The organism is Vreelandella janggokensis, from assembly GCF_031451615.1.
Classification (GTDB): Bacteria; Pseudomonadota; Gammaproteobacteria; order Pseudomonadales; family Halomonadaceae; genus Vreelandella; species Vreelandella janggokensis.
The window spans coordinates 1-57132 of sequence record NZ_JARWAJ010000009.1 but is presented as its reverse complement, the minus strand read 5'-3'; the positions used below and the strand labels follow the sequence as shown (position 1 = coordinate 57132).

General features: G+C 57.5%; 55 protein-coding genes (1 of these 55 only partly in view). 29 read left to right on the top strand and 26 right to left on the bottom strand.

The genetic code is table 11. The features are described from left to right. Nucleotides 1-823: the 5' portion of a type I glyceraldehyde-3-phosphate dehydrogenase gene (gene gap, locus QC816_RS18025; protein ID WP_085919889.1), read on the bottom strand. 182 nt of this gene lie to the left of the window's left edge; 823 of the gene's 1005 nt are visible here — the first part of the coding sequence; the start codon lies at nt 821-823; its stop codon lies off the left edge, out of view. A 282-nt stretch (nt 824-1105) separates the two neighbouring features. Here gap and pyk point away from each other — a divergent pair, with 282 nt between their 5' ends. Together pyk and QC816_RS18015 are read left to right on the top strand one after the other, a co-directional pair. After that, complete coding sequence (gene pyk, locus QC816_RS18020) at nt 1106-2578, top strand: pyruvate kinase (RefSeq protein ID WP_085919890.1); 1473 nt, start codon at nt 1106-1108, stop codon at nt 2576-2578. Between the two features lie 22 nt (nt 2579-2600). Further along, entirely contained in the window at nt 2601-3077 is a 477-nt protein-coding gene (locus tag QC816_RS18015; protein WP_085919891.1) for a methylglyoxal synthase, read from the top strand. 44 nt (nt 3078-3121) lie between these two features. On the opposite strand, the gene cra is transcribed toward QC816_RS18015, so the two are convergent. Further along, nucleotides 3122-4123, bottom strand: coding sequence for a catabolite repressor/activator (gene cra / locus QC816_RS18010; protein WP_085919892.1), 1002 nt, complete (start codon nt 4121-4123; stop codon nt 3122-3124). A gap of 181 nt (nt 4124-4304) precedes the next feature. Here cra and ptsP point away from each other — a divergent pair, with 181 nt between their 5' ends. The 6 genes from ptsP to QC816_RS17980 all read left to right on the top strand — a co-directional run bounded on the left by ptsP (nt 4305) and on the right by QC816_RS17980 (nt 13400). Then, nucleotides 4305-7178 (top strand): phosphoenolpyruvate--protein phosphotransferase, encoded by a 2874-nt coding sequence (ptsP, locus tag QC816_RS18005; protein WP_309783805.1) that lies wholly within the window; start codon nt 4305-4307, stop codon nt 7176-7178. Beyond that, nucleotides 7178-8149, top strand: coding sequence for a 1-phosphofructokinase (gene pfkB, locus QC816_RS18000; RefSeq protein WP_085919894.1), 972 nt, complete (start codon nt 7178-7180; stop codon nt 8147-8149). The genes ptsP and pfkB overlap by 1 nt, the downstream gene beginning before the upstream one ends. Then, nucleotides 8146-9888 carry a PTS fructose-like transporter subunit IIB gene (locus QC816_RS17995; RefSeq protein ID WP_264827052.1) on the top strand — a complete coding sequence of 581 codons (1743 nt, stop codon included), beginning with the start codon at nt 8146-8148 and terminating at the stop codon, nt 9886-9888. The genes pfkB and QC816_RS17995 overlap by 4 nt, the downstream gene beginning before the upstream one ends. 168 nt (nt 9889-10056) lie before the next feature. Further along, the gene (pgi, locus tag QC816_RS17990; RefSeq protein ID WP_268902251.1) at nt 10057-11724 is read left to right on the top strand and encodes a glucose-6-phosphate isomerase; all 1668 of its coding nucleotides are present in this window, start codon (nt 10057-10059) and stop codon (nt 11722-11724) included. A 244-nt stretch (nt 11725-11968) separates the two neighbouring features. Then, nucleotides 11969-13054, top strand: a complete 1086-nt coding sequence (locus QC816_RS17985; protein WP_085919897.1) for a PA0069 family radical SAM protein — start codon at nt 11969-11971, stop codon at nt 13052-13054. Nucleotides 13055-13094: 40 nt separating this feature from the next. Then, entirely contained in the window at nt 13095-13400 is a 306-nt protein-coding gene (locus QC816_RS17980) for a winged helix-turn-helix domain-containing protein (RefSeq protein ID WP_264827046.1), read from the top strand. A 6-nt stretch (nt 13401-13406) separates the two neighbouring features. On the opposite strand, the gene QC816_RS17975 is transcribed toward QC816_RS17980, so the two are convergent. The 7 genes from QC816_RS17975 to QC816_RS17945 all read right to left on the bottom strand — a co-directional run bounded on the left by QC816_RS17975 (nt 13407) and on the right by QC816_RS17945 (nt 19178). Next, complete coding sequence (locus QC816_RS17975) at nt 13407-14252, bottom strand: DUF2797 domain-containing protein (RefSeq protein ID WP_422823754.1); 846 nt, start codon at nt 14250-14252, stop codon at nt 13407-13409. After that, nucleotides 14236-14520: a YeaC family protein gene (locus QC816_RS17970; RefSeq protein WP_085919899.1), complete on the bottom strand. Its 285-nt coding sequence runs from the start codon at nt 14518-14520 to the stop codon at nt 14236-14238. Before QC816_RS17970 ends, QC816_RS17975 begins: the two co-directional genes overlap by 17 nt. 14 nt (nt 14521-14534) lie before the next feature. Continuing rightward, nucleotides 14535-15380, bottom strand: coding sequence for a rhomboid family intramembrane serine protease (locus QC816_RS17965; RefSeq protein WP_309783793.1), 846 nt, complete (start codon nt 15378-15380; stop codon nt 14535-14537). 248 nt (nt 15381-15628) lie between these two features. Then, the gene (locus tag QC816_RS17960; protein WP_309783791.1) at nt 15629-16645 is read right to left on the bottom strand and encodes a metallophosphoesterase; all 1017 of its coding nucleotides are present in this window, start codon (nt 16643-16645) and stop codon (nt 15629-15631) included. Nucleotides 16646-16647: 2 nt separating this feature from the next. Then, entirely contained in the window at nt 16648-17556 is a 909-nt protein-coding gene (locus tag QC816_RS17955) for an NAD(+) kinase (RefSeq protein WP_085919902.1), read from the bottom strand. Nucleotides 17557-17669: 113 nt separating this feature from the next. Further along, nucleotides 17670-18539 (bottom strand): carboxylate/amino acid/amine transporter, encoded by an 870-nt coding sequence (locus QC816_RS17950; RefSeq protein ID WP_085919903.1) that lies wholly within the window; start codon nt 18537-18539, stop codon nt 17670-17672. A gap of 117 nt (nt 18540-18656) precedes the next feature. Next, nucleotides 18657-19178, bottom strand: coding sequence for a YqaE/Pmp3 family membrane protein (locus QC816_RS17945; RefSeq protein ID WP_085919904.1), 522 nt, complete (start codon nt 19176-19178; stop codon nt 18657-18659). A 223-nt stretch (nt 19179-19401) separates the two neighbouring features. Here QC816_RS17945 and QC816_RS17940 point away from each other — a divergent pair, with 223 nt between their 5' ends. The 6 genes from QC816_RS17940 to QC816_RS17915 all read left to right on the top strand — a co-directional run bounded on the left by QC816_RS17940 (nt 19402) and on the right by QC816_RS17915 (nt 28003). Next, nucleotides 19402-19809 carry a CBS domain-containing protein gene (locus QC816_RS17940; RefSeq protein ID WP_085919905.1) on the top strand — a complete coding sequence of 136 codons (408 nt, stop codon included), beginning with the start codon at nt 19402-19404 and terminating at the stop codon, nt 19807-19809. A gap of 271 nt (nt 19810-20080) precedes the next feature. Continuing rightward, nucleotides 20081-20440 carry a hypothetical protein gene (locus tag QC816_RS17935; RefSeq protein WP_085919906.1) on the top strand — a complete coding sequence of 120 codons (360 nt, stop codon included), beginning with the start codon at nt 20081-20083 and terminating at the stop codon, nt 20438-20440. A gap of 23 nt (nt 20441-20463) precedes the next feature. Next, complete coding sequence (locus QC816_RS17930) at nt 20464-21288, top strand: AraC family transcriptional regulator (RefSeq protein ID WP_085919907.1); 825 nt, start codon at nt 20464-20466, stop codon at nt 21286-21288. A gap of 431 nt (nt 21289-21719) precedes the next feature. Beyond that, a complete protein-coding gene (putP, locus tag QC816_RS17925) occupies nt 21720-23210 on the top strand; it encodes a sodium/proline symporter PutP (protein WP_085919908.1) in 1491 nt (496 codons plus the stop codon). Between the two features lie 149 nt (nt 23211-23359). Continuing rightward, entirely contained in the window at nt 23360-27025 is a 3666-nt protein-coding gene (gene putA / locus QC816_RS17920) for a bifunctional proline dehydrogenase/L-glutamate gamma-semialdehyde dehydrogenase PutA (RefSeq protein ID WP_309783786.1), read from the top strand. Nucleotides 27026-27376: 351 nt separating this feature from the next. Further along, entirely contained in the window at nt 27377-28003 is a 627-nt protein-coding gene (locus QC816_RS17915) for an OmpW/AlkL family protein (protein WP_268902253.1), read from the top strand. A 73-nt stretch (nt 28004-28076) separates the two neighbouring features. Here QC816_RS17915 and QC816_RS17910 read toward each other — a convergent pair whose 3' ends face one another. Continuing rightward, nucleotides 28077-28409, bottom strand: a complete 333-nt coding sequence (locus QC816_RS17910) for a YqcC family protein (protein ID WP_309783783.1) — start codon at nt 28407-28409, stop codon at nt 28077-28079. Nucleotides 28410-28693: 284 nt separating this feature from the next. Between QC816_RS17910 and QC816_RS17905 the strand changes: the two genes are divergently transcribed. The 4 genes from QC816_RS17905 to QC816_RS17890 all read left to right on the top strand — a co-directional run bounded on the left by QC816_RS17905 (nt 28694) and on the right by QC816_RS17890 (nt 31774). Beyond that, complete coding sequence (locus tag QC816_RS17905; RefSeq protein ID WP_268902254.1) at nt 28694-29728, top strand: DUF3549 family protein; 1035 nt, start codon at nt 28694-28696, stop codon at nt 29726-29728. Between the two features lie 88 nt (nt 29729-29816). Then, entirely contained in the window at nt 29817-30257 is a 441-nt protein-coding gene (locus QC816_RS17900) for an ATP-dependent zinc protease family protein (protein WP_085919912.1), read from the top strand. Between the two features lie 73 nt (nt 30258-30330). Continuing rightward, the gene (gene rimK / locus QC816_RS17895; protein WP_085919913.1) at nt 30331-31239 is read left to right on the top strand and encodes a 30S ribosomal protein S6--L-glutamate ligase; all 909 of its coding nucleotides are present in this window, start codon (nt 30331-30333) and stop codon (nt 31237-31239) included. 88 nt (nt 31240-31327) lie between these two features. Continuing rightward, nucleotides 31328-31774 (top strand): hypothetical protein, encoded by a 447-nt coding sequence (locus tag QC816_RS17890; RefSeq protein ID WP_264827039.1) that lies wholly within the window; start codon nt 31328-31330, stop codon nt 31772-31774. On the opposite strand, the gene QC816_RS17885 is transcribed toward QC816_RS17890, so the two are convergent. The 9 genes from QC816_RS17885 to QC816_RS17845 all read right to left on the bottom strand — a co-directional run bounded on the left by QC816_RS17885 (nt 31771) and on the right by QC816_RS17845 (nt 39690). Continuing rightward, on the bottom strand, nt 31771-32451 hold the full coding sequence (locus QC816_RS17885; protein WP_264827038.1) for a SanA/YdcF family protein: 681 nt from the start codon (nt 32449-32451) through the stop codon (nt 31771-31773). The genes QC816_RS17890 and QC816_RS17885 overlap by 4 nt on opposite strands. A gap of 19 nt (nt 32452-32470) precedes the next feature. Further along, a complete protein-coding gene (gene sufT, locus QC816_RS17880; RefSeq protein ID WP_066317380.1) occupies nt 32471-33040 on the bottom strand; it encodes a putative Fe-S cluster assembly protein SufT in 570 nt (189 codons plus the stop codon). Nucleotides 33041-33048: 8 nt separating this feature from the next. Then, nucleotides 33049-34314, bottom strand: a complete 1266-nt coding sequence (locus QC816_RS17875; protein ID WP_264827036.1) for an aminotransferase class V-fold PLP-dependent enzyme — start codon at nt 34312-34314, stop codon at nt 33049-33051. Nucleotides 34315-34328: 14 nt separating this feature from the next. Beyond that, nucleotides 34329-35669 carry a Fe-S cluster assembly protein SufD gene (sufD, locus tag QC816_RS17870; RefSeq protein ID WP_264827035.1) on the bottom strand — a complete coding sequence of 447 codons (1341 nt, stop codon included), beginning with the start codon at nt 35667-35669 and terminating at the stop codon, nt 34329-34331. Beyond that, nucleotides 35666-36415, bottom strand: a complete 750-nt coding sequence (sufC, locus tag QC816_RS17865; RefSeq protein ID WP_085919917.1) for a Fe-S cluster assembly ATPase SufC — start codon at nt 36413-36415, stop codon at nt 35666-35668. Before sufC ends, sufD begins: the two co-directional genes overlap by 4 nt. Before the next feature lie 74 nt (nt 36416-36489). Beyond that, entirely contained in the window at nt 36490-37932 is a 1443-nt protein-coding gene (sufB, locus tag QC816_RS17860; protein WP_085919940.1) for a Fe-S cluster assembly protein SufB, read from the bottom strand. A 79-nt stretch (nt 37933-38011) separates the two neighbouring features. Then, on the bottom strand, nt 38012-38476 hold the full coding sequence (locus QC816_RS17855) for an SUF system Fe-S cluster assembly regulator (protein ID WP_264827034.1): 465 nt from the start codon (nt 38474-38476) through the stop codon (nt 38012-38014). Between the two features lie 268 nt (nt 38477-38744). After that, on the bottom strand, nt 38745-39221 hold the full coding sequence (locus tag QC816_RS17850; RefSeq protein ID WP_309783771.1) for a YbhB/YbcL family Raf kinase inhibitor-like protein: 477 nt from the start codon (nt 39219-39221) through the stop codon (nt 38745-38747). Nucleotides 39222-39312: 91 nt separating this feature from the next. Next, the gene (locus QC816_RS17845; RefSeq protein ID WP_085919920.1) at nt 39313-39690 is read right to left on the bottom strand and encodes a thiol-disulfide oxidoreductase DCC family protein; all 378 of its coding nucleotides are present in this window, start codon (nt 39688-39690) and stop codon (nt 39313-39315) included. Nucleotides 39691-39768: 78 nt separating this feature from the next. Between QC816_RS17845 and QC816_RS17840 the strand changes: the two genes are divergently transcribed. Together QC816_RS17840 and QC816_RS17835 are read left to right on the top strand one after the other, a co-directional pair. Further along, nucleotides 39769-40230, top strand: coding sequence for a flavodoxin family protein (locus QC816_RS17840; RefSeq protein ID WP_199285106.1), 462 nt, complete (start codon nt 39769-39771; stop codon nt 40228-40230). Between the two features lie 100 nt (nt 40231-40330). Then, nucleotides 40331-41419, top strand: coding sequence for a histone deacetylase family protein (locus QC816_RS17835; protein WP_199285105.1), 1089 nt, complete (start codon nt 40331-40333; stop codon nt 41417-41419). A 74-nt stretch (nt 41420-41493) separates the two neighbouring features. Here the strand turns inward: QC816_RS17835 and fadA are convergent, their stop codons facing one another. Next, entirely contained in the window at nt 41494-42672 is a 1179-nt protein-coding gene (gene fadA, locus QC816_RS17830; protein ID WP_264827028.1) for an acetyl-CoA C-acyltransferase FadA, read from the bottom strand. 24 nt (nt 42673-42696) lie between these two features. After that, the gene (gene fadB, locus QC816_RS17825; RefSeq protein ID WP_309783767.1) at nt 42697-44874 is read right to left on the bottom strand and encodes a fatty acid oxidation complex subunit alpha FadB; all 2178 of its coding nucleotides are present in this window, start codon (nt 44872-44874) and stop codon (nt 42697-42699) included. A gap of 210 nt (nt 44875-45084) precedes the next feature. Between fadB and QC816_RS17820 the strand changes: the two genes are divergently transcribed. Continuing rightward, the gene (locus QC816_RS17820) at nt 45085-46239 is read left to right on the top strand and encodes a DUF5924 family protein (RefSeq protein ID WP_199285102.1); all 1155 of its coding nucleotides are present in this window, start codon (nt 45085-45087) and stop codon (nt 46237-46239) included. 73 nt (nt 46240-46312) lie between these two features. Then, complete coding sequence (gene slyA / locus QC816_RS17815; RefSeq protein WP_264827026.1) at nt 46313-46765, top strand: transcriptional regulator SlyA; 453 nt, start codon at nt 46313-46315, stop codon at nt 46763-46765. Here slyA and QC816_RS17810 read toward each other — a convergent pair. After that, a complete protein-coding gene (locus QC816_RS17810; protein WP_264827025.1) occupies nt 46745-47278 on the bottom strand; it encodes a preprotein translocase subunit YajC in 534 nt (177 codons plus the stop codon). The two genes, slyA and QC816_RS17810, sit on opposite strands and share 21 nt — an antisense overlap. A 146-nt stretch (nt 47279-47424) precedes the next feature. Here QC816_RS17810 and QC816_RS17805 point away from each other — a divergent pair, with 146 nt between their 5' ends. Continuing rightward, nucleotides 47425-47877, top strand: coding sequence for a universal stress protein (locus tag QC816_RS17805; RefSeq protein WP_085919928.1), 453 nt, complete (start codon nt 47425-47427; stop codon nt 47875-47877). Nucleotides 47878-47928: 51 nt separating this feature from the next. Here the strand turns inward: QC816_RS17805 and QC816_RS17800 are convergent, their stop codons facing one another. After that, nucleotides 47929-49845 carry an ATP-binding cassette domain-containing protein gene (locus QC816_RS17800; protein WP_199285101.1) on the bottom strand — a complete coding sequence of 639 codons (1917 nt, stop codon included), beginning with the start codon at nt 49843-49845 and terminating at the stop codon, nt 47929-47931. Nucleotides 49846-50005: 160 nt separating this feature from the next. Here QC816_RS17800 and QC816_RS17795 point away from each other — a divergent pair, with 160 nt between their 5' ends. Next, nucleotides 50006-50869, top strand: a complete 864-nt coding sequence (locus QC816_RS17795) for a TatD family hydrolase (RefSeq protein WP_264827023.1) — start codon at nt 50006-50008, stop codon at nt 50867-50869. A gap of 1 nt (nt 50870) precedes the next feature. Then, a complete protein-coding gene (locus tag QC816_RS17790) occupies nt 50871-51350 on the top strand; it encodes a hypothetical protein (RefSeq protein WP_085919931.1) in 480 nt (159 codons plus the stop codon). Here QC816_RS17790 and QC816_RS17785 read toward each other — a convergent pair. Then, entirely contained in the window at nt 51347-51892 is a 546-nt protein-coding gene (locus QC816_RS17785; protein WP_422823755.1) for an elongation factor P hydroxylase, read from the bottom strand. The genes QC816_RS17790 and QC816_RS17785 overlap by 4 nt on opposite strands. A 124-nt stretch (nt 51893-52016) precedes the next feature. On the opposite strand from QC816_RS17785, the gene QC816_RS17780 reads away from it, so the two are divergent. The 3 genes from QC816_RS17780 (at nt 52017) to QC816_RS17770 (ending at nt 55250) form a co-directional block, all read left to right on the top strand. Then, on the top strand, nt 52017-53456 hold the full coding sequence (locus QC816_RS17780; RefSeq protein WP_309783762.1) for an MATE family efflux transporter: 1440 nt from the start codon (nt 52017-52019) through the stop codon (nt 53454-53456). Beyond that, complete coding sequence (locus tag QC816_RS17775; protein WP_264827018.1) at nt 53453-54439, top strand: DUF3080 family protein; 987 nt, start codon at nt 53453-53455, stop codon at nt 54437-54439. Before QC816_RS17780 ends, QC816_RS17775 begins: the two co-directional genes overlap by 4 nt. A gap of 115 nt (nt 54440-54554) precedes the next feature. Further along, complete coding sequence (locus tag QC816_RS17770) at nt 54555-55250, top strand: hypothetical protein (RefSeq protein WP_085919934.1); 696 nt, start codon at nt 54555-54557, stop codon at nt 55248-55250. Nucleotides 55251-55294: 44 nt separating this feature from the next. Here QC816_RS17770 and tusA read toward each other — a convergent pair whose 3' ends face one another. After that, on the bottom strand, nt 55295-55546 hold the full coding sequence (tusA, locus tag QC816_RS17765) for a sulfurtransferase TusA (protein ID WP_199285099.1): 252 nt from the start codon (nt 55544-55546) through the stop codon (nt 55295-55297). A gap of 28 nt (nt 55547-55574) precedes the next feature. Here tusA and QC816_RS17760 point away from each other — a divergent pair, with 28 nt between their 5' ends. Continuing rightward, nucleotides 55575-55862, top strand: a complete 288-nt coding sequence (locus QC816_RS17760) for an antibiotic biosynthesis monooxygenase family protein (protein ID WP_066317450.1) — start codon at nt 55575-55577, stop codon at nt 55860-55862. 5 nt (nt 55863-55867) lie between these two features. Here QC816_RS17760 and rlmM read toward each other — a convergent pair whose 3' ends face one another. Next, nucleotides 55868-56938, bottom strand: a complete 1071-nt coding sequence (gene rlmM / locus QC816_RS17755) for a 23S rRNA (cytidine(2498)-2'-O)-methyltransferase RlmM (protein WP_268902262.1) — start codon at nt 56936-56938, stop codon at nt 55868-55870. Between the last annotated feature and the right edge of the window lie 194 nt (nt 56939-57132).

Here is a 57132-nt window from a genome sequence, read left to right as displayed (position 1 = left end):
CCGCCAAGACCGGTGAATTGACAGCCGCTTTTTCAACAACCGCGTTGATCTCTTCTGCAGTGGTGTCACGGCCAGCGGTGAAGGTCAGGTCCACCAGCGAGACGTTGATCACCGGCACCCGAACCGCCAGGCCATCGAATTTCCCCTCAAGCTCGGGCAGCACCTTGCCAACGGCAGCCGCGGCGCCGGTCTTGGTCGGAATCATCGACTGGGTTGCACTGCGCGCCCGGTAGGGGTCAGTGTGATAGACATCCGACAGATTCTGGTCGTTGGTATAGGCATGCACCGTCGTCATCAGGCCATTCTCGATACCCACGGCATCGTTTAACGCCTTGGCAACCGGTGCCAGGCAATTCGTTGTGCAGGAGGCATTCGAGACCACTTTATGGTCGGCGGTGAGCGTCTCTTCATTGACGCCGTAAACAATCATGGCATCGGCATCAGGGCTGGGGGCCGAGATCAATACGCGTTTGGCACCCGCCTCAATATGCTTGGCTGCCGCTTCACGCTTGGTGAATAAGCCGGTGCATTCCATGACGATATCGATGTCCATCGACGCCCAGGGCAATTTAGCAGGATCCCGCTCGGAGGAGATCGCGATGCGGTCGCCGTCGACGCTGATGCTTTCCGCGTCATGATCGACAGAATAGGGAAAATGACCGTGGACGGTGTCATGGCGAAGCAGGTGGGAGTTAAGCGACGGATCGCCCAGGTCGTTGATCGCAACGACCTGCATACGATCACGGTAGCCGTTTTCATAGAGGGCGCGTAGTACGTTACGGCCAATCCGACCGAAACCGTTGATAGCGACTCTTGTTGTCATGGAGCACCTCACCTTTGCAGAGAACGTTTGTAACAAAAATACATAGCTGATTTTTTGCTACATAACCAATTGTATATTTCGTAAAAAATTACTAAAAATACGTAGTTAAGCACCTTATTGGGGTCGTCGGTGTGTCTCAAGCCTCCAAAAAGGCAAACCATCAATCAATATGTAGTAAAATTACTATATAGACGCTATCGTAGTCCACAACTTAATAGCCTGCAATTTCAATATCCAGCGCAGCGCCAACAATAACCAATGGCCGACCCAGGAGAATGTGCAATGACGAGCCAACCCCTCTCGCTCCCCTTACGCCGCACCAAGATCGTGGCCACGCTAGGCCCTGCCAGCGACCGCCCAGGCGTTCTGGAAGCCATGCTTAAAGCGGGCGTCGACGTCGTTCGCCTCAACTTTTCCCATGGCGCTGCCGATGACCACCGGCGGCGTCTCCAGGACGTCCGCGAAATCGCCCAACGACTTGGCCGCAGCGTTGCCGTATTGGGCGACCTCCAGGGACCCAAGATTCGTATTGCCCGCTTCAAGGATGCGGCCATCCACCTCACCCAGGGCCAGCCGTTTATCCTCGACATGGCAATGGAGGCCGATCAGGGCGACCAGGAGCGGGTCGGCTGTGACTACAAATCGCTGATCGATGACGTCACCACCGGCGACCGCCTGCTGCTTGACGATGGCCGCGTGGTACTGGATGTCACCCAAGTGGTTGACCAGGAAGTTCACACCCGAGTTCATGTGGGTGGCAAACTGTCCAACAATAAAGGCATCAACAAGCAAGGCGGCGGTCTTTCCGCCCCAGCGCTCACTGAAAAGGACAAGGCTGACCTGATTACCGCCCTGGATATCGGCGTGGACTATTTGGCAGTTTCCTTCCCGCGTAGTGCTGCCGATATGCAAGAGGCACGCGACCTGCTGGGCGAGGCTGGAAGAGAAATCGGCCTGGTCGCCAAGCTCGAACGCGCCGAAGCCGTGGCCAACGACGAAACCCTGGATGGCATTATCCTGGCCTCAGAAGCGGTGATGGTAGCCCGCGGCGATCTGGGCGTGGAAATCGGTGACGAAGCGCTGATTGGCACGCAAAAACGCATCATCAAGCATGCTCGCACTCTGAATCGTGCAGTGATTACCGCCACGCAGATGATGGAATCGATGATCGAGTCGCCGCTGCCCACGCGCGCCGAAGTGTTCGACGTGGCCAACGCGGTGCTGGATGCCACCGATGCGGTAATGCTCTCGGCCGAAACCGCCGCGGGCGATTATCCGGTTGAAACCATCGAGGCGATGAACCGCGTCTGCCTGGGCGCCGAGCGCGAGCGCATTGCCCAGGAGTCGAGCCACCGCATTCATGAAGGCTTCGAGCGCATTGACGAGACGATCGCACTATCCGCGATGTATGCAGCCAACCATCTCGAGGGCGTCAGTGTCATCGCCTGCATGACTGCCACCGGCTACACGCCCCTGATTGCGTCGCGCATTCGCTCCAAGCTGCCAATTGTCGGCCTGGCCCATAGCCCCATCGCTCAGCGACGCATGGCGTTGTATCGGGGCGTTGTCTCGATACCGTTTGACACGACCCATATGCAGGCAGAAGACGTCAACGGCGAGGCGCTGAGATTATTAAAAGCCCACGGCTTGGCGGATCCCGGCGAGCATGTCATTCTCACCCGAGGCGACCATATGAACGCCCATGGCGGCACCAACACCATGAAGGTGTTAGCGGTGGCGGCCGAGTCGCAATGATCCTGCTTTGGAGATCCATACCATGAATGATGCGCGCCCTCCTCGTCAGGCGACTCGTACGCTCCAGGCCCGCAAGCGGATTGCGTTGATCGCCCATGACGGCAAGAAAACCGAAATGCTTGAATGGGCGACGCGCTGGAAGGATACGCTGGGCCGCCACGAACTGCTCGGCACCGGCACGACAGCAAAGCGCTTGCACGACGCGCTGGGACTGCCTATCGAAGGGTTGATGAGCGGACCGCTTGGCGGTGACCAACAGATTGGCGCGCGCATCGCCGAGCAGGCGCTCGACGTGCTGATTTTTTTCTGGGACCCCTTCGCTCCCCAGCCCCATGACCCGGATGTCAAAGCGCTGCTTCGCCTTGCGGCACTATGGAACGTCCCGGTGGCATGCAATGCAGCGAGCGCCGACTTTGTCCTTTCCTCGCCTTACCTGGATGAAAGCTACGACATGTCGATTCCCGATGCCAACGCCTGGGCCGCGGCACGCACGGAGTGACTGACCACCGACCGGCTGCTAATGAGTCAGCTCAACCACTTGGCTCAGGCCCTCATTTGCGCACCGGGATGGCGGGTGCGCAAATGCCTTGCGACCACTTGCTGGCCGCATTGAGGTTCGCCCTCTGTCGCGGCCAAGGCACAGCGCAGCGTCAGCTCAGCGATGCGATCGTAATCCTGCAAGGCTGAATTAACCGGCTGAGGCAAAAAGTCCAGCAGGCGATGATCCCCAAAGGTGGCCAACCGCATCCCTTCCGGCAAACCTCCTCGCTCCAGAAAGACATCAAACGCCCCTTCCAACAGCGTATAGGACGCGGTGACCAATGCATCTGCCCCGCCCTCTTCATCCAGTAGCTTGACCGCCAGCCGGGCGCCTTCGCTACGCTCATAGTGCGTACCGCTTAGATATAGCGGCGTAATGGACGTGCCCGCAAGTGCTTGTTCGAATCCCGCCCTGCGTTCTCGGCTGATGGAAAGGTCAGGCATCGCTTCCAGCCATGCAACGCGCCGGGTAGCAGGATCAATCACCGAGTGGGTCAGCGCCAGCGATGCTTGGCGGTCGTTACTGACCACACTTGCAAAACGCGCAGGATCCAGCCCCCGGTCCATTCCCACCACGCTCCAGCCCTCTTTTACCAGGTCTGCGTAAAACGGATCATCGCTGGCCAGACAACTCGCCGTGATAAGCACTTCACAGCGCTGCGCACGCAGCGCTAGCGCCAGCGCCCGCTCGCTGTCCGGGCAGTCATCGGAGCTCACCACCAGCAGTTGATAGCCACGTTCGCGAGCGCCCCGCTCTATGCGCTTGGCAAGCCGCGCGTAACTGATGTTTTCCAGATCGGGCACGATCAACCCCAGTAAACGACTCGCTCCCCGGCGCAATGCGGCCGCCTGGGGATCAATGTGATAGCGGTGCTGACGAACGACCGACATCACCTTGTCGATGGTCGCCTGGCTAATGCGGCGCTTTTCGGCCTGGCCATTAATCACATAGCTGGCGGTAGTACGTGATACCCCGGCAAGCCGGGCTATATCGGCAAGTGTCATGAATTTCCCCTCTGATTGCCGCCAGTTTAACAGTCGACAGACGCCCATCAGACCAAAGTCTAGGCGCGAACCTCTTGTGTCCTGAAGTGAATCGATTCAGCATAGCCAACTATACACAGATGACACGATTCATCCAGCCCACTTCGGTGCGCTACGACCATGGTTCTACACGGAGACACCTATGCTGACGCTCGGCTCTGATGACATATTGCTGGACTGCCATGCTGACGACTGGCAAGCAGCACTCAACAGCGCTGCCGATGCGCTGGTGGCGGCGGGGTTTGTCGACCCTGATTACCGTGACGGCCTGCTCGACCGGGAAGCTCAATCCTCGACGTTTCTGGGCAATGCCATCGCCATCCCCCACGGCACCCCGGAAAGCCGCCAATACGTCAAGCAAACCGGGGTACGCGTTTTACAATTCCCCCAAGGCGTTCAGTGGCACGACGGCCAACAGGTGCACGTACTGGTGACTATCGCCGCGCAAAACGACGAGCACCTCGATATCCTGCGCCAACTGACCCATGTATTGGACCGCGAAGGTGTCGCTGAGCAACTGGCTAACGCCACCTCCGCCGACGATGTGGCGCGCCTGCTTTCCAAGCCAGCCGTGGTGCCACGTCTGGATAACGAAACGCTGTGCGTTAGCTTCCCCGCCAAGGACCTGCAGGAATTGACGCTAGCCGCTGCCGCGCGACTGCGTCAAAGCGGCTGTGTCGATAATACGTTTATTAGTGCCATTGCCTCTGTCGAACCCACCTGGCTGGGGAATGGCCTATGGCTGGCAAGCCACCCTCATGGTGTCGCCCAGCCTGCACTGGGTGTCGCAACCCCGGCAGATACATCACTGAGCCATCAGGAACATCCCGTGCATGCCTTGTTCTGCCTCGCGGCCAGCGGTGAGAGCCATCGTTCGCTGCTTGAGCAATTACTGCCACTCCTTGATCACAGCGAAAGCAAAAGCCTGGTCAATAAAACCAGCGCCCAGTGGCTGGCCGCCTTGGCGGGTGAAACTGCCAGCACACAAACTCAACGTGCCCGCGTGCTGAACCCTCACGGCCTGCACGCCCGCCCGGCCAAGCAACTGGTACAAATTGCCCGCGCCCAGGCGGTGCCGATCAACGTTCGACTGGAAGAAGGCAGCGCCACGCCGGTTTCCGCCGCCAGCTTGACCAAGGTGATTGGCATGGGCGCGAGACGCGGGCAATGGCTCGTGTTTTCTGCCGAGGGCGAGCAGGCAAGCCAGGCACTCGCGGCCGTCAGCGAGGCCGTCGAGTCTGGCCTGGGCGAGAAGGTTGCCCCATTTGATGGCGGCCGGGAAAGCCTCTCTCCCGCCGCCGAAAGCACCAAACCCGCCGCCGAGCCGCTGGTTAACGATACGCCACATGCGGGCGTGGCCGCCTCCCCGGGGCTTGCCATTGCACCGGTATTTGTCATTCGCCCGGTAAGCTTTGAATACCCGCAACACGCCGACGATCCCGAACAAGAGGCTGCCCGTCTTCGCGAGGCGCTGAAGGAAGGTGCCACCCAGTTGGAAACACTGGTGCATGACGCGCCGGGCGGTGAAGTCGCCGACATTCTTTCCATGCACGAAGAAATGCTCGACGACCCGGAGCTGCACCAGGCCGCCATTGATGCTATCCGCGAAGGGGCGTCGGCAGAGGCCGGCTGGTGGGAAGCCATCGACACCGCCGCCCACGCCCAGGAAATGCTTGCCGACCGGCTACTGGCCGAACGCGCCGCCGACCTGCGCGACGTGGGCCGCCGAGTCCTTGGCGTGCTGTGTGACGTCAAGCTGCCCGAGCCGCCCGACCATCCGTATATTCTGGTGATGGACGATATTGGCCCGTCTGATGTCGCGCGACTGGATACCTCGCGAGTGCGTGGCCTGCTCACCGTTCGCGGCGGCGCTACAGCGCACAGCGCGATTCTGGCCCGCGCGTTAGGCATTCCGGCGGTTGTCGGTGCCGGTGACGCCGTCATGGCGCTACCTGACGGCGGCATGATGATTCTTGATGGCGAACGCGGACGGGTCACCCACAAGCCTTCGGAAGACCGCCTGCAGCGCGCCGAGCAGCAATTGCTTGACCAGCAGCAGCGCGAAGCCGATGCCTGGGAAACGCGCTTTGAAACGGCTCAAACCCGCGACGGACACCGGGTCGAAGTCGCCGCCAACCTGGGCAACACCGCTCATGCGGAAGACGCCGTTGAACGTGGTGCCGAGGGGGTTGGCCTGCTGCGCACTGAATTCCTGTTCATGGCCCACGCCAGCGCGCCGGACCTATCCACCCAAATCGATGAATACCGTCAGGCAATTGACGCCCTTGATGGCCGCCCGCTGGTGGCCCGCACGCTGGACGTCGGCGGTGACAAGCCACTGCCCTACTGGCCGGTGCCTCAAGAAGATAATCCCTTCCTTGGCCTGCGCGGCATTCGCCTGGCGCTGACCCAGCCGGAAGTGCTCGAAACCCAGTTTCGCGCGCTGTTGATGGCCGGCAAAGACAGCCCTTTGCGCATCATGCTGCCGATGGTCAAGGACATCGCCGAGTTCCGCGCCGCCAAGGCGATCTATGATCGGCTGCTGAGCGAAATTTCGCCATCACAACGTGCCACTGACGTGCAGCTCGGCGTGATGATCGAAGTGCCCTCCAGTGCCCTGCTGGCGCCATCGCTTGCCGCCGAGGTGGATTTCTTCTCGGTGGGCACCAACGATTTGACCCAGTACACCCTGGCCATCGACCGTGGCCATCCGGAGCTTTCCGCCCAGGCCGACGGCCTGCATCCCGCGGTACTGCGCTTGATCCAGATGACCGTTGACGCCGCCCATGCTCAGGGCAAATGGGTTGGTGTCTGCGGCGAACTGGCCTCAGACGCCATGGCGGTGCCGGTACTGGTCGGCCTGGGCGTCGATGAACTGTCGGTCAGCGCCCGACAGATCCCGCTGGTCAAGGCGCGGCTGCGCGAATTTGATCTGGCGGATGCCCAGGCCAGCGCTCAACTGGCACTGGCCCAGGCCACCAGCGATGACGTGCGCGACGCGCTGGAGGCTCGCTGATGGCTCGCGTGTTATGCATTACGCTCAACCCGGCGTTGGACCTGGCGTTCAGCCTTGATCAGCTCATTCCAGGGGCGGTTAACCGCCCCCACAGCGCCCAGCTGGAGGCCGCGGGTAAAGGCGTCAATGTTGCCCGGGTACTGGCAGGGTTAGGCCATGACGTTACCGTGAGCGGTTTTCTGGGCGCTGACAACGACGCGCCTTTCGCGCTGGCCTTTCAGCACGCCGCCTTGCACGATGACTTTGTGCGCGTAGCAGGGGAAACACGCATCAATGCCAAGCTTGCTGAACAAAGCGGCCGGGTCACCGACATCAACGGGCCCGGCACGCCGATCACCTCAAAGGATCTGCAACGCTTAACGGCAAGGCTGGATGCACATTTATACAACGCCACACCGCCTCACGCCGTCGTGGTAGCTGGCAGTTTACCGCCGGGGCTCAGTCTCGATGACTTTCGCGCTTTTCTAAAGCACCTGAAGGCCAGCGGCGTTCCTCTCTGGGTGGATACCAGCGGCGCGGCACTTAACGCCGCCATTGAGGTAAAGCCCACCGCCGTCAAGCCCAACGAGCTTGAGCTTGCACACTGGGCAGGTGCGCCGCTTGAAACCAGCCTTGCGCTGACCCAGGCGGTGCGTCGTCTGCATCAGGGCGGCGTGGAACAGGCGCTTGTTTCTGCCGGCGCCGATGGCGTGCTGTGGGTGAATGCCCAGGGCAGCTGGCAGGCAACGCCACCGTCCGTGACCGCCGTCAACACCGTGTGCGCCGGTGATACGCTCGTTGCGGGCATGCTCCACGGCCTGCTCAGCGGCCACGATCCCGAAACAACCCTTCGTTTCGCCACGGCATTATCTGCCGATGCGGTCCGCCATGTGGGCGTGGGTAACCCCCAGGCCGACGACTTCGACTCACTCCAACAACAGACCCGGGTACGGCGTCTTGACGACACCATCACCGAGGGAGCCACGCTATGAATATTATTCTGATTACCGCCTGCCCAAGCGGCATGGCGACCACCTTCCTCGCCGCCAAGCGGCTGGAACAGGCTGCAGAACGCCAGGGCTGGCACGTTCATGTGGAAATGCACGGTGAGCTGGCGCCGCTTCAGGCGGCCACCGCCGAGCAGATTGCCAATGCCGACCTGATCGTCGTCGCGGCAGATCATGTGCCCGCGCCCGAGCGCTTTGAAGGTAAGCGGCTTTATCAAGCGCCGATTGCCGACGCGCTCCCTGACCCGAGTGGCTTTTTGACCACGGCGAAACGCGATGCGCCGCTTTATCAGGCACCCACCGATGCACCCGCAGCCCGTTCTGCGGCGCCAAGCGCCACTGAAGGACAGAATATTGTCGCCGTGACGGCCTGCCCGACGGGCGTTGCGCACACCTTCATGGCGGCCGAGGCACTCGCCGAAGCCGGCAAAGCCATGGGCCACGCTATCCGCGTGGAAACCCAAGGCTCGGTAGGCGCACAAGATCAGCTGACGGATAAAGAGATCGCTGATGCTGATGTGGTCGTGCTGGCCTGCGACATCGACGTTGACCCTGCCCGCTTTGCGGGCAAGCGCATTTACCGCACTTCCACCGGCAGTGCCTTGAAAAAACCGCGCCCAACACTGGAAGCTGCCCTCGCTCACGCCAGCATTGAAGACGGCAACCAGCCCAGTGCCAGCAGTGAAGGCAAAAGCGTCAAAGAGAAAGGGGTTTACAAGCACCTGCTGACCGGTGTGTCGTTCATGCTGCCGATGGTGGTCGCGGGTGGCTTGCTGATCGCACTGTCGTTTGTGTTCGGTATCAACGCCGCCGAGGAAGAAGGCTCACTGGCCGCCGCGCTGATGAAAATCGGCGGCGGCACCGCCTTCGCGCTGATGATTCCGGTACTCGCCGGTTATATTGCCTACTCGATTGCCGACCGCCCCGGTATCGCGCCGGGCATGATTGGCGGCATGCTGGCAGCCGATATAGGCTCCGGCTTTATCGGCGGTATTCTGGCCGGTTTCCTGGCCGGTTACGTCGCCCTGGCGGTTACCCGCTACGTTAAACTGCCTTCGAGCATTGAATCGCTGAAGCCGATCCTGATTATTCCACTCATCGCCAGCCTGGTGACTGGCCTGGTAATGATCTATATCGTCGGTGAGCCGGTGGCGGGCATTCTTACCGCGCTGACCAGCTTCCTTGAAAACATGGGCTCCACCAACGCCGTGCTGCTGGGCATTCTGCTGGGCGCCATGATGTGTTTCGACCTGGGTGGCCCGGTCAACAAAGCCGCATATACCTTTGGCGTCGGACTTCTAGCCTCGGAAACCTATGGTCCCATGGCGGCGATCATGGCCGCTGGCATGGTACCTGCCATCGGCATGGGCATTGCCAGTCTGGTGGCACGCAACAAATTTTCGGCGCCCGAGCGCGAGGCAGGCAAGGCATCGTTTGTACTCGGCATGTGTTTTATCAGCGAAGGGGCGATTCCGTTTGCCGCCAAAGATCCGCTGCGGGTAATCCCTGCCTGCATGCTGGGCGGTGCCGTTACCGGTGCACTTTCCATGCTGGTAGGCGCTAAACTGATGGCCCCCCACGGCGGCATTTTTGTCCTGCTGATCCCCAATGCCATTACCCCCGTGCTGCTCTACCTGAGCGCGATTGTGGTCGGCTCGCTGATTACCGGCCTGAGCTATGCCATGATCAAACGGGGCGCTACCCAAGTGGCCATTGCCAGCTGAACAGTGCCAGGCGGGCCAAGGCCCGCCTTTTTATTGGGCTCGCTATTGGTTTTATTACCGTACAACATGCTTTTGTTCACGATGGTTTGCCACAGCACGCGTTTTATGTAGTATTTTTACACACATAACATCAAGGCAACTCGCCGACCTACAACAACGGACACCGCTATGTTTCAGCTGACCCGCAGTGTGACGTGGCAGGCACTCGAACGCCTGCGCGACAAAACCGCTAACGATCGCATTCGTGACTATTTCACCAATGACCCGCAGCGCTTTGAAAAAATGAGCCTGCGGGTGGGCGGTCTTTTCCTCGACTACTCGAAGCACCACGTATCCGACGAGGTCAAGGCCAAACTGATCGAACTGGCCGACCACTCCGCCCTCGTCCAGCGCCGAGCCCAGATGTTTTCGGGCGATATCATCAACGTCACCGAAGACCGTCCGGTTCTCCACACCGCGCTTCGCCACCTCGGCGATGATCCGGTATTTGTCGACGGCAAGGACGTGATGCCCGAAATCACCCGTACCCGCGAGCAGATCAAGCAGTTTTCCGAGGCGGTGCGCAGCGGCGAGTGGAAAGGCTATAGCGGCAAGCGCATCAAGGACGTGGTCAACATTGGCATTGGCGGGTCGGACCTGGGCCCCAACATGGCCGTCCGTGCGCTATTGAAGTACCGCCACCCAGAGTTGCACTTCCACTTTGTTTCCAACGTGGACGGCACCCATATTCAGAAGGTGCTGTCGCGTCTCGACCCAGCCACCACGCTGTTCATCGTCTCGACCAAGACCTTCTCTACCCAGGAAACCCTGCTCAACGCCAAGACCGCGCGGCGCTGGTTCCTGGAGAACGCCGGTGAAGACGCCGATGTGGGCGCGCACTTTATCGCTGCCTCCACCAACCGCCGCGCGGCGATGGAATTCGGCATTCGTGAAGAGAACGTGTTCGAGTTCTGGGCCTGGGTCGGCGGGCGTTACTCCATGTGGTCATCAATTGGCCTGCCGATTGCGCTCTCGATTGGCTTTGAGGGCTTCATCGAGCTGCTGGAAGGCGCTCACGAGATGGATAACCACTTCATTGAAGCGCCCTTCTCCGAGAACATGCCCGTGCTGATGGCGCTGATCGGTATCTGGTACATCAATTTCATTGGTGCGGAAACCCAAGCCATCGTGCCTTACGACCAGGCCCTGCACCAGTTGCCTTCGTTTCTCCAGCAGTTGGATATGGAGTCCAACGGCAAGTCGGTGGACATCTTCGGCCACCCGGTGAATTACAAGACCGGCCCGATTGTGTGGGGCCAGACCGGCTCCAACGGTCAGCACGCTTTCTTCCAGTTGCTGCACCAGGGCACGCGCTACGTGCCCATCGACTTTATCGCCTCACTCAAGCCCGAGCCGGGTGTCGAAGACCACCACTTCGCGCTGCTGACCAACATGCTCGCCCAGGCCAACGCCTTTATGGAAGGCAGCCAGGGAGACAGCAAGGAGCTCAGCCAGCATGACCCCTACAGCTGCCCCGGCAATCGCCCATCAAGCACCCTGCTGCTGGACGAGCTGACGCCGAAAAACCTGGGTGCCCTGATCGCGCTCTACGAGCATAAGGTGTTCGTGCAAGGCGTTATCTGGAACATCAACTCTTTCGACCAGTGGGGCGTGCAGCTGGGCAAACGTATCGCCGGTGAAATCAGCGAACGCATCGACACCAACGCCGCCGACTTCGATGCCTCGACCCAGGGACTGCTGGAGCTGTTGCGCGGCCATTTTCCCGGCAATGGGGGAAGTGAAGACAGCGCCGAAAAAGCCAACGGCGATAAAAAAACCACGCGGAAAAAGCGCTAAGCACTAGCGAGTCACGTGCTGGATAACGTGAAACGCCTTGGCTTTAGAGAGCCAAGGCGTTTTGCATTTACCGTCCATACAACCATTTTTCGATATCCCGACCTACCCCACCGCCTGACCTAGCCTGTTTCCCCTGGTTGGCCGGGAAAGGCTGAAGCAACCAAACATGGCTCTTTACTCATTCTTGCACACTGGACAAAACATCATATACTGTATATATAGCCATATATAAACGGGGTGGCAAATGACGGCTTTTCATTACGCTGATGGCAGTTCCTCGGTGCGCAAAGGACGTGGAGCGACGTACGACCCGCATAACCGCTTTGCACCCACCCAAAGCGTTGCGGAAGACGATGGCTGGTGGCGGGAGGAAACATCCACAAGTATCGTAACCGAGGTGCGCGAGGAAGTGAGCAAAAGCGCGCTGTCGTGGAACACCTCGCCGGATTTGCCGTTTGATCGCTCGCTGAATCCATACCGTGGCTGCGAGCATGGCTGCGTTTACTGCTATGCCCGCCCTTCCCATGCGTATTGGGATTTATCGCCAGGGCTGGATTTTGAAACCAGGCTGATTGCCCGCAGCGGTTTAGTGGAGCGGTTAACCGACGAGCTGTGCCACCCTAATTACGTATGCCGTCCGATTAACCTTTCCGGCAATACCGACTGCTACCAGCCACTGGAGGCGAAACACCAAACCACCCGTCGCTTGCTTGAGTTGTTATTGGAATGTCGCCATCCGGTCACCATTGTGACTAAAAGCAGCCTGATACTGAGAGACCTGGAGTTGCTTTCAGAAATGGCCGAACACCGTTTGGTGCGGGTTTTTGTCAGCCTTACCAGTCTGGATGCCAACCTGAAACGCACCCTGGAGCCGCGCACGGCGTCGCCTCAAGCCCGTCTGAAAATCATCCGCGAGCTGAATACGGCGGGGATTCCTGTGGGCACGCTGGTTTCGCCGATTATCCCTGGGCTGACCGACCATGAAATTGAGCGGATTCTTGAAGCCGCCAGCCGAGCGGGGGCGCGCACCGCTACCTGGATGCTATTGCGCCTGCCCCATGAAGTGGCGCCGTTATTCGAGGCGTGGCTGGAAGCCCACTACCCCGAGCGGGCTGCCAAAGTGATGAGCTTGATTCGACAGTGCCGTGGTGGGAAGGATTATGACGCCCGCTTTGGCAAGCGTTTCCGCGGTGAAGGGGTGTTTGCCGAAATGATCAGCCAGCGGTTTAATCGTGCCAGCCGCCAGTGGAAGTTGCAGTCCCGCACCGAGCAGGGATTGAATACCCGCGATTTTCGCCCGCCGCGCGCGCAAGGGGATTTATTCTATTAGACTGGGCAGCGTTACTGTCGAACCCCATAAAGGATGCGCCATGCCCGCGCCGTTAAGCAAAACCAAATCGAGCTTTTACCGTCGCCTGTACGTGGCGTACCTGATTGACCAAGGCGCTGCCAGCGTCCCGGCCTTGATTGAGGCGACCGGCATGCCAAGGCGCACCGCGCAAGATACCATTACTTCGCTTGCTGAGTTGGATATCGAGTGTGTGTTCGAAAAGGATAAGGGAGAGCGGCATAACATCGGCCGCTATCAGATACGTGATTGGGGGGCGATTGACCCACGCTGGGTGGCAAGTCACGCCCAATACCTGCAAGAGGCACTGGGCTACGGTGACGCCTAAGCAGTATTAAGCGACGCTAACCTCATAACCGGTAAACTTACGCAGATTGATCACGCCGGTATCCAGCATCAAGTACTGGCCTTTAATCCCCTGCAAGATACCGCTGACCTCCGGCTGTTTGTCAAAGTTGTGCGACATAATCTTGCGTGGGAAGGTCTCCACCGGATAGTGAAAGGCATGGTATTGGCCATCCAGTTCGCGAATGGCATCCGCCCCATACTCGCTTCTAAGTTGCCCAAGGCCGCTGGCGGTTGCGGCCATCAGGCGATCGCGTTCGGCTTTCAGATCAAGCTCCGCCACATCGCCTTTGAGCATGGCCCGCCAGTTGGTGCGATCACCGACATGTTCCTTGAACAGCATCTCCACAAAGCCTGATTGCTGGCGGGTATCGACTTCCAGAATCGGCAAGGCCTGTATCGCCCCCTGGTCCAGCCAACGGGTGGGCATTTGCGTTTTACGGGTAATTCCCACTTTCAAACCCGACGAGTTGGCCAGGTAAACGATATGCGGCTGAAAGCAATGCTGCTCTCCCCATTCAGGGTCGCGACAGGTGCCTTGAAAATAATGGCACGTTTCCGGCTTCATGATGCAGGTATCACATTGGGCCAGACGCTTGAAGCAGGGGTAGCAGTAACCCTGGGCAAAGCTTTTCTTGGTTGCACGACCGCAGTGGGTGCAGGCGATAGCACCACTCCAACGCAGCTGTAACGGAAACCCCAACCGCTCGTTCAAGTCAATGCGGTGTTCACCCACGCGCAGCTGGTAGCTGACAGGTTGAGCCTGGGTCGGGCCCGGTTCCACCGCCATTTTACGCAAGCACCCCTGCACTAACCCATCAGTCACGCGACGCATCCTTGGCAAGACCGGCCATTTCCGGTGAAACGCCCTGCCCGGTGGCGCCAGCACCACAGGTGCGCTGTTCCAGATACCCGACACGGTTCGCTTCGGGCACGTTGTTTTCCGCTTCATAGCGCATCACGGCTTCCAGACACAACTCGGTCTGCTCAGCCGTGAGGTAGCGTCCATCCGGCCACTTGCGCAGCGATACGGCCTGCTTGAGGCTCTCGTAAATCGCCGGGGTCATCTGGTTGATCATTTTGTCGAAGGTCATGTCGCTCATGCCAAACTCCTCAGTTAAGACCGTAAACGCCGCGCGCTATAATACCAGCCCGTGATCAGGCCGACGATCAATCCGCCAAGATGGGCCTCATTGGCAACATTGCCAAAACCTACCAGCCCGGCCATGTCGGTCATGGTAAACACCATCCAGCCCAGCATGAACACGACGAGCATCTGCGGCACAAAAAAACCGCTTCCCGGAGCCCGTCTAGACATCAGCCATACGTGACCCAGCAAGGCATAAACGACGCCCGACATACCGCCGAATAACACTGTACCCGTCGCGTACTGGGCCAGATTCGCCAACACCCCTGCGACGACCAGCAGGAGGAGCAGCGTCCTTCCGCCCTGTAACGCTTCAACCTGCCGCCCGAAATACCATACCCACATCAGGTTGAAGATCAGGTGCATCCAGCCAAAATGCAGAAACGCTGGCGACAGTAGGCGCCATACCTGGCCGCTGGCCAGCGTCTCCGTCAGCGACCCGTAGGTTAGCTCACCACCCACGATGCCAATCGGCACAATGGTGAGGGCCACAATCAACAGATCACCAAACACACCTATCAGCGCGAAGATCACCAGACTCGCCACCACCATGGCCACGGTAACCGGCAACCGTTTAAGCGTTGAGAATAGCGCCGGGGAATCCACCTTTGAGACCTGCTCCGCTAACTCAAGAGGTTCACCCTGCTGCCAGCGGGCCACCAGCGCGAGAAGCGCTTCACGCTGACCCGGGTCGGCGACCCAGAGCACCTGGGCATCGCCTTCAGCGGTAATCCGGTGCCCAATACGATAACGCCAGAGCGCTTTGCGAAGCGCCTGGGTGTCGACGTCAGGGGGTAAACGCATTACGGGGTGCATAGGCTTCCTTTATGATAACGACATAGGCTTTTCATACAAACGCTAAGCTTGGCAACCCATTGGATAGATCACGCCTGGACGTGGCAATACAGTGGTTATTATTTTCACCAAAAAAAACCGGCGGAGGGGGCCGCCGGGTAAATAGCAAGGGATCATTCAAGGGAACACTTAATCTGACGAGCGGCGGCAGCGTTAGTTCATATGTTTTGCAAAATTTATGTAAATTAATGTAACAACAACAATTCAGCTCAATCATCGTCGTCCCGCAAGGTGTTTAAAACACGCTGCTCTTCTCTGGCGACACGAATCCAGACAAACTGGTCAGCATTCAAGTCTTGTTCGCCATTCCAACGATAGGCAACCAGACGGCCATACTTCACCGCACTGTAATCCAGACAGGCAATGTTCGAGGTGGGTAACGCAGGTATGCCTTCACACCAGTAATGGCCAATAAACAAAGGCGGTTCGTCGGGACCGTAATAACTCAGCGTCTTACGCTCATTTTGGGTAAGCGGCCGCTGTTCTAGATCGCCGGGTAAATTATCGGGCTGGAAGGCAACATCGCCCCAGTACTGTGGCGATGCCGCCCAGAAATGGGTTCGGAAGCTGCGCCGTGTAAACCCATCTCCCGAGTGAATAGCGACATTATCAGGAAGCGATAGATGGCTGCCCCGCGTCAGGCGATCCAGGATGCGGAATGCCTGGGTCGTCGGATCGGTCGAGGCGACAAGAAAATCGTCGTCCATGCAACCATCGGGGTAATCCTGTTTGAACTGCTCTATCAGCTGATGATCCCAGCAGGCGTGTACCACCCGAAAGCCATCCTGTTCGAGAAACAGCGGCAGCGTTTTAAACCACGCCAGCGTATCTTCCCATTCATTGGTGTGGTCGCGGTATTGTTCCAGCGTGTCTTGAATAATCCGGTTGTGACGCGGTGTGTGCTCGCGTAACCAGCGCTGCTGGCTACCCGGCGGTGCCGGGTGGGTATACGCCAGGGCGTTATATTCATGGTTGCCCATGACGATCTGGGCCTCGCCGGACTCGACCATACGCCGGGCTATCGTCACGGCAAGACGGATACGTGGCCCCCGGTCGATAAGATCACCAAGAAATATCACCCGACGCCGCGGGTGGCGATAGACGCCATTGCGCTGGCGATAGCCAAGCTTTTCGAGCAGCGCTGCAAGTGTTGCTCCGCAGCCGTGCACGTCCCCAATCAGATCATAGCCTTCAAACACCGGCTTGGCGGCGACTTGATGAACCATCTTCAGTCTCCCAACCGGTTGCTCCAGCCAAGTTTGCTGCGCAGCACCTCGTAAAAATTATGCCCAATGGGATGCACCAGTTGGACTCGCTCTGGCTTACGCGTAATGACTACAACATCATCCGGTTTGGCAACCGAGCGGGTTTGCCCATCGCAGCTGACGTGGGGATAGGACTGGTTGGTCTCACCGATGTGCAGGCGAATCTCGCTGGCCGCATCAATCACAATGGGGCGGCTTGAAAGCGTATGCGGAAACATCGGCACCAGGGTAATCACATCCAGCTTGGGGTGCATGATCGGCCCACCCCCGGATAACGCATAGGCAGTAGAGCCTGTCGGCGTAGCGATAATCAACCCATCGCTACGCTGGCTGTATACGAACTGGCCATCGATGAACAGTTCGAACTCGATCATGCGCACCGCTTTGCCAGGATGGACAACAACTTCGTTGAGCGCTTCCCCCGAGCCCACCATCACACCGTTGCGATATAACGCCATATCCAGCAGAAAGCGTTCTTCGCGCTCGAACTCGCCGGCCAGCACTTCGCTAACGCGGGTTTCCAGTTCATCCGGGGAGATATCGGTCAAAAAACCCAGCCGCCCGCGGTTAACGCCTAGAATCAGCGTACCGCTATGGCACAGGGTGCGGGCCGCGCCAAGCAAGCTGCCATCGCCGCCGACCACGATCACCAGGTCACACATTTCCCCCAGCGCACGACGACTGGCCTCGGGCTGACCATGGTGCGGGATTACCGTGGCCGTGCGATCCTCGACCAGCACACGGTAGCGATGCTCAACTAGGTAGTTAACTAAGCGCTGCAGCGAGTCGACGACTTTATCGCTGCCCAGGCGGCCAATTAGCCCGATGGTACTAAATGGCCGCCCTGACTCCTTTGGCGTATTCGATGGCACAGCAGCTTCCTGAACATGATGGGTCGTGAGTCGACACAAGTAAGATCAAGCCATTATGGCCAGAGCAGGCAGCGCGGGCAAATGGACTTACGTGAGTGAAACGTCAACAGGCCCTAGGCAGGGTGCGCCTGCTTGCGCTGCAGCCACCAGTGATTCAGCCACAGCGACGCTGCCATGATCCCCGCGCCGAGCAACAGCCGAGCCACATCGGCTTCACGGTTCCAGATCAACAGGTTGACGGCCAGCCCTGCGGGTACCAGCGCGTTGTTCATGACCGCAAGCGTGCCTGCATCTACCCGCGTGGCACCCTGGTTCCAGGCAAAATAACCGACGCCCGACGCGACCAGTCCAAGCCAGGCCAGCACGCCCCACTGCACGCTGGTTGTTGGCAAGGCGGCACTATTACCGAACACTAGAAAGACCGGCAGCGCAATCACCATGGCGCCAATAAAAAACCAGCCAAACACATTGTGCCAAGGCAAGTCAGCGGGCAAGTCAGCCGCTAAACGCCGGTAGCCGACCTGGCCAATGGCAAAGCACAGATTGGCTCCCTGGACGACTAAAAAGCCTGCCCAAAAACCACTATCCACCCCATCGTAGCGAATAACCGCCGCGCCAATGACGGCCAGGGCAGCACTTAACAGGTAGATCGGCGTGAAGCGACCAAACAGCAGATCATCCAGCAATGCGATGTAAACAGGCGTAAAGATAGTAAAAAGTAGAACTTCGGGAACCGACAGCAATATAAACGACTGGTAGAAGAAGGTGTACATAATGCCAAGCTGAATGGCGCCCAGCACCATCAGTGCCAAACGCTGTTTGCCTTTTAACAGGCTCGGCCGCAGGAACGGCAAGAACACCAAGGCGGCAAGCCCTACCCGAAGGAGTACCGCAAAATAACTGTCAACCTGGCCTGCCAGGTAAACGCCTATCAGCGAAAAAGAGAACGCCCACAGCGCGGTGACACCGACGAGATACGCCATCGTAAACCCCAGATAATATAAAAGTTGACGTGGATTATACGTCGCGCATCGCTATTGCCAATGGCTGACGGGCAAAAACATCGCCTGTGTAGGTGAATCTGCCTGGGAATTGGCGCCTTATTGTCGGCGAAGCCATACAAGAGCGAAAACAACCCCTGGTAGCCAGACACAGAGCGTCAGTAAGGTCGCGATGGTGACGCGTCGTGCGCCCCCATCCGTCAGCGCTACCGCCAATGGCGGGAATAGCACTGCCAATGCATAATACGCCGCCTTCACCGATGAAGGCATGTCTGTCAGCGGCGGTGGCTGCGTCGCCGATTCATTACCGGATGGTTTTTCAGGAGTGTAAAATTCAACGCTTTTATCAACAGTGGGCGTCGCTTCAGCCTTGGTGGACTCGTTAACCTTCGTCTTGCGGTGTGCGTCCTTGTCGATTTTTTGCGTCAGCGCGTCAGCGTCGTGCGCCAGATCATCATGATAACGCTCCCACTCTTCCCAATCGTGGGGTGTCCCCACCTTGGGACGTTGATGCCCGGCCTCACGCGCACGCTCCCAGGATTTTTCTTCCAGCGTGTTGGGGCGGTCGGCATCGCGATCCAGCGGCACCCCTTTACGATTCAAATATTCACGTGCGTCCATAATGTTTCCTCACGCTAAGTCATTAGGGTCAGTTGTCGTTAGCCCCTTGGGTTATTCGACCAGATAAAAGTAACAATTGCGACGCTCGCGCCCCTTTACAAGCGCCTTTAAAACGTTGAATGCCCCTGCAGGATGATCATCGCATCTGTATGTAAATCTTCTAAAGTGAATAAAGTGACGGTTAACAAAACGTTCGCCATGCTCACGCAAAAGGAGAGCCGCAATGTCAAAACCCACGCCACACAATGTACGCGATATCATGTCTCGCGATTGTTATCGTGTCTCGCCGGAAATGTCGATCACCACGTTGGCCCAGGGACTCGCGCTGCATCGTCTGCCGGGTGCGCCTGTGGTTGATCGGCACGACAACCTGATCGGTTTTATTTCAGAACAGGATGTATTGGGCCGCGTTCTTGACAGCGTGTACCATGACGATGAGGCGCCACTGGTCAAGGAACTGATGCGCAATGAGGTGCTCAGCGTCACCCCGGCGAAAAGCATCACCGATCTGGCTCAGGAAATGCTGGGCGCAAAACCCAAAATATATCCGGTGGTTGAACAACGCCGCCTGGTAGGGATTGTCACACGACGCGATATTCTTGTCGCCCTGCTAACCATTCGCCGTCACTGAGAAGGCTGTCGCAGAACGTTGCAAAAGCACACTGCCGTGAAGCCATTATCGCCAGGCAAAAAAAACCGCTGCTCATGGAGCAGCGGAAGCAAGGGATCAAAACAATATCGAGGCAACACCTTTAGCGACTGCTATCACTACGTTGCCTGTACATACTCAGACACGCTGTTCTGAAAAAGTTCGGCAATCTGCAAAATTTTCGTTTCGAAAAATGTGAACGGTATAATGGCCTTTATCGTCATTTCACGCTCAATCCCCAAGGGAGTACTGCATGGCACTTTATCTTTTGGTATTTGGGGTGTGTTTTCTGGTGATTGGCAGTGTCCTGGCCGTTTTGCTGACCTCGCGCACGCCACGCTACCGCACTGAACCGAAAGATCTGCTGGCGCTTTTTGACAAAGCGTTGGCCAGCCAGGTGAGCGAAACGGAATGGAACGCCCTGATCGGCTACCCCATCCGGCATAACGAATATTTAGAGGGCGTGCGGAGACGGGCATCCCACTTGATGGATCAACATGGCAGGCGCTGGCAACTGGCTCAGGGAAAGCCCCTGCTTAATGAAGAGGGTCAGGCAGAGCTGAAAGCCCTGCGCGATCATTTGGCGGCTCACACCGAACTCCATGCACATTAACTCAGGTGGCGGCGGAGACTCCTATGCCCAGCACCATTCGTCGAATTCCTCTGGAAAGCGCTACGCGTCACCACGCTCATGATTTTCACCAGATCGTTATTACTCTGTGCGGTGCATCGGAGTTTGAAATCGAGGGGCTGGGCGGGCGTGTCAATGCGTTTTCGGGTTGCATCGTGCCCGCAAATCATGAGCATTACTACTCGGGCAGCGGCTATAACCGACAGTTGATACTGGACCTGCCAGAAGATGCACCGGCGCTTACCGGTGAGCAGCGCGAGCTTGTCGCCTTGTTCGATGCGCCACGTTTTTTTGCCCTGGATGCCTCACTGCGCCACTACCTGGCCTTCATGGAATGCGAGCTTGGCCAGACCGACTCCCCTGGCCTGCCGCCCTTTCAACATGACCGACTGGCTGCCACCTTTCTAGGTGCTCTCAAGGGGCGACTGGGCAATGCCCCTGAACCACCCTCGCGCCTCGATATTCGCCACCTTGACCGTTTTATTCAGCAGCATATGGCCGACAATCTGCGTGTTGCCGACCTGGCGAAACTGGTATGCCTGAGCGAGGCACATTTTTCAGAACGTTTTCGTCAACAGACAGGCCTCTCTCCGTGGCAATACGTAAAGCGCCAGCGACTGCATGCTGCGCATCAGCTTGTGGTACAGAGCCACTTGTCGTTGACCGATATTGCGCTGCAAACCGGCTTTGCCAACCAGAGTGCACTATCGCATGCGTTTCGCCGCAGCTATGGCCTTTCTCCCCGCCAGCTTCGTCAATCCCGCAGACTCTCCAGCCCGTTGACTAGCCGTCCATTTAATCCGCTGGCAGAGCCTGCCAAACTCAACTAACGTCTTATAAGTGATCGACTTACCTCGAATTTGACACATTTTCCCGCGGAAATGGCATACACCGATAGCCACACCGCTCTACATTCGAGCGTTAGCTCAGGCTTTACGTCCTGTTACCAATATTACCGCTTCACTGGGCGGAAATGCGCCGCTTTCGGCGCCGGGCGATGGGTGAGCAGCTCATCATCGACAAACCAAAACTCATGAACAGGGAACTCTCTTATGGTCGAAAATAATACTGGGGTCGTTGCTGACAACCGTGCCATCAACCCTTCTGACACTCTTTCTAGTTCTAGCGGGCGCTCGTTGGGCCTCGTGGTGTGAGTAGAAAACAGGGTTAATAAAAATAATGCGGATCACTACCGGGCACTTCCCGGTAACCGCACAAACTGGGCGGAATTAACGCCGTCCTGACGAACTGGAGAAGTTACATGGCTATTGGTGTTTGGATTAGTCTCATTGCCTACTTTGCGCTCATGATTGCCATTGGCATTTATGCCATGCGCAAGGCTACCTCTTCCTCGGAAGACTACATGCTGGGTGGCCGTAACCTCAGCCCCAAAGTGGCCGCCTTGTCAGCTGGCGCGTCGGACATGAGCGGTTGGTTGCTGCTGGGCTTGCCCGGGGCGATGTTCGCTTCTGGCCTGGGATCGGCCTGGATCGGTATTGGCTTGCTGGTGGGGGCATTGTTCAACTGGATCCTGGTCGCTCCGCGCCTGCGTGAACAGACGGTTCACTATGGCAATGCGATCACCATTCCGGCTTTCCTGGCAAACCGCTTCCCGACACGGTCGCTTTCCCTGCGCACGGTGTCTGCCATCGTGATCGTCATCTTCTTTGCGGTCTACACCGCATCGGGCCTGGTGGCCGGCGGCAAGCTGTTCGAAAGCGCCTTTGCGGGGGTCGTGAACATTGGCGGCATGAGCGACTATGGCGCGGGCGTGCTGATCACCCTCGGCGTCGTGCTGGTTTACACCGTGGTCGGTGGTTTTCTGGCGGTGAGCATGACCGATTTCGTCCAAGGCTGCATCATGATGCTGGCCCTGGTGATCATGCCGGCGGTGGTGCTCTTTGGCGAAGGCGGCGGCGGCTTCGGTCAGGCATCACAGACCCTCAATGAAGTCGATCCCACGCTGCTGTCGTGGACGGAAGGCTTGACCTTTATCGGCTGGCTGTCTGCGGTGACCTGGGGGCTTGGGTACTTCGGCCAGCCACACATCATCGTGCGCTTCATGGCAATCCGCACGCTCAAGGATGTGCCGATTGCCCGCAACATCGGCATGAGCTGGATGGCCATCTCGCTGATCGGCGCGGTGTCGCTGGGTATTTTTGGTCGCGCCTATGCGGTTCGCAACGGCATGAATGTCGAAGACCCGGAAACCATCTTCATTATCCTGGCGGAGTTGCTGTTCCACCCGCTGATCACCGGCTTCCTGTATGCAGCGCTGCTGGCGGCGGTCATGAGCACCATTTCCAGCCAGCTACTGGTAGCGTCTTCTTCGCTGACCGAGGACTTCTATCGCCTCTTCCTGCGTAAAGAGGCCACGGACAAGGAGTGCGTGAACGTGGGCCGTGTGAGCGTCGTCCTGGTGGGCTTGATAGCCGCCGTGATTGCGTCGGACCCAGACTCGCAGGTACTCGGGTTGGTCAGTAACGCCTGGGCAGGCTTCGGCGCCGCCTTCGGCCCGCTGATCATCCTGTCGCTGATGTGGTCGCGCACCAACGGCAATGGCGCCATTGCTGGCATGGTCGTGGGTGCCCTCACCGTAATGATCTGGATTGCCCTGGGCTGGAACGCTTCCTTCATGGGTGGCCCGGGCATTTACGAGATCATTCCCGGCTTCATCGCGGCCTTTCTTGCCATCCTGGTGGTAAGCAGCGCCACGGCCGATGCCGGCGAGTATCAGCACATTACCCGCTAGCAAGAGCGCGCAGGATACATTCAACGTATCAGGAGGGCTCCCCCCAGGAGCCCTCTGTTGGTTTGATCTTTTGTGTTTGCTGCCAAAAGACCGACTAAACCCTAACCGACGCAATAACGTTACGTGTCGGCTAGCAAGGAGAGACCCCTATGAACGAAGCCAATCCTCATCTGCATAGCGACGTGAGTGACCTGCGCTCGCGCATTCGCAAGAATTACGACGCCAATGAGGCAGATGTACTGCACGCGCTTATCGAGCGTATCAAGCTGTCGGAGGATGACCGCAAGCAAGTCGCCGCCGTTGGCGCCAAGTACGTAGAGCGTGTGCGCAAGGAAAGGTCGCCCTCGATGATGGAGGCGTTCCTGGCCGAGTACGGGCTCTCGACTACCGAAGGCGTCGGCTTGATGTGTCTGGCAGAAGCGCTGCTGCGCGTGCCCGATGCGGAAACCATCGACGACCTGATCCACGACAAGATCGAGCCGTCCGACTGGGGCGCCCACCTGGGCAAGTCAGCATCCTCGATGGTCAACGCCTCGACCTGGGCACTGTTGCTGACCGGTAAGGTACTGGAAGAAGATCCCAAGGGGCCCACACGGGCACTGCGGGGCTTGGTTCGGCGCATGGGCGAGCCGGTCGTGCGTAAAGCAGTTGGCCAGTCGATGAAGATCCTTGGCCGCCAGTTCGTGCTTGGTCAGACCATCGAAGAAGGCATGAAGAATGCCCGTGAGCTCGAAAAGCAAGGCTATACCTACTCCTACGACATGCTGGGCGAAGCAGCGCGCACCGACGAAGATGCCGTCCGCTACCACCAGGCTTATGCCAAGGCGATCTCTGCTATCGCCGAGCAGGCCAAGGGTGATGTCCGCGGTAGCCCCGGCATTTCGGTGAAGCTGTCGGCGCTGCACCCGCGTTATGAATACACCCACCGTGACACGGTGATGGCAGAGCTATTGCCCCGCGCTAAAGAGTTGGTGCAACAAGCGGCCAAAGCCAATATCGGTTTCAATATCGACGCTGAAGAGCAAGACCGGCTGGATCTGTCCCTGGACGTGATCGAAGCCTTGATGGCCGACCCCAGCCTGGACGGCTGGGATGGTTTCGGGGTCGTCGTGCAGGCATACGGTCGCCGCGCAGCGCCGATGATCGAGACGCTCTACGAACTCGCCGAGCGCTTCGATCGCAAAATCATGGTACGCCTGGTAAAAGGTGCTTACTGGGACACCGAGATCAAGCTCTCCCAGGAAATGGGCGTCAAAACCTTCCCGGTCTTCACCCGCAAGGTCAATACCGACGTCAGCTACATGGCCTGCGCCCAGATGTTACTCGACCGGCGCGACCGCATCTATCCGCAGTTTGCGACCCACAATGCCCACACCTGTGCTGCCGTCGTGGAGATGGCGGGCGATGACAAGGACAGCTACGAGTTTCAGCGCCTGCACGGCATGGGCGAGTCGCTGCACCACATCGTCAAGGAGTCGGAAGGCACCCACTGTCGCATCTACGCCCCGGTCGGCGCCCACCGCGATCTGCTGGCCTATCTGGTTCGCCGCCTGCTGGAGAACGGTGCCAACTCCTCGTTCGTTAACCAGGTAGTGGATAGTTCGATTCCCCCGAGCGAGGTCTCGAAGGATCCCATTGAAGGGTTTAAGCAGCTCGGCAATGACGTATCAAGCCCCCTGATCCGCCAGCCCGGCGAGCTGTTCGAGCCTGATCGCAAGAACTCCAAGGGCTACCGTATCAACGAGCCGGCTTCGATCCTGCCGCTGCTCGATGCGCGTGAAACCTTTGCCGACGCCACCTGGACTGCAGGCCCGATGCTGGCTGGCAACCCGGCTCCCAAGGGCCCGGCACGTGATGCGGTCTCCCCCGCCGACGGCTCTCGGGTAATCGGTAAGGTGCATGAAGCCACCCCGGAAGAGGTCGCCACGGCCCTCGACGCCGCCGAGCAAGGCTTCAAAGAGTGGTCGGCACGCCCTGCGGCCGAGCGCGCCGCGGTACTGCGCCGCACCGCCGACCTCTACGAAGAACACATCGCTGAACTGACCGTGATCACCACCCGCGAAGCTGGCAAGATGATGTTCGATGGTATCGCCGAAGTGCGTGAGGCAGTGGATTTCCTACGCTACTACGCCAACGAAGGCGAGCGGCTGGAAGCGGAAGAGCCCGGCAGCGCCCGCGGTATCTTCGTCTGCATCAGCCCGTGGAACTTCCCCCTGGCCATCACCACCGGGCAGATCGCGGCCGCCCTGGTGGCCGGTAACGCAGTGCTCGCCAAGCCCGCCGAGCAGACGCCCCTGATTGCGGCCCGTGCCGTCGAGTTGATGCGCGAAGCCGGTTTGCCTGAAGCGGCGCTGCAGCTACTCCCGGGCGATGGCCCGACGGTAGGTGGACCGCTGACCAGCGATCCGCGAATTGCCGGTGTCTGCTTTACCGGCTCGACCCCGGTGGCGCAGATCATCCACAAGGCGCTGGCCGAGAACGCCGGGCCTGATGCCGTGCTAATCGCCGAAACCGGCGGGCTCAACTCCATGATCGTCGATTCCACGGCGCTCACCGAGCAGGCGGTACGCGACATCCTGATTTCCTCCTTCCAGTCGGCCGGTCAGCGCTGCTCCGCGCTGCGCATGCTGTATGTCCAGGAAGAGGCCCGGGACCGGTTGCTCAACATGCTCTACGGTGCCATGGACGCGCTGACCATCGGCGACCCCTGGAATACCGATACTGACGTGTCGCCGGTGATTGACGCCGATGCCCAACAGGAAATCAGCGATTATGTAGCGACGAACGAGAAGAACGGCAAGGTGCTGAAGAAACTTTCAGCGCCGGAGACCGGCACCTTCGTTACCCCGGCGGTGATCGATGTTGGCGGCATCGAGGATCTCGAGCGTGAAATCTTTGGCCCGGTGTTGCACGTGGCCACCTTCAAGGCGCGGGATATCGACAAGGTGGTCGATGACATCAACGGCAAGGGCTACGGGCTGACCTTCGGCCTGCATACTCGTATCGATGACCGCGTGCAGCAGATCGTCGAGCGCATCCATGTCGGCAACGTCTACGTCAACCGTAACCAGATCGGTGCTATCGTCGGTTCCCAGCCGTTCGGCGGCGAGGGCCTATCAGGCACCGGCCCCAAGGCCGGTGGCCCGCTCTACGTGACACGCTTCCGCCGCACCGCGGAGGCCGAGCACAGGAATGCACCAGAAGGAAAAGCGGTCTCACTGGGTGATCTCCAATCCGCGCTTGATGGACTGGATGCGCGCAACTGGGCGGTGCGACCCAACCGGATCGAAGTGCTACGCAAGGCGCTATCCGGCAAAGGCGGCGTGATACGCAAGGCGCTCAACGAGACGGCTGCGTTGGACATGACGCCGCAGACGCTGCCGGGGCCAACGGGTGAAAGTAACCGCTTGGCGATGTACCCGAAGGGAGCGGTTCTGTGCCTCGGGCCAACCCTGGATATTGCCATCGCCCAAGCCGCACAGGCCCTCGGTACTGGCTGTGCGGCCGTCTTGGTCGCGCCAGGCGCCGAACAGGCGGTGAAACCGCTGATTGATGCCGGGGTGCCCGTCGCCGGGCTTGATGGAAGCGTCTCGGCCGAGACGTTGAGTGACATCAAAGGTATCGCGGCGGTCGCCGCCGCTGGCGACAGCGACTGGACCTGTGAACTGCGCACAGCCCTGGCCAAGCGCGATGGCGCCATCATACCGCTCGAGACCCAAACCATCTCGCCGGATCGCTACGTGGTCGAACGCCATCTGTGCATTGACACCACCGCAGCCGGTGGCAACGCCAGCCTGCTGGCCACCGCCGAATAGACCGGTATTGAGTGGTTAGTGCCCTGGAGGGGGGGCAGCGGTTTTATGCGGCGCCCTCCTCCTTCCAGACTGTCTCAGCAATCAATCGTTAGCCACTCCTCGTGAGTGGCTTTTTTATTGGCAATAGCGTTTTTCTGGATTATCCAATTGACCGGTGGCCCGCCCCTGAATCAGGCCACTCCACATACCTCTCCTCTTTGATAATACCTGCCTAACAACCCTTGCCCTGGATCAATAATCCGCTCACTGGATCTCGTTACACTGGTCACATCGTTAAACGGCTAGCGAATAGCCGTCCAGCGTTGCAACGAGTCGTTTGAAACTGTCTGTTTTAACATCAGGAGTGCCCCCATGCGTAAAGCCGTCCTGCCTACCCTACTTGTATCCACCGTTGCCGCTGCGGCGCTGATAACCAGCAGCCAGGCTTTCGCTTACGGCGCGGGTGATGTCTTTACCCGCGTTGGTGTTGCCAAAGTCGCCCCTAAAAGCGACAACGGCTCACTGGCCAACGGTGCGTTGGCCGTGGATGTACAGGATGAAACCGAGTTTGCGTTCACCCTGGGCTACCGCTTTCTCGATAACGTTGGCGTGGAGCTCCTGGCGGCGCTTCCGTTCGAGCACGATATCCACCTGAACGGTGGTAATATCGCCTCCACCAAGCACCTACCGCCAACCCTGACGCTCCAGTATTACCCGCTGGGCGGCACGCAGTCCCGGGTACAGCCTTATGTGGGTGCAGGTGTTAACTACACCCACTTCTCCGATGAAGAGCTGACGACTGGTGATTTAGATCTGGATGACTCCTGGGGCGCGGCAGGCCAGGTAGGCGTCGACCTGCTGATTGATGACCACTGGGCGCTGAACGCTGCGGCTTGGTACATCGACATTGATACTGATGCCAGCATTAACGGTGCAGCGGCAGGTACCGTTGAGATCGACCCTGTCGTGGTCATGGGTGGCCTCAGCTATCGTTTCTAGGCTGACAGCCAATAACTCTCAGGCGTTATCCACAAAGCCTGCCTTGCGGCGGGCTTTGTTGTTACATCGGCCTTCAGTTTTCAGTGACGACCTTATCCACTCTCTCCACAGCCCGCACAACGAGCAGTTGATGATGGGCGGGTGTCTGCTCCTGCTGCAAATAGGCCGCCACGGCGGGTGCCACCTCACATTTGGCCGGCATCGGCCCACAAGCTTCAACCAGCGACTCCAGGCGCGCGATAAATACAAAGCGCAGCCACTGGAGCAGCGACATTGTATCGACACAGAACGGCTGCTGGCTGGAAAAAGCCGCTGTCTCAGGGATTGGCATACGCCATAGGTCAGCGGCCTTTAGCGTCGCTTCAAGATCAAGAAGCGCGGTATGAAGCTCGCGATGTGCGCCCATAAACCACCTATGTTGAATCAGATATTTAAAGGGCATTATCCCAACTCTATGGCTGAGTTGCCACTCATCCACCGAGATCTTCGTTATTCACAGATTCACAGAAAACCTGCAAGAGACTGTGGATAAGCTATGGAAAGGTATCGCATCCGCGTTCCCCATGCGGGTTGGCGATGACTGTTTAATTTTTAACCAGACAGTAAAAAAGGCGTGATATTATCAATGCCTACGGCTGACAGGCTGCTATCCGCAAGGTAGAGTGCAGGCTTGCAATGGGAAAGGACGTTATGCAACCAATTCGCACCCTAGACGAGTTTTTTCAGCGCAGCGGCGCCAGTGTATCGCTTTATCATATGGGACGGTGCGTTACCCCGTGCCCTATGGATGCACTACGCCAGCTTGAAAATACCCAGAGCCCATGGCCTGCACCCTGGCAAGGTCAGGCGCGCGTGGCCATCGTGTTTCGTCTGGGTGATATGCCCGAACCGGCGATCTGGTTTCTGGCCCTGCCGCTGGACGAGGAAGGCTATCTGGTGCCCGCCCAGCGCGATGCGTTTCTGAATCGGCTACTTGAAACCCTGGGCCGCAACGTCTCACAACTAGGCCAGACGCGTGGATCAGAAGCTGACAACCTGATGAAGGACAACCCGCTCGCCTTTACCCCGAGCGCCCCTTTTCAGGCGATGCTTAATGCCAGGGCAACCCATGCGTTTGACTTGCCTGCAAGCCAGCATTTCGACCCCGTCGACGCTTACCTCCGTGACCCACAGGCGCTAGATTGGCAACAGTTGGGGTTACAGGGTGTCGCCGACGTGGTAGTCCGCCTCGATGAAGAGACGGCGGAACGGTTAGCCACCCAGCTCGCCCATTTACCCACAGAGGTTGCTCAGGCATTTTGCCTTTGCCTGGAGCATGAGCCTCTGCCCGGCAGCTTGGTCGCCGCATTGCGCCAACGGGGTGAAAAAGCCATCATTGCAGGTGATCTGGAAATGCTGTGTGCCTGTGTGCGCGCCGTCGGAGCCACGGAGACTGACGAAGTAGGCCATTGGTATGCTCAGTTGCTCCGCGACGAGACCACCAGTGGGCCCGACGTACTGGCAGCGATGGCAGGAAGGGGCTGGTCACATTTGGAAGACGGCGAACGTCTACCGCTTTTCCTGTCGCGTCTGGCTGATGACGAACGCACCGATTTTATTGCGATGGTAAAAGACTTGGCGCTGATTCCGCGGCTACGCCTGCCGTTACTGATGGCGCTGCGTGACGCACCGGAAGGCTCAAGGATCCACGCCCGCGTGGTTGAACTGACGGCCAATAGCGGATAATCCCAGGGTTGATTACTGATGATGCTGAGGAACGCCCGATGAAAGTAAAGCGCAATGTTGTTAATCATCGGCTTCCTAAGGAGTGGTTTTGAAAGAACTCCCTTACCAGGCCAAAGCGGTTATTGGCCGTCGTGAAATGGTCTATTTGCCGGATCTGGCACTTCATCTGTGCTGCAAAGCAGACACGGGTGCACGTACCTCTGCGCTACACGCCGAGGAGATCGAGACCCATGAAGACGAAGATGGTCAGCTATGGGTCAGTTTTATTACCCATAGTGGCGGGCCTGAAACACCGGCTCACCGGTTGAAAGTGCATTTACATGATCGCCGACGGGTGACCAGCTCGAACGGACACACTGAATGGCGGTATGTGATCCGCACCCCAATGCGCCTGGGCGATCTTAACTTTCCGGTTGAGCTAAGCCTGGCGGACCGTAGCAATATGCGACACCCCATGCTATTGGGACGCCGTGCGATGCGCCGTTTGCTGGTGGCACCGGGCGCTGCGTTTTTACACGGCGAACCCTAAGTTTGTTAACATTCCACGCTAGTTTTCCACTTCCTCTTTCACTACGCCCCTTCGACTAGGCTTGGAGTTTCGCATGCATATCGCTTTGCTTTCCCGTAATCGCAACCTCTACTCCACGCGCCGCCTGGTGGAAGCGGCTGAAGGTCGTGGACACACGGCGCGAGTGGTCGACACCCTGCGCTGCTACATGAGCATTGCCTCTCACCATCCGTCGATTCACTACAAGGGGCAGGAAATCGAGCCTTTTGATGCGGTCATCCCGCGGATTGGCTCATCCGTCACCTTTTATGGCTGCGCGGTGCTCCGTCAGTTTGAAATGATGGGCACCTACGTTATCAACGATAATGTCTCGATTACGCGCTCCAGGGATAAGCTGCGCTCACTCCAGTTACTGTCACGCAAAGGGTTGGGGCTCCCCATTACCGGCTTTGCCCACTCACCGGATGATATTCCCGACCTGATCACCATGGTAAAGAGTGCCCCGCTGGTCATTAAGCTACTGGAAGGCACCCAGGGCATTGGTGTGGTATTGGCTGAAACCAATCAGGCGGCGGAATCGGTTATTCAGGCCTTTATGGGCATGAAAGCCAACATCATGGTGCAGGAGTACATCAAGGAAGCACGCGGTGCCGATATCCGCTGTTTCGTGATCGGTGATAAAGTCGTGGCCTCGATGAAGCGTCAGGCGGCCGACGGTGAATTCCGTTCGAACCTTCACCGCGGCGGCACCGCCAGCGTCATCCGGATTACGCCTGAAGAGCGCTCCACCGCCATCCGTGCGGCCAAAGCCATGGGGCTGCGGGTTGCGGGTGTCGATTTGCTGCGTTCCAATCATGGTCCGGTGATCATGGAGGTGAACTCCTCGCCTGGCTTGCATGGCATCGAAAGTGCCACTGGCAAAGATATCGCCAGCATGATTATTGAGCACATCGAAAAAAATGCCATGCCGGCGCGTAAAGCACCCCCCAAGCCGAAAGGCTAACCGGTCTGTGCAAAAATAATTCGTCAAGGGGGTGGCAAATCTAGCGCGCCCCCGCCACAATCTGCGTCACCGAAGGAGGTAGACGCTCATGTTTCTCGACAATCGCCAAGTGGCGATGGACAGCGCATTGGAAGCGCTGGCCGATAGCATTGATTATTTTCAGGACAATATAGAACGCCTGCGCCCTTCCCTGCGCGAAGCATTGAAGCCGCATTACGCTGCACGCCTAGAATCCATGCACCAGTTACAAGACCTGGCTCGGACACATCTGAAGATGCTACCCCGAGATGCTGACGTTGAGCGAGACGACTTTTTATGGCTCTGGAGCCGTCTGAAAAGTTTTGTCGGCAACGACAGTCAGGTGCTGATCAATGAGCTACTGGAGCAGGAACGTGTTTTGATGCAGGCGTTGTCAACGCTCTTCACTCATCCGCTACCCGCCCCCATTGAGCCGGTTATCGAAGATTGCATGAAGGGCTGTCGTCAGTTGATTCGCGAGCTATACGAACTGCAAAAACGCAAGTCACGAAGCTAATCAGTGCGCTCGGGTAAGGTTTGAATAGGCTCAGGTGGGCCTAGAAAGTAAGGCTCGCGTCCCCAGATATACAGATCACCGAGTGTTGCTACCCTGGCCGCCCACTCACGCATCAGCACGTGCCAGCCACCCGCTCCATCGCGCTCTTCAGCGACACAGCCCGTTACCTGCATGCCCAATGCCTGGGCGATGAAGATCGCCCTGGGTAAGTGCCAGTCCTGGGTAATCAATACCGCCTGGTCTAGCTGAAAAACGTCACGCGCTCTTGCCAGGGTGTCGTAGGTACTGAAACCGGCAAAGTCCATTGTCAACTGCTCAGGCGCTACGCCTCGGCGTGTTAAGTCTCGCCACATGGCCCGCGGTTCATTATAGGCCTGAGTACGATTATCGCCTGACAACAGCAGATGCTGTACCTTTTGATGGTCAACCAGTTGGGCCGCGGTGCGCATTCGCGCATGGAAGTGGGGGTTGCGCATACCGCTGCGTGTCCAGTTCGAGGTACCAAACACGACGCCTACCTCTGCGGGTACACACTGGGAAAGTTGTTCATGGATATAAGCGCTTGTTCGCCCCAGAACCCATAGATTGCCACCTACAAATAGCAATGTCGCCAGAAGCAGCAATGCTCCTAGCGACATTAACATGCGCGATATCCATCTGATCAGCAGTATACGCATCTAGCGCGCCATCCCGCCGTTAGAACATACCCAGCTCAAGCTTCGCCTCTTCGCTCATCATGTCACGGCTCCAGGGCGGGCTGAAGACAATCTCGGTATGCACCTTGCTGATCTGCGGCGCCCCCAGGATCTTGTTACGCGCGTCGGCAGCAATCACATCACCCATGCCACAGCCAGGGGCGGTCAGCGTCATACGAATGGTCACCATTCGTTCACCGCTGATCAGTCGCTCAATCCGGCAGCCGTAAACCAGCCCCAGGTCGACGATATTGACGGGTATCTCCGGGTCAAAGCATGTCCGCAACTGATCCCAGACGAACTGCTCGATTTCGTCTTCCGTGGCATCTTCGTGCAGCGTCGGTCGCGGCAGTGGTGGAAGTCCCAGCGCATCAAGATTACTGCCTTCGATCAAGAATAACCGACCCTCAAAACCAACGCTCACCGTGCTGCCCTTGGCCTGCATGACGCTTACAACGCTATCTTCCGGCAACTGTTCGGTACTGCCAAACGGTATCGCGATCGCCTCCACATCACGCTGAAGCGGTAAACTTTGTCCACGCTGCAAACTGGCTACTTGCTCGATATCCATAAACTCCCTTAGCGCACCATTCCGATCACGCGGTTGAGCGCCGCCACAAACGTCTCTACCTCTTCAAGGGTATTATACGCAGCAAATGACGCCCGGCACGTTGCGTCTACCCCGAAGTGATGCAGGAGCGGTTGAGCGCAGTGATGCCCCGTGCGGATTGCCACGCCCAACTGGTCGATCAACAGGCCAATATCCTGAGCATGCACCCCGTCAACCACGAAGGATAGCACGCCTGCCTTGTTCGGTGCGGTACCCAGAATACGTAATCCGTCCACCTGGCTGACCGCCTGGGTGGCATGATGAAGCAAAACGCCTTCCCAGGCACTAATCGCCTCGACCCCGACACCTTCCATCCACTCAAGGGCGCGGCCCAAGGCAATGACTTCGGCAATCGCCGGCGTCCCCGCCTCGAACTTGTGCGGAATAGCCGCAAAGGTAGTGCCGACGTCAAAGGAAACGGTGTCGATCATCTCACCGCCGCCCTGCCAGGGGGGCATCGCTTCCAGCAGCGCTTTTTTGCCATACAGCACACCAACGCCGGTAGGTCCGTAGACCTTATGCCCCGAGAAGGCATAGAAATCGGCATCAATGTCCTGCACGTCAACCCGTTGATGCGGCGCAGCCTGAGCGCCATCAATGAGGATCAAGGCGCCAAACTGATGCGCCAGCGCTGCCATCTCTTTAACGGGGTTGATCGTGCCCAAGGCATTGGACACGTGATTGACCGCGACCAGCTTGGTGCGCTCGCTTAACAGCTCCCGGTAGGCGTCCATATCCAGCGCGCCATCTGAGTCGACGGGAATGACCTTGATGGTAAAACCACGCTCGGCTGCCAGCAGTTGCCAGGGCACGATGTTGGAGTGGTGCTCCAGCATCGAGATCAACACTTCATCCCCTGGATGCAACTGGTTACGCCCCCAGCTTTGCGCTACCAGGTTAATCGCCTCGGTGGTGCCCCGCGTAAAGATAATCTGACGCGCGTCTTCCGCATTGAGAAACCCTTTCACCCGCTGACGCGTACCCTCGAACGCCGCGGTGGCCTCATCCGCCAGAGTGTGCAGCCCACGGTGAATGTTGGCGTTATAGCGCGAATAGTAATCGCTGAATACGTCTATCACTGGCTGCGGCGTCTGGCTGGTCGCCGCATTGTCCAGGTAGATCAGCGGCTTGCCGTTAACCTCGCGTTCCAGCACCGGGAATTCCCGGCGTAGTGCGGTCAGGTCGTAGCGTGCGCTGTCTTGCTCCAAGGGCGTCTCAATCACGGTATGGGGCATCGATAGCTCCTTGATTAGTCGTTGAGCGAAACCGCTGCTTCTACCAACCCGGCGAGGTTAAAGCGCTCTGGCAATTTACCGGCGACGGCAAGTTCCACGCGCTCTGCCACGGCATCCAGCGCCACCTGATCCAGCACTTCACCGGCAAACGCCAGCGTCAGCAGGCCACGAGCGGTCGCTTCGTCGATTCCCCGGGTACGCAATGCGTAGATGGCTTCTTCATCGAGCTGGCCGGTGGTCGTGCCGTGGGAGCACTTGACGTCGTCCGCATAGATTTCAAGCTCGGGCTTTGCATCGATGTGCGCGCGGTCGGAGAGCAGCAGGTTCTGATTGCTCTGGAAGCCTTCTATCTTCTGGCTGTCGCGCTTGACATACACCTTGCCGTTAAACACGCCATGGGCACGGTCATCCAGGATGCCCTTGTAGTTCTCGTTGGAGAACGTCAGCGGCGCATTGTGGTTGACCTTGGTGTGGTTATCGACGTGCTGGCGACCCTGGCCAAAGAACAGCCCGAGGAAATTGGTTTCAGCACCCTGGCCGTTCAAATCACTGATCAGGTCGTTACGCACCAGCGCACCGCCCAGATTCAGGTTGTAGGAACTGTACCGGGTATCGCGACTTTGCTCTACGTGGATACTGGCCACGTGCATGTCACCCAGCGGGGCTTCCTGAAGCTTGTAATGGTTCAGAATCGCACCACGGTCCAGCATCAACTCAGCCACCACGTTGGTGAAATTTGTGGCATCGGTTTCGCCGGCATAGTGCTCAATCAGCGTCGCTTCGCTGCGTCCGCCCGCCTCTACCAGAATACGCGGATGACTCATCACTGGCGTACCGGCACGGGAAAGGAACTGTAGCAGGATTGGCTTTTCAACCACCGTCCCCGGTGCGATGCGCACCACGGCACCTTCTTCCATAAACGCCGTATTGAGTGCCGCAAAGGCGGAAAAATCAACGCTTGTCAGGCGACCCAGCGGCCCGCCAACAGCTTCATGGTTGTCGGTCAATGCCTTGGACAGCGGCAGCACCTGAACGCTATCGGGCAATGCGTCCAGATCAGAAAGCGCTGATGAAAACACACCGTCGACAAACGTCAGCCGGTAGGCATCCAGGGGCAGCGTCAATGCGGCTGCCTGAGCCTGAGAGAACTCGGCACTTTCCGCCAGGGCAAAATTGCCCTGGGCAATAGAGCGAACATCGGTGTATTTCCACTCTTCATCACGGCGAGTGGGAAAGCCAATGGCCTCGAAGCGTGCCGCGCCAGCCTGACGGCGAGCCGCGATCCAGGTCGGCTCAGCGTCGCGCTGTTGGCTACGCGCGTTCAGCGTGTCCAAAAACGTTTGCGTGTCGCTCATGCCACAGACTCCTCAATGCCTTCGTACCCGTTGGCTTCCAGCTCTTTGGCAAGCTCTGCATCACCGGTTTTGACAATGCGCCCGTCGACCAGGACGTGAACCTTGTCCGGAACGATGTAATCGAGCAGGCGCTGGTAGTGGGTAACCAGCAGAATCGCACGGTCTTCGGCGCGCAAGCTGTTAACCCCGTCGGCAACAACTTTCATGGCGTCGATATCAAGCCCCGAGTCGATCTCGTCAAGCATGGCGAGTTTGGGTTGAAGCACCAGCATTTGCAGAATTTCGTTGCGCTTCTTCTCGCCGCCAGAGAAGCCTTCGTTGACCGCACGCTGAAGAAAGCTGGCATCCATTTTCATCAGGCCAAGCTTCTCTTTTACCAGCTTCATGAACTCAGGCGCTGGCAACTCATCTTCACCCCGCGCGGCACGCTGGGCGTTGAGCGCTGCTTTGAGCAGGTAGATATTCTTTACCCCAGGGATTTCGACCGGGTACTGGAAACCCAGCAGCAGCCCTGCCTGGGCGCGCTCTTCGATTTCCATTTCCAGCACGTCCTGACCTTTGAAGGTAATGCTGCCCTGAGTGACTTCGTAGCCATCCTTACCCGCGATCACAGCCGATAACGTGGATTTACCCGCGCCGTTGGGCCCCATCAGGGCATGCACTTCACCCTCGTTGATTGTGAGGCTGAGGCCTTTGAGAATCTCGCTGCCTTCGACGGTGACGTGTAAATCTTTAACTTCCAACATAGTAAAAACCCTTCAAATGCTTACAGATCGCTTACGCGACGCTCATAAAAGTTGTCTGGTACCGTAGCGCGCACTTAGCCTACCGCGCCTTCCAGTGTCACGTTCAGGAGCGCCTCGGCCTCGACCGCGAACTCCATCGGCAATTCCTGGAACACATCCTTGCAGAAGCCGTTAACGATCATGCTGACCGCGTCTTCCTCGGTGATACCCCGGCTCTGACAGTAGAACAGCTGGTCTTCACCAATTTTGGACGTGGTCGCTTCGTGTTCAATTTTGGCCGTGCTGTTACCTATTTCCTGGTACGGGAAGGTATGCGCACCTGACTTGTCACCAATCAGCAGCGAGTCGCACTGGGTAAAGTTACGGGCTCCTTTGGCGCGTGGGCCGATTTTCACCAGACCGCGGTAGGACTGATCGCTCTTGCCGGCAGAGATACCCTTGGCAACGATATAGGAGCGGGTGCCCTCCCCGATGTGGATCATCTTGGTACCGGTATCGGCCTGCTGGCGCCCATTCGTCACGGCGACAGAATAGAATTCGCCGATACTGTCTTTACCGCGTAGTACGCAGGAGGGGTACTTCCAGGTGATGGCTGACCCGGTTTCCACCTGCGTCCAACTGATCCGCGAACGCGCGCCGCGGCATTCGCCACGCTTGGTCACGAAGTTGTAAATGCCGCCCTTGCCGTCTTCATCACCGGGATACCAGTTCTGGACCGTGGAATACTTGATATAGGCATCGTCCAATGCAACAAGCTCTACCACCGCCGCGTGCAGCTGGTTTTCATCGCGCATTGGCGCGGTGCAGCCTTCCAGATAGGAAACCTGAGCCCGGCTTTCACAGATGATCAGCGTACGCTCGAACTGGCCGGTGTTGGCCGCATTGATACGGAAGTAGGTCGACAGCTCCATCGGGCAGGTCACGCCTTCCGGCACGAAGACAAAGGACCCGTCGGTGAACACGGCAGAGTTCAACGCCGCAAAATAGTTGTCGTTCTGCGGCACCACGGTCCCCAGGTACTGTTTGACCAGTTCTGGATAATCGCGAATCGCCTCAGAAATCGAACAAAAGATCACCCCGGCTTCTGCCAATTGCTCCTTGAACGTCGTGGCGACCGACACCGAGTCAAACACGGCATCTACCGCAACACCGGCAAGCGCTGCCCGCTCATGCAGCGGAATGCCCAGTTTCTCGTAGGTTTCCAGTAGCTTGGGATCGACTTCGTCGAGGCTCTGGGGACGATCTTCGGGACGCTTCGGTGCACTGAAGTAGGAAATCGACTGGTAATCGATCGGCGGATAATTCAGGTGCGCCCAGGATGGCTCTTTCATTTCCTGCCATTTGTGGAACGCCTCCAGACGCCACTCCAGCATCCACTCCGGTTCGCCTTTCTTTTTAGAAATAAAGGCGATGGTGTTTTCGTCCAGGCCAGGTGGCAGGGTGTCGCTTTCGATATCAGTTACAAAGCCTTCTTTGTAATCGCGACGAACCAACTGTTCCATTTCTTCGGTTGCCATGGTCATACCCTCCGGGCAGTTGGGTGGCGAGGTTAGCTCGCCGTCAATAAGAGATAAGTGCCTGTATCGGTCATGCTGGTCATGCAGTAGCTGCCGATAGACTTATGCTTTGAATTGGTAGCTGTACGGGTAGCTTGATCGGCGTGGTATCGGCCAAATGTGCAAGCGTCACGCTTTCAAGCAGTGTGCGGATGGCAAGCGATACGCGCTGCCAGTTGTCCGCCACGCCACAGGTGGCCACGAGATCGCAGTCACCTTCTGCTTGGCTGCACTCGGTCATTGCCACTGGGCCTTCAATCGCGGAGATAATGTCTGCCGCCGTAATCTGGGAAGCAGGCCGAGCGAGCCGGTAGCCACCCTGGGCGCCACGTTGTGATTCAAGAAGTCCTGCTTTTACCAGCATTTTGAGCGTTTTGCTTACCGTCGGATGAGGCAGCTGCACCGCATCGGCCAAGTCTGCCGCCGCATGTGACGCCTGTGGCTGACGAGCAATCTGCGCCATGACCACGGCGGCATAGTCTGTCAGCCGGGAAAGCTTAAGCATGTCGACTCCCATTAGCCATTGCATTTGGCCTGTCCACTCAATTGAGGACCATTTTAGTCCTGTATAAATTTGATGTGAAGCCCTTCTGCAAATTCCTTATCAAATAGCGCAATTTCCTGACACGTTCGCCGCTGATAACATCAAAAAAGCTAATCATTATCATTCAATAAAACTATCGAGATGCTGAGCGAAAAAAACCCGCGAGTAAATTCGCGGGTTTCGTCAAAAAACGATGGGAGAATGGTGCTCCCCGGTTACTATGGCAGCATCAGTCGCGCTGATAGGTGCCGACCAGTCGATTCATACCTAGCAGGTTCGGTTCAATTTCACGCAGCAACTCGGCGAGTGTCAGGCCCTCGGGCAAGGCCGTTTGATGGTCAAGCGCCAGCACCCAAAAATAATAATAATGCGTACCATGGCCTTCTGGCGGCATGGGACCACCATATCCCTGGTTGCCGAAGTCATTGGCACCGGCGGTACCCAGCGCCGTATTTTCACTCAGCTCGTTGAGATCGCCCGGCAGGTTATACAGCACCCAATGAACAAACCCGTAGGTGCCGTCTTTAACCAGCGGCGCATCGGGATCGTGGCACACAACGGCGAACCCCTTGGTACCGTCAGGTGCGCCCTGCCAAGCCAGTGCAGGCGACACATCCTCTTGCTCGGCACTATGTTTAGCCGGAATCGCTTGATGATTCGCAAAAGCACTGCTGGTTACCTGCATTGAAGATAGAGCAAACGCCATAGCTTTCTTTCTCCTTGATCATCCAGTGAGAAGTGCCAAAAGCCTTGTCGAAAAGCGCGTCGTTGTCAATGTCATCAGGCGACAGAATGCCTTATTGGGGCGGCCAGCGGCCCTCACGCTCCAAGCGCTTCTTCACCCAGTGATCATAGTAACGACGCAGCGCCTGCTTGATACCAGGCAAACCAATCAACCATGCCACGGGATAAAATAACGGTATACGCTGCATGAGTAATCGATAGGCATCAATACCCTCAATCATGCGCCCGTCACTCAGTTCGATATGCAACGATCGCAAAGCTGCTTCCGGCGCAATCCCCTTGTCGCGCAGAAGCTGCTGATGCTCGGTCACATCGAGCCAATCAATATCTCTGGCACGCTTGCCTGCCCAGCGTTCAAAGCGCCGTCGATCCTTGCGACAGCCAGGGCAGATCGCATCGTAATACACATTGATCATGGCATTTGTGGGCATATAGGCTCTTGGAATAGGTTAACGCCTAGTGTGGCATGTCGCTGCAACGACGCAAACCTCATCCCCACAGGCTAACTCATGAAACAACTACTCATCGTTGCTCATACCCCTTCACCGAATACCCAGGCGCTCAGTGATGCTGCCTATCGCGGCGCGACGCACAGCGACCTTGAAAACGTGCGATGCGTTGTCAAGACCCCTTTCGAAGCCGGTCCTGACGATGTAGTGGCCTGCGATGGCATACTGTTAGGTACCACGGAAAACCTGGGTTACATGAGCGGTGCGCTCAAGGATTTTTTCGATCGCAGCTACTACGGGGTCATAGAGGAAAAACAGGGCCTGCCATGTGCCCTGTACATTCGTGCCGGGCTTGACGGTACAGGCACTAGACGAGCGGTTGAGAGCATCGTTTCCGGCCTGCGCTGGCGCTGGGTACAGCCGCCACTCACCCTGCAGGGCGAGTGGCAGGATGATTTTGCCACCCAGGTGGAGGAGTTGGGGCTCTATTTAGCGTTTAGCCTGGATAATGGCATTGTATAACGCCGTCAAGCCTGCCTTACTATAAGCAACCTTTTTAGCGCTTGGGGTACCAACAAGTGACACGCCTGCACTGCGCGCGCCCTAACTCAGGTATATGACCATGCATAACGTTATCGCCTTCTATGATGATCGCGTCCTTGCCCACGAACCCAATATTGATGCCGATTTTCTACCTGACCGCATTGATAAACGGATTCGACAGCTGCTGTCGGGGCTCTCTGTTCCCTGGAAATACCCGGAACACCCCGGTCGGCTAAAAGCTATTCAACAGTTACTCAACAAAGCCCCAATCGAGGGGCTTGTATTCGAAGGTGGCAAAGCTGCCACCCATGAACAGCTGGCCCGGGTGCACACGACCTCCTACCTGAGCGACATCTTCAATTTGAGAGGCAAGAATGCCTGGCTGGATGTGGATACCACCGCCGTGTCACCGGGCAGCGTGGACGCCGCCGAAGTCGCTGCCGGCACCGCCATTGCCGCCGTTGAGGCCGTCATGGAAAAACGTACCCGGAGCGCCTTTGCGCTCGTTCGCCCCCCAGGTCACCACGCCGAGCCCGTGCGCGCACGGGGCTTTTGTCTGTTCAACAATGTGGCAGTCGCGGCAGCGCATGCGCGCAGCGCTCTGGGGTGCGAAAGGGTCTTGATCGTCGATTGGGATGCTCACCACGGCAACGGCACCCAGGATATTTTCTGGGCCGAGCCCGACGTGATGTTTTTTGATATCCACCGCGCCGCGCCCTTCTATCCGGGTTCCGGCCATCTGCATGACGTCGGCGCGGGCCTTGCCGAAGGCACCACCGTCAACGTGCCGTTACCGGCGGGCGCCGGAGATGAAGCCTATCTCAAGGCGTTTCGAGACATCCTGGCGCCGGCAGCCGACTGGTTCAAACCCGATATCATTCTTGTCTCCGCCGGCTTTGACCCGCACTGGCACGACCTGGCCCTCAATGTTTCCTACGACGGGTTTGGTGCCTTGACCGGCTTTTTACAGCAGCTGGCCGAAAAACACTGCGACGGCCGCCTGGTCTTTGTGCTCGAAGGCGGCTACAACCTCGAATCGCTGGCCAACGGGACGCGCGCCGTCCTTGCCGTACTTGCCGGCCAGACAATCCCCGTCCCGGACAGCTGCGGTATTGCAGACGTTGAGGCAGCGGCCAATTTCCATCGCAGCGCCTTTCAGGCCGAATAGCCGATACCCCAAGCGCTTGCGGAAAAAAACGGCACCCCGAAGGGTGCCGTTTTACGCTCTGGCTAACGCCATGGTTATCTGAGGCGTTCAAATACCGTGGCAACCCCCTGCCCCATGCCGATACACATGGTGGCGAGACCGAGGGTGGTGTCGCGCTGCTGCATGACGTTAAGCAGCGTTGTACAGATGCGCGACCCCGAGCAGCCCAGCGGGTGCCCCAGCGCAATGGCGCCGCCGTGCAGATTGACCTTCTCGTCCATGGCATCCAGGAAACCCAGGTCTTTCAGGACGGGAATGCCCTGAGCGGCAAAGGCTTCGTTAAGCTCGACGGTCTGAATGTCGGCCGCGGAAAGCCCAGCGGCTTTCAGCGCCTTCTTGGAAGCAGGCACCGGGCCATACCCCATGATGGACGCATCACAGCCCGCCACACCAGTAGACAGTACCTTGGCAATCGGCTCGAGGCCCAGGGCCTGGGCACGCTCGTAGCTCATCACCGCCATCGCGGAAGCGCCCACCGATAGCGCCGAAGACGTGCCAGCGGTCACGGTACCATTGCGGGGGTCAAACACCGGCTTGAGGTTAGCCATTGACTCCATGCTGGCATCGGGACGGATCACTTCATCGTTCTTGACCATGACTTTGAAGCCTTGCTGGTCATGGCCTTCGACACCGATGATTTCGTTATCGAAGTAACCTTTTTCCATCGCCGCCTGGGCACGCTGGTGGGAGCGTACGCCAAACTTGTCCTGATCTTCACGGGAGACACCGTGCATTTTACCCAGTAGCTCGGCGGTCAGGCCCATCATCATAGCGGCTTTCGCGGCGTGCTTGCTGGCCGCGGGATTGACGTCAACGCCGTGGGTCATTGGCACGTGTTCCATGTGCTCGACGCCGCCGATGATGTAGAAATCCCCCATACCGGCCTTGATATTGGCCGAGGCGATATGCAGCGCGCTCATGGAAGAGCCGCACAGGCGGTTGACGGTCTGCGCCGGCACCGAGCGCGGAATGCCGGTCATGATGGCGGCGTTACGCGCAATGTTCATCGATTGTTCAAGCGTTTGGTTAACACAGCCCCAAATCACGTCGTCGACTTCTGAGGCATCCAGGTTGGCATTGCGCTGAAACAAGGCCTGCATGGCGGCCGCTGATAGATTTTCTGCCCGCACGTTACGAAACGCGCCATTCTTGGCTTTGGCCATGGCGGTACGTACGGCGTCGACCACCACGATATCTCTCGGATTCAAACTCATCATATTTCTCCTGTACGTGGTGATTTAGGCCTGACCGTCGGCGGTATAAAAGCGTTCGCCATTCTTAGCCATCTGGCGCAGCTTGTCGGTGGGCGCGTAGAGCGGTCCCAACTCATCGGCCAGGCCTTCGGCCAGCTTGACGAACTCGGCCACACCCATGGCGTCAATGTAGCGCAACGCCCCGCCGCGGAACGGCGGGAACCCGATACCATAAATAAGCGCCATATCAGCTTCGGCGGGCGTCGCGACAATACCGTCTTCCAGGCAGCGCACGGTCTCCAGGCAGAGGGGCACCATCATGCGGGCGATAATGTCCTCGTCCGAAAACTCCTTGTGCTCTTTTACCACTTCTTTGACCAAGGTGTAGGCCGCTTCATCGGTGACTTTCTTGGGCTTACCCTTTTTATCCTCTTCGTAGGCGTAGAAGCCCTTGTCATTCTTCTGACCGAGGCGCTCATTGTCGTACATGACCTGGATGGCGGTCTTGCCGTCACGGGCCATTCGATCCGGGAAGCCTTCGGCCATGACCTCGTTGGCGTGAACCGCCGTATCCATACCGACCACGTCCAGCAGATACGCAGGGCCCATCGGCCAGCCAAACTTCTCCATTACCTTGTCGACGTGCTGGAAGTCGGCGCCTTGCTCGACCAGGAAGCTGAAACCACCGAAGTACGGGAACAGCACTCGGTTGACCAGGAACCCGGGGCAGTCGTTGACCACGATCGGCGTTTTGCCCATGGCACGCGCGTAGGCGACCGTGGCGGCTACCGCGGCATCCGAGGTTTTCTCACCGCGGATTACTTCCACCAGCGGCATACGGTGCACCGGGTTGAAGAAGTGCATGCCGCAGAAGTTTTCCGGACGCTTGAGGTTCCTGGCCAGGCGGTTGATGGAAATGGTCGAGGTGTTGGAGGTAAGAATCGTATTCTCGCTGACCATACCTTCTACTTCGGTCAACACGGCGTCCTTGACCTTGGGGTTTTCGACCACGGCCTCGACCACCAGGTCGACATTGCCGAAATCGCCGTAGGAGAGCGTTGGGCGAATATTGCTCAGCTTCTCGGCCATTTGCTCGGTGGTCAGCTTGTTACGCTCGACCTGCTTGGCAAACAGCTTGCGGGCTTCCTTGAGGCCCAGCTCGATGGCGTCATCCTTGATATCTTTCATCAGGATGGGCGTGCCTTTCGAGGCGCTTTGATAGGCGATACCGCCGCCCATGATACCCGCGCCCAGCACCGCCGTCTGGTTGACCGGCTGCGCCTGTTTCTCGTACTGGCTGCCTTTTTTCTTGACCACCTGGTCGTTGAGGAACAGACCCACCAGGTTGAACGCCACGCTGCTCAGCGCCAGCTTGGCAAAGGCCTTGGCCTCGATCGCCTGAGCGCGACCACGTTCCTCACCAGCGCCCTTCTGGATTACCTTGATGGCTTCGACCGGCGCGGGATAGTGCGGCCCCGCCTTGCCTGCCACGTAACCCTTGGCGGTTTCAAACGCCATCATCTGCTCGATGGCATTGAGCTTGAGCGGGCTGGTCTTTTCGTCGCGGCGCGCTTGATAGTCGAGCTCGCCGGCATTAGCGCGGTCGAGGATATCCAGCGCGGCGCTTTCGAGCAGCTCATGGGCGACGACGGCATCGACGGCTCCCATCTTGAGCGCAGCGTCCGCACGATTTTCCGTACCGCCGGCGATCCATTCAATCGCATTGTCGGCGCCGATCAGCCGCGGCAGACGAACGCAACCACCCCAGCCCGGCAGAATGCCCAGCTTGGTTTCCGGCAGGCCAATCTTGGCCTTTACGCTCATCACACGGAAATCGGTGGTCAGCAGTACTTCGCAGCCGCCGCCCAACGCCAGCCCGTTGATCGCCGTGACCGTGGGGAAAGGTAAATCTTCAATGGCGTTGAAGATGTCATGAACCTTGAGGTTCATTTCCACCAGGTACTCTTCGCCTTTATCGAACAGGGTGTGGAACTCGGTAATATCAGCACCGACAATAAAGGCTTCTTTGGCACTGCCAATGACCAGTCCCTGCAAACCGGCTTCTGCCTGAAGGGCTTTTACCGCTTCTCCCAGCTCTGTCACCACGGCGCTGGACAGCTTGTTGACGGACTCATCTTTCAAATCGAAAGTGAGCGTTGCGATGTCATTGCCACCCTGGGTGTCACGACGCTCCACCGTGATGGCATTGCCTTGATAGATCATCCGCGCTCTCTCCACAAGTTCGGGTGGTCCCAATCAACGGGACGCACCTCGCATTTCATACGGTCGTTTGATTGCGTAAGCTTGGTTGAGTTACCCAAGAACGTCAAGCCCTGACTTTTGGCTAATTCTATAAACTTCTTCGACCAGCGCTCCCCGCCGGGCGTTCGGACTGTTAGGATCACGGCTCGTTGATCATCCGGGTTATTTTATATGGGCACGCTGCTCACACAGGCGCGCATCGCCGCTTTGCAATCATTTGTGGAACGACTCGTCGTTCGTTTAAAACCATGGAGCTGGCTGTGGCCCCCTTTAGCCTTTGCGGCTGGCCTGGGCAGTTTCTTTCTTGTGGATCGCCAGCAATGGCTGGGGGCAGCGCTGGCATTGGGGCTTTTGTTTGCCTGGCTGTTGCTTCTCTCAGAAAGCCTGGTCGGTCGCTGGCTTGCCCGTCGAGGCTATCCCACCCTACCCAAAGGCGTTGCCTCGTTCATCGCCCAGATGATCCACCAGGAAACGCTATTTTTCACACTGCCGTTTATTTTGATCACCACCGTATGGAACAGCGGCCAAAGTCTCTTCTCACTTTGCGTCGTGGCCATGGCGGTGCTGTCGATTATTGATCCTCTGTATTACAAGGTTGCTGGCCGCTGGCGCAGTGCCTACTTCATGTTCCATGCGCTGTGCGTGTTTTTGGTGGTGCTGGTCACGTTGCCGATCATGCTTCACTTAACCACCGGGCAGAGTTTGCTACTGGCCATTGCGACCATGTTGGTGGTCGCAATACCCAGCTTTTGGCATCTGCTGAGGCAACGCTCATTCAGCGGCTGGTTTCCGTTACTCGCCATGATGTTAATAGTGGCGGGCCTGGCCTGGTTCGGGCGCGCCTGGGTGCCACCAGCCAGCTTATGGATGACCGGCACGGCGTTGTCACCGGCCCTCAATATTCAGCAACGAGAACCCCGCGGCTCCATTGCCTTGACCCCCCAGGCGGTTAAGCAAAACGGTCTTTATGTGTATACCGCCATTCGTGCCCCACGGGGGTTGAGTGAAACGATTTCCCATGTATGGCATCAAAATGGTGAACAGCTGGACGTCGTCGACCTGGATATCAATGGCGGGCGGGAAGAAGGTTACCGAGCCTGGAGCCACAAGCTGAACTTCCCCGAGAATCCATCTGGCCGCTGGCGGGTGGATATCATGACAGACAGCGGCCAGCGGTTAGGCCTGATCCGGTTTACCGTCAGCGAAGATACCGAAAAGGCGACGATGGCAGATAGTGACATTCGGCCGGCGGGTTTGAGCAGGTTGAATCTTCAGCGCTTTATCCCTGGTCGTGATCGAGACGTTGACCAAACCGACGCAGAGTAGTGATCGTGTCTTGCATTCATCGCTCGAGATTATGACAATCCGTCTATTCATTTTGACTGGTAACTAGCAGATCATGGCATCATCAATTGGTTTTCGCATTGCTCGCCTGCCCCATCTATGGCGTTCCATACTGGATCGCCGCCTGGCGCCGCTTGGCCTCACACAGACGCGTTGGGTGACGCTTTATCATCTGTGGCGCCTGGGCGACGGCCAGCCGCAATGTGACTTGGCACGGGCCATAGGTGTCGAGGCTCCCTCCTTGGTTCGGACACTCAGTCAGCTCGAAGCCCAGGGCCTGGTGGAGCGGCGCGCTTGCGATAGCGACCGTCGCAGCAAACGTATCCACCTGACAGATGCGGCCATGCCACTGCTTGAACAGATTGACAATGTGGCAAAGGAAGCCCGCAAAGAAATGTTCGAAGGTCTCTCGGAGGAGGATCTGGAACAACTGGGTGAATGGCTGGAACGCATTGAGCAAAACGGACTGGCCATTCAGGCGCGCGATCTACAGGAAGCGGCTTCCTGACGAGGGTGGTTCTTGAGGAAGGCTATCTGCCTGGCCCGACATTTGATCGCGTAGCTGATTAAAATCATCCAGATAGGTATCAAAGCGCGAGGCATTCTGCGATTCCCACCACCACAGCGTCAGTGAATTGGGCGTTGACTCAAGCACCAGCGCATCCAGTGGCAGGCGTTCCAGCAGCGCTTTAAGTGGCGCTTCAGCAGCGCCGGGAATGGGCCTTAGTGGTGCTATGCGCCAGCGCCACCCTGCATGGTAGGGCTCGAGTTCCTGGCTGGCGTGCTGGTCGCGGACGAGCACGAAATCAGGCCCGGGTTGCTGCTGGGGGTAGTACCAGCGGTAAGCAGGCATGGTGCCTCTGAACCCATGAAGCGGTGGCTTTTGCTGCTTGATCGTTACCCCTTTTCGGCTGGCGTGCAGGCGCATGGCCATGGTTCTCTTTTGTCGTGGGCTCGGTTTTAGCCACATCACCGGCGCCAAGACAAACAGCATGATAAACACAATAATCAACCATTCCATTTCTACATTTCCTTCAAACTGAGCCACACTTGAATGGAGAGTGCATAAAAACCATGATCCAGGTCGTTGTTAAGATGAGGCACGCCACTTAAAGTAGAGAGCATTAGATACAGAAGACTGCTTGTTACTCACTGAGGAGATAGGCCATGAGCTATCACCATATTCTGGTTGCCGTCGACTTGACCAAAGACTCTAAGAAAATTCTGGATCGGGCCATCGCGATTGCCGAGCGTAATGACCGCGCCAAAATTTCTATCATGCACACGCTTGAACCCCTGGGATTTGCTTACGGCGGCGATATCCCGATGGATTTGACCAGCATTCAGGACCAGCTTGACGATCACGCCAAGAAACGCCTGGCCGACATAGCGGCTCCCCACATTGCCGAGGCAGATCAACACGTGGTGGTCGGTATGCCGGATACTGAAATCCATCGCTTTGCTGAAGAGCACGGCGTTGACTTGATTGTCGTCGGCTCTCACGGACGCCATGGGTTTGCCCTGTTGCTTGGCTCCACCTCTACCGGCGTACTGCACGGCGCACAGTGCGACGTACTGGCGGTTCGCGTAGGTAAAAAAGGTGAAGAAAGCGACGAATAATGCCTTATGCGTTTGAAGGTGCCGGTGATGCCGGCACCTTCAGCAGGCTGATTATTCACCGTTGGCCATCGCTTCCAGTGACATCCAGCGTTCCATGGCCGCATCTAGCGCTTGCTGCGTCTGCTCTAACGCCTGCAGCTTGGTCGTCACGTCGCTAGCGTCCTGCTGGTAGAATGCCGGGTCGGCGGCTTCCTGTTCCAGTGCTTCCACATCGTTCTCCAACCGCTCTATCTCGGCAGGTAACGCATCAAGTTCACGCTGTAGCTTATAGGAAAGCTTGACTGGCTTTTGCGCCGGAGCAGCGGTTGCGCTGTGCTTTTCTTTAGCCGCCGTTGCAGTCGGTTCGGTGTTCTGCCTTGCCGCCCCTTCCCAGGGAGCAGGTGGCAATTTGCCGCCCTGCCGAATCCAGTCGGTATAGCCGCCGACGTATTCGCGAACCACGCCCTCACCTTCGAACGCCAGCATACTGGTGACCACGTTATCCATAAAGGTCCGGTCATGGGACACCAACAGCAGTGTTCCTTCGAAATTCAGCAGCAGCTCTTCAAGCAGCTCCAGGGTTTCCATATCCAGGTCGTTGGTTGGCTCATCGAGCACCAGCACATTGGCCGGCTGGGTGAACAGCTTGGCCAGCAACAGCCGATTTGACTCACCACCCGAGAGTGCTTTTACCGGCTGACGTACGCGGTCAGGCGTGAACAGGAAATCCTGGAGATAGCTCATGACATGGCGGTCTTTGCCACCGACACTGACCCGATCACTCCCTTGCGCCACGTTATCGTAGACCGTTTTCTCCAGCTCAAGTCCTGCGCGAAGCTGGTCAAAGTAAGCCACCTTAAGGTTGGTGCCCAACTGAACAGTACCTTCTGTGGGCTCAATCTCGCCTAACAATATCTTGAGCAGCGTTGTTTTGCCGGCCCCGTTACGCCCCAGAAAGCCAATTCGATCGCCGCGCATCACCTCAAGGTTCAAGTCGCGGATGATGGTGTCATCGCCGAACCGCTGACTGACGCCTTTCAGCTTGACGACGCGCTTGCCGGTCCTTTCTCCGCTATCCACCGACAGATTGGCCGTTCCCTGACGCTCACGGCGCTGACTGCGCTCGCTGCGCATCGCCTCAAGCGCCCTGACCCGGCCTTCGTTACGCGTCCGGCGTGCCTTGATGCCCTGACGAATCCAGACTTCTTCCTGCGCCAGCTTTTTATCGAACTCGGCGTTTTCCCGCGCTTCGACCTCCAGTTCGTGCTGTTTACGCGCCTGGTACTCAGCATAGTCACCGGGATAGCGCCCAAGCTTGCCACGATCCAATTCCAGAATATGGGTCGCCAGCTTGGAGAGGAATGCCCGGTCGTGGGTAATCAGCAACACCGCGCCGTTAAACGCTAGCAACTGCTCTTCCAGCCAGGCGATGGTGTCCAGATCCAGGTGGTTGGTCGGCTCGTCAAGCAGCAGCAGGTCAGGCTGGGCAACCAACGCCCGGGCCAATGCGACGCGGCGCCGCCAGCCACCGGAAAGTGCGCTCATCTCGGCTTCCGGAGGCAGCCCCAAGCGCGTCAGCACCACGTCAATCTGCTGATGGAACGACCAGCCATCAATCGCTTCCAGGCGGGTTTGCAAGGTGGCCATGCGGTTCATGTCGGGATCAGGGTCATTGATCAAATGCTGGTATTCTGACAGTAACTCTCCGGCCTCTGGCAGCCCTTGCGCCACCATGTCAAAAATCGTCATGCCGGAAGAGTCGGGCAGTTCCTGGGCCAACACGCCAATCTTCAAGCCAGGTGCCCGCCAGATTGAGCCGTCATCGGCCTGGATATCGCCGGCGACCAATTTCAGCAAGGTAGACTTACCGGTGCCATTGCGACCGACTAGCGCCAGCCGCTCGCCTCTCTCAACCGTGAGATCGGCGCGGTCGAGAAGTACCTGGGTGCCGTAGGCAAGTTGCAGCTGTTCAAGTCGTAACAGGGTCACGCAGTGTCCTCCTTCATTATGAGGCGCACAGTGTAACGCATGCGCGGACTGGGCGGACAACGTTAATAAGGCACAAATTCCTTATGCCTCGAACCACCGATAGCCGTCAGCTGACGCGTGGCGTTACAATGGTCCATTTACGACTTAAGGGGAGTACCGCTTGGGAACCGCTTATATCGATGATTTTTTACCCGACGCACTGCAGTTCCGTCCGAGCGCGCCGCTGGTTGATATCGGGGCCAACCTGACCCATGAAAGCTTTGGGCGGGACCTGGAAGCCGTCATTCAACGGGCGCAGGCAGCCCAGGTAACCACAATGATCGTTACCGGCACCGACATTGAGCACGCCGAGCAGGCTGTTTCTCTCGCGCAGCGTTTTCCAGGCCTCTACGCCACCGCCGGGATACACCCCCACGATGCAAGCCAGTGGAATAACGCGATAGCGGGTGAAATGGCCAGGCTGCATGCAAGGCCGGAAGTTGTTGCCGTGGGTGAATGCGGGCTTGATTTCAATCGCAATTTCTCGACGCCCCGTGAACAGGAGCATGCGTTTGAAGCACAGCTTGCTCTGGCGGCTGAGAGCGGTTTACCGCTGTTTCTGCATGAGCGGGACGCCGGCCACCGAATGCGCGAGATGCTGCATGCCTGGCGTGATGAAATCAGCCAGGCCGTGGTGCATTGTTTTACCGCCGACCGCGATACGCTATTTGGCTATCTCGATCTAGACTTGCATATAGGCCTGACGGGCTGGATTTGTGACGAGCGGCGCGGCCATCATCTACGCCCCTTGGTGGGTGAGATACCACTTGACCGGCTGATGGTGGAAACCGATTGCCCCTATTTGCTGCCGCGTAACCTGCCGGCAAAACTTAAAGGGCGCCGCCACGAACCTGCCCTGCTGCCATGGATTGTCAGGGAAATTGCCGAGTCCCGAGGCATCAGCGAGGCTGACATGGGGGCTGCCACCACACAGACCGCCCAACGTTTTTTCCGCCTTCCCACGGAATCTTTAAAGGAGTACTAGCGTGGCCGATTATCCAGGGTTTATTGCCATTGAGACCGGTGAAGATGATGGCCTCCCCCTAGCCATTGCCTGGTCGCTAACCGATGGTCGAGTTAAACAGACATTGATTCACCCGGACGATAGCTGGATCAAGGAAGATACCAATGCCATGGGTGCCTACAGCATCGAAGAGCTGGAGAGCCTGGGGGTCAGCCCCCTTGAAGTGATCCGTGAGCTTGAGAACGACCACTTTTCCACGACGCTATATACCAGCGATAACGGCGATGACGAAGCCGCTCTGGCACGCCTCTTCGACACCTATGGACTGGACCCTTTTGTGGAGCTGGCGCCGGCATCGGCTCTCTATCCTTCCATTACGCCTGGCGAATGGCACCGCCAGCGCCGAGAAACGTTCAGCGAACTGGGGCTGGAACCCATGCGGCCCGAGCATGAATTGGAGGTCATGCTGTCTTTGCATCAGAGGCTGACCGAGGACGATTAAGCGCTCGCCATTGAGTCCGCTTGGTCCAGCACGGCATGTCCATGGGCCACGGCCTCGGTTAACGTACCCTGGTGGCGATAATAACGCGCCAACGCACAAGCAAAGGCGTTGGCGCGCACTGGCAGGCCTTCTTCCTTGTAGCGTGCGGCACGCTGGGACACTTTTTCGGCAAATGCCTCACGGTCAACCGCGGCATCACCACCCAGGTTATCGACGCTGACATGAAATTCACGTCTACACGCCTCGGCAAACAGCGACTCCAGCGCTTGTGGGGCTACCTCAGACTGCTCAAACGCCCGCTGTTGTTCAGCGTCCCGGCCATCAGGCAAATACCAGTAACCATAGTCTTCTTTTTGTCGCCGCTCGGCGCCTGCAATACACCAATGACTGATTTCGTGTAACGCACTGGCAAAAAAACCATGAGCAAAAATAATTTGATGATAAGGCGTCTTGTCATCGGCCGGTCGATAAAGGGGCTCCTCGTCACCTTTTACCAAGCGGGTTTGGTAACGTTCGAAAAAGACGCCATCAAATAATGCCATCACGTCGTCGAGCGTCCATTGCGGTTGGGTGTTACTCACATTAGCCTCATCTGCAGCATAATTTTGCTCAGTATACCTGCTAATCTAGCGAGCTTTGAGGGCCGCTTTGCTCAGGAGTTAACCCGTGGGTCGTGTGTTGGAAAAATTCAGTCCGGTCGACTGGCTTGAAACGCGCCAACTTGTTCGTCTGGCCCTTCCCATCTGTGGCGCTCAGTTGGCCCAGGCGGGGATGAGCGTGGTCGATGTCATCATGACAGGTCGCCATGATGCCACTGCGCTGGCTGCTGTCTCGGTGGGGTCCAGTCTGTGGATGCCGTTAATGCTGTTCATGACCGGCACACTCATGGGGCTTACGCCCATCGTCGCGCACCTGCTGGGCGGACAGCGCCACAACGCTATTCGCCCAGCGGTGCACCAGGGACTTTGGGTTGCCATCGTACTGGGGCTTTTGGCGGCAATGCTGCTTTGGGTAAGCGTACTGCCCATTTTCGAGTTGATGGAAGTGCCGACGCAGGTGGCACACTCCTCCGCTGCGTATCTTGCCGCCGTCGCCTTTGGCATGCCGGGCATCGCCCTTTTCCAGGCGCTCAGGGCTTTTTCGGATGGCATGAACCATACCCGGCCTGCCCTATGGATCAGCCTGGTTGGCTTAGCTGTCAACATACCTGCCAACTATCTACTGATTAACGGTGGCGACGGCTTGGTCAGCCTGCTAGGGCCATGGTTACCTGATACAGTACAGCAACTGCCTGCCCTGGGCGCGCTGGGATGCGGTATCGCCACCGCGCTGTCCATGTGGACCATGGCGATCGCGATGAGCCTTTACACCCACTACACCGATCACTATCACGGCATCTCATTGTGGCAGCGCTTATCGCTTCCCAATAGGCATGGCATCCAGGAACTGCTGGTGGTCGGTGTCCCTATTGGCGTGGCCATTTTCGTCGAAGTTACCCTTTTCACGCTAATTGCATTATTTATCGCCAGCTTTGGCGAAGTCACCGTCGGCGCTCACCAGATCGCTCTTAGTTACACCACCATTCTGTTTATGCTCCCCATGTCGCTCAGCATGGCGCTAACCGTCCGTGTCGGTAATACGCTAGGCAAACAACGCATGTCGCATGCCCGCCGTGTGGCCTGGAACGGTATTATTATCAGCGTCATTGTCGCCGCATTAAATAGCCTGTTGCTATGGATAACGGCCGCTCCTGTCATTGCACTCTACACGTCCAATCAAGCCATACAGACACTGGCGCTCTCGATTATTGCCCTGGCGGCTATTTTCCAGCTCTCCGATTCGCTTCAGGTGAATCTGGCGGGCGCCCTTAGAGGTTATAAAGATACGCGGATCGTCATGGCCATTACGGTATTGTCATATTGGCTGGTGGGCCTTGGCGGGGGTCACTGGCTGGGCACACGAGGACTCGGCAATGTCCTTGGCCCGCTGGGTGTGCATGGCTACTGGATCGGCTTGATTGCGGGCTTGAGCACCGCTGCCTTCCTTCTGGCTTGGCGGCTGCACGTTATAAGCCGACGCACCTCTGCTATCAAGGAGTCAGCATGAAACGCTTTAACTGTATATGGGTGTTGCCCTTGACGCTGCTCGGCTGCACAGACCCACATCAAGCCGAGGCGCCTTGGGAGGCTTACCACCAGCAGCTTGAAAGCGCACTGGCAGACGGGCCTGTGGAGACGCGCTCACCACCTAATATCGGTGCATTTCCGGCTCGTGAAGCACGCCTGTTCGACATCGACGAAACCCGCGACTCATTGCTCAACGTCTATGCCTTACGCGAATGCGAGATCACATCCCTGGTAGCCGCCCGCAATAATCAACTGGGCAAAGTCGCTCCCCCCAGCCAGCAATGGCTTTATGAACGAACGCTGTGGCAACGTTTAACATTATGCTGGACAAGCGATGTTCCTGAAACGCTGAGCTCAGAAAACCGTGAACGACTGAACAAGCTGGTGGGTACCAAAACAGCGCAACTTCCCTATGTCAGTTGGAATGCCATTTTTGACTCTGACGAATGGACCGACAGTTTTGCGCGGGCCAGTCATCCTCTGAAGATCGACGCCATACCGTCAATTGAGCCCCAGCTTGAAGCCGTACACTACTTGCAGCAAATGGTGGAGCATCAATTCAGTCTCGCTTGGCAGCAGGACTCATCAAGACTGGAGGAACAGCTTAATACGCTACGGGCGCGCCCATTGACCGCCGAGATGTTGCGCACGCTCATGCTGGCCTCTCAACGGCTTGAAGACGCTAGCGAATACCTGAATGAGCATGCCATGCCAGACGAAACCTGCCTCCCCCGATGGAACAAGCAACGTTTGACTGCACTGTCTGACGCTGCCCAACAATGGTTAATCGCGGTCAATGGCTTAATTAATCAATACCCCATCGTGGTGCCTGAAGCAATACAGGCTTACCAGTCCAGATGGTTATCACTGCAGGCGCCCGATGCGCCCTGGCAACGCTATCAGGCCGCTATAAAATCCCATGAACGCGCCAGGGCTCAATTTTCTAATTGCACGCCTAATTAAAACGTCGTTTACCCTTAACCTTCAGGCCAACCTGTGCTATTGGTGATGTATGCGGCGAACAGATGCACGTCTGGTTTGCTAATGTCGTGGCCACGCAGTACGAAGGAGGGACTCTATGGGCGCACCCCTGTCACCCCGCTCTGCCCAGGTCATCGACCTGGATTCTGTACGTCAGCGTCAACTGGCGCAAAAGACCCTTGTGCGTCTAGCGCCAGAGCTGGATGGGTTGGAAATGGTATATCAGTTGGCGTCGGATCCGGACAGCTATTATGGGATGCCCCTGCTTGCCTGGGGTCTCAGGGAAGACGGCAATGTCGTCGGTTTAGTCCCGTGGATGGAACAGCTAACCGATTGCCATGAACTTCATCGCCATGAAGATGGCCGATTTATCGGCTATCGCGACCCTGAAACGGAAGAAATCTTCACCTCCCCGCCAGACCACAAAGCCGATGAGCTTGCCTCCGCCGCGGAGTATTTCGAATACGAACCCTCGGGTGATATCACTCTTATCCAGCAATTGCCCGATACGTTAGGCACCCATGCGTTATGCATGAACCAGCCCAATAGCCCATGGCATATGAAGCCCGTCTACGGCTGGCGCCTTTATAGCGACGGTAGCGTTGATGCACTGCTTGCTGATGAAGATAGGGCAAAAATGACACCCATCTTGCTGGGGGATGACTGTCTTTACAGCGCAAAGTCGATGCATCAAAGTGTCTACTTTTTTCAGCGCCATATTGCCAATCGTATTCTGGAAGAAGACCCCGCTACCCTTGACGCACTGGCCATGGTCGTTTTGCCACAGAAATAAGGGGCTCACGGGTTATCAAACTAACCCGTGCGGCCAGACATCGGCTATGCCAAGCGTATAAAGTACCAATATTGGTCAGAATCTGAAGTTTGCTGCAATAGCTCATGGCCTAGAAATTGACAGAACTTGGGCACATCGCGGGTAGTTGCTGGATCTGTTGCAATGACCTTCAATACATCGCCAGAGGCCATGTCGCGGACTTTATTGTGCATCAGCATAATCGGCTCAGGGCAATAAAGGCCACTGGTATCCAGTAGCGCATCGTGATGTGGCACATCCTTTATAATCTCAGACATTGATACCCTCGGAGTTGAGACTTAATCCATGATCAAAATCATCATTGAACGGCGTATTATGCCCGGCCTTGAAGAAGAGTATGAACAAGCCGCCCGCGAGGCCATGCGGGCTTCATTGGGCGCTCGCGGCTTTGTCGGCGGCGAAAGTCTTGTTGAACTTGGCCACACGGACCGTCGTTTAATGATTACCAAATGGCGCGACCTGCGTGCCTGGAATGAATGGCACCACAGTGAAGCGCGAGCCAACGCGATGCAGCAAATTCTACCGCTTCTGACAGAAGATGAAACAATTCGAATTTATGAAGCCAGTTACTAATGACGTCAATGCTTCAGTCTTACGTGCACTGTCACTTCTTCACGGTCATGGTAGAGATGACGACACGCAATATCTGCCGAAACGCTTGCCTGGGATAATGAGTTTTCTAACATCGCCAGGCAACGTGATACCTCTTCCCAGCGCTTCTTCATTGGCAGCTTGAGGTTAAAAATGGCTTCGCGGCACCATTTTCGCGTTAACCATCGCTCTACCATTGCCAAGACACGTACCGGTTTATCAACAATATCGCATACCAGCCAGTCCAGACGCTGCGGGGGCTCCCAGGTAAAACCATCTTCCTTTAGGTGATCAATTTGCCCTGTCGCCATTAACTGCTTATCCATGGGCCCATTATCAATAGCATAAACGTACATACCTCGTTGAACGAGCTGCCATGTCCACCCCCCTGGCGCCGCGCCCAAATCAGCCGCCTGCATATGATCCGCCAGACGCGCATCCCATTCCTCACGGGGTATGAACTCATGCCACGCCTCTTCCAGTTTTAGCGTGGAACGGCTGGGCGCACGTGAAGGTGAGCGGAGACGACGAATACCATTGATCAGCTCGCTTCTGTTGCCGGGAAAGCTCATCCCCAGCTGTACACGATCACCCTCCGTCCAGAAGATATGCAGCCGACGCCCACCGGCTTTCCGCCTTAACGCCCCCCGTTTTTTCAACATGCTTTCCAGCGGCCTGGTCAGCGCCTTGATCAGCCCCGCCAGCGCTTTACCATCGTTGGTATCCGGCGTTTCGTGCCAGATCTCTTCAAAACTCCAGCGGCTGGCTTTTATCTGTTCCAAGACCGGCGTCAAACGGTCATCACGGGATAGCGCCAGTGCCGGTAGAGCCGCCAGGCTCTGCCGCGCGAAAATCAGCCTGTTAAACGCGGCCTGGCGATGCAGGTCGTTGATCGGCTCACCATCGGAACGGGTTAAACTTACCCATCCTTCACCATAGGACGGTACACAGTTAACCTCATTTAAGGCGGCGTGATGCTGCAGTTCTGACAGTGCATCATGCTCGAATCCAGGACGGCAATAGACTAACCATGACGTAGGTACCGTTTCACTCACCACTTCACCTCAAATTTACCCATCACAAACGGTATCAGCCGCTGGTTGATTTCATCGACGCGCATCATAGCACTTATAAGACTCGATTTATTTTGTTTGCCCCATAACAAAAACCCCCGAGCACGATGTGCTCGGGGGTTTCTGCGGGATAGGTGCCTGACGATGATCAGGGCGGCTCTCCGCTACTTTACTCGTCT

Excerpts from the sequence above, each read along its gene's own strand:
- pyk (WP_085919890.1), top strand. The coding sequence starts at position 1,106 with ATGACGAGCCAACCCCTCTCGCTCCCCTTACGCCGCACCAAGATCGTG.
- QC816_RS18015 (WP_085919891.1), top strand. The coding sequence starts at position 2,601 with ATGAATGATGCGCGCCCTCCTCGTCAGGCGACTCGTACGCTCCAGGCC.
- cra (WP_085919892.1), bottom strand. The coding sequence starts at position 4,123 with ATGACACTTGCCGATATAGCCCGGCTTGCCGGGGTATCACGTACTACC.
- ptsP (WP_309783805.1), top strand. The coding sequence starts at position 4,305 with ATGCTGACGCTCGGCTCTGATGACATATTGCTGGACTGCCATGCTGAC.
- pfkB (WP_085919894.1), top strand. The coding sequence starts at position 7,178 with ATGGCTCGCGTGTTATGCATTACGCTCAACCCGGCGTTGGACCTGGCG.
- QC816_RS17995 (WP_264827052.1), top strand. The coding sequence starts at position 8,146 with ATGAATATTATTCTGATTACCGCCTGCCCAAGCGGCATGGCGACCACC.
- pgi (WP_268902251.1), top strand. The coding sequence starts at position 10,057 with ATGTTTCAGCTGACCCGCAGTGTGACGTGGCAGGCACTCGAACGCCTG.
- QC816_RS17985 (WP_085919897.1), top strand. The coding sequence starts at position 11,969 with ATGACGGCTTTTCATTACGCTGATGGCAGTTCCTCGGTGCGCAAAGGA.
- QC816_RS17980 (WP_264827046.1), top strand. The coding sequence starts at position 13,095 with ATGCCCGCGCCGTTAAGCAAAACCAAATCGAGCTTTTACCGTCGCCTG.
- QC816_RS17975 (WP_422823754.1), bottom strand. The coding sequence starts at position 14,252 with ATGCGTCGCGTGACTGATGGGTTAGTGCAGGGGTGCTTGCGTAAAATG.
- QC816_RS17970 (WP_085919899.1), bottom strand. The coding sequence starts at position 14,520 with ATGAGCGACATGACCTTCGACAAAATGATCAACCAGATGACCCCGGCG.
- QC816_RS17965 (WP_309783793.1), bottom strand. The coding sequence starts at position 15,380 with ATGCACCCCGTAATGCGTTTACCCCCTGACGTCGACACCCAGGCGCTT.
- QC816_RS17960 (WP_309783791.1), bottom strand. The coding sequence starts at position 16,645 with ATGGTTCATCAAGTCGCCGCCAAGCCGGTGTTTGAAGGCTATGATCTG.
- QC816_RS17950 (WP_085919903.1), bottom strand. The coding sequence starts at position 18,539 with ATGGCGTATCTCGTCGGTGTCACCGCGCTGTGGGCGTTCTCTTTTTCG.
- QC816_RS17945 (WP_085919904.1), bottom strand. The coding sequence starts at position 19,178 with ATGGACGCACGTGAATATTTGAATCGTAAAGGGGTGCCGCTGGATCGC.
- QC816_RS17940 (WP_085919905.1), top strand. The coding sequence starts at position 19,402 with ATGTCAAAACCCACGCCACACAATGTACGCGATATCATGTCTCGCGAT.
- QC816_RS17935 (WP_085919906.1), top strand. The coding sequence starts at position 20,081 with ATGGCACTTTATCTTTTGGTATTTGGGGTGTGTTTTCTGGTGATTGGC.
- QC816_RS17930 (WP_085919907.1), top strand. The coding sequence starts at position 20,464 with ATGCCCAGCACCATTCGTCGAATTCCTCTGGAAAGCGCTACGCGTCAC.
- putP (WP_085919908.1), top strand. The coding sequence starts at position 21,720 with ATGGCTATTGGTGTTTGGATTAGTCTCATTGCCTACTTTGCGCTCATG.
- putA (WP_309783786.1), top strand. The coding sequence starts at position 23,360 with ATGAACGAAGCCAATCCTCATCTGCATAGCGACGTGAGTGACCTGCGC.
- QC816_RS17915 (WP_268902253.1), top strand. The coding sequence starts at position 27,377 with ATGCGTAAAGCCGTCCTGCCTACCCTACTTGTATCCACCGTTGCCGCT.
- QC816_RS17910 (WP_309783783.1), bottom strand. The coding sequence starts at position 28,409 with ATGGGCGCACATCGCGAGCTTCATACCGCGCTTCTTGATCTTGAAGCG.
- QC816_RS17905 (WP_268902254.1), top strand. The coding sequence starts at position 28,694 with ATGCAACCAATTCGCACCCTAGACGAGTTTTTTCAGCGCAGCGGCGCC.
- rimK (WP_085919913.1), top strand. The coding sequence starts at position 30,331 with ATGCATATCGCTTTGCTTTCCCGTAATCGCAACCTCTACTCCACGCGC.
- QC816_RS17890 (WP_264827039.1), top strand. The coding sequence starts at position 31,328 with ATGTTTCTCGACAATCGCCAAGTGGCGATGGACAGCGCATTGGAAGCG.
- QC816_RS17885 (WP_264827038.1), bottom strand. The coding sequence starts at position 32,451 with ATGCGTATACTGCTGATCAGATGGATATCGCGCATGTTAATGTCGCTA.
- sufT (WP_066317380.1), bottom strand. The coding sequence starts at position 33,040 with ATGGATATCGAGCAAGTAGCCAGTTTGCAGCGTGGACAAAGTTTACCG.
- QC816_RS17875 (WP_264827036.1), bottom strand. The coding sequence starts at position 34,314 with ATGCCCCATACCGTGATTGAGACGCCCTTGGAGCAAGACAGCGCACGC.
- sufD (WP_264827035.1), bottom strand. The coding sequence starts at position 35,669 with ATGAGCGACACGCAAACGTTTTTGGACACGCTGAACGCGCGTAGCCAA.
- sufC (WP_085919917.1), bottom strand. The coding sequence starts at position 36,415 with ATGTTGGAAGTTAAAGATTTACACGTCACCGTCGAAGGCAGCGAGATT.
- sufB (WP_085919940.1), bottom strand. The coding sequence starts at position 37,932 with ATGGCAACCGAAGAAATGGAACAGTTGGTTCGTCGCGATTACAAAGAA.
- QC816_RS17855 (WP_264827034.1), bottom strand. The coding sequence starts at position 38,476 with ATGCTTAAGCTTTCCCGGCTGACAGACTATGCCGCCGTGGTCATGGCG.
- QC816_RS17850 (WP_309783771.1), bottom strand. The coding sequence starts at position 39,221 with ATGGCGTTTGCTCTATCTTCAATGCAGGTAACCAGCAGTGCTTTTGCG.
- QC816_RS17845 (WP_085919920.1), bottom strand. The coding sequence starts at position 39,690 with ATGCCCACAAATGCCATGATCAATGTGTATTACGATGCGATCTGCCCT.
- QC816_RS17840 (WP_199285106.1), top strand. The coding sequence starts at position 39,769 with ATGAAACAACTACTCATCGTTGCTCATACCCCTTCACCGAATACCCAG.
- QC816_RS17835 (WP_199285105.1), top strand. The coding sequence starts at position 40,331 with ATGCATAACGTTATCGCCTTCTATGATGATCGCGTCCTTGCCCACGAA.
- fadA (WP_264827028.1), bottom strand. The coding sequence starts at position 42,672 with ATGAGTTTGAATCCGAGAGATATCGTGGTGGTCGACGCCGTACGTACC.
- fadB (WP_309783767.1), bottom strand. The coding sequence starts at position 44,874 with ATGATCTATCAAGGCAATGCCATCACGGTGGAGCGTCGTGACACCCAG.
- QC816_RS17820 (WP_199285102.1), top strand. The coding sequence starts at position 45,085 with ATGGGCACGCTGCTCACACAGGCGCGCATCGCCGCTTTGCAATCATTT.
- slyA (WP_264827026.1), top strand. The coding sequence starts at position 46,313 with ATGGCATCATCAATTGGTTTTCGCATTGCTCGCCTGCCCCATCTATGG.
- QC816_RS17810 (WP_264827025.1), bottom strand. The coding sequence starts at position 47,278 with ATGGAATGGTTGATTATTGTGTTTATCATGCTGTTTGTCTTGGCGCCG.
- QC816_RS17805 (WP_085919928.1), top strand. The coding sequence starts at position 47,425 with ATGAGCTATCACCATATTCTGGTTGCCGTCGACTTGACCAAAGACTCT.
- QC816_RS17785 (WP_422823755.1), bottom strand. The coding sequence starts at position 51,892 with ATGGCATTATTTGATGGCGTCTTTTTCGAACGTTACCAAACCCGCTTG.
- QC816_RS17775 (WP_264827018.1), top strand. The coding sequence starts at position 53,453 with ATGAAACGCTTTAACTGTATATGGGTGTTGCCCTTGACGCTGCTCGGC.
- QC816_RS17770 (WP_085919934.1), top strand. The coding sequence starts at position 54,555 with ATGGGCGCACCCCTGTCACCCCGCTCTGCCCAGGTCATCGACCTGGAT.
- tusA (WP_199285099.1), bottom strand. The coding sequence starts at position 55,546 with ATGTCTGAGATTATAAAGGATGTGCCACATCACGATGCGCTACTGGAT.
- QC816_RS17760 (WP_066317450.1), top strand. The coding sequence starts at position 55,575 with ATGATCAAAATCATCATTGAACGGCGTATTATGCCCGGCCTTGAAGAA.